The following is a 55529-nucleotide window of genomic DNA, read 5'->3' on the forward strand; positions in this document are numbered from 1 at the left end:
TGGCGCCGCTGTTGTCGGCCACCTGAAGAGTCGATTCTACCTGGATCATGGTTCTACCCTACACAGCCTTTTCGATGATGGAGACCAGATGCCAGCGCTTGTTGCGCGACATGGGGCGGAACTCCACGATTTTAACCTTATCGCCCATGCCGCATTCGTTCATGGGATCATGAGCCGTGAACTTTTTGCGGCGCCTCACATACTTCTTGAGCAGAGGATGCTTCACCAGCGTTTCAACGCGCACGACGATGGTCTTGTCGTTCTTGTCGCTGACAACGATACCGGTGAGGGTTCTGCCCTTGCGATTTTCCAGAGCTTGCATGGTTCAGCCCCTCTATTCCTTTTCAGTCAAAACGGTGGAAATGCGAGCCACCTGACGGCGCATGGCCTTGAGCTCGGAAGTCTTTTCAAGCTGCGCGGTGGCATGCTTGAAACGGGCCGTCATGAGTTCTTCGCGCTGTTCGGCCAGCTTGGCACGCAGCTCTTCGACGCTCATGTCGCGCAGCTCGGCGGCAGTGGCCATGGCGGCTTTTTCGTTCTTCTTGGCAGCCATACTACAGGCCCTCCCTCACCACGATGATGGTCTTCACGGGCAGCTTGTGGGCGGCGCGGGTCAGAGCCTCGCGAGCCAGGTCAAGGCTGACGCCCTTGATTTCGTACAGCACGCGGCCGGGCTTGACCGGAGCGCACCAGCCCACCGGAGCACCCTTACCGGAACCCTGACGGGTTTCAAGAGGCTTGGCGGTCACGGGGCGGTCGGGGAACACGCGGATCCAGACCTTACCGCCACGCTTGATGTGACGCATCATGGCGATACGGGCGGCTTCAATCTGCTGGCTGGACAACTGACCGTGCTGCACGGCCTTCAGGCCAATATCGCCAAAGGCGATGGAGGCGCCGCGGCTAGCCAGGCCACGCAGGCGGCCCTTCTGCCATTTACGGAATTTAACTTTCTTAGGCGCGAGCATTACTGATCAACCTCTTTGTCAAGGATTTCACCCTTGTAGATCCACACCTTGACACCGATGATGCCGTAGGTGGTGTGCGCTTCGGCAAAACCGTAGTCGATGTCGGCGCGCAGGGTCTGCAACGGCACGCGACCGTCACGGTACCATTCGGTACGGGCGATTTCAGCGCCCGCCAGACGACCGGAGCAGGTCACCTTGATGCCTTCGCCACCGAACTTGCGGGCCATGGACACCGTGCGCTTCATGGCGCGACGGAAGGCCACGCGGCGTTCCAGCTGCTGGGCGATGTTTTCGGCCACGAGCTGGGCTTCCACTTCGGGACGACGGATTTCATTCACTTCCAGCGAGAACTCACGGCCAAACTTCTGGCGGAGGTCGCCGCGCAGCTTTTCGATTTCCACGCCCTTGCGGCCGATGACGATACCGGGACGGGCAGTGGACAGGATCAGACGGATCTTGCCACCGGCGCGTTCGATTTCGATCTTGGCCAGCCCCGCATGATACAGGAGCTTCTTCACATAGGCGCGAATCTTGCTGTCTTCAAACACAAAGGCAGGGTAGTCCTTCTTGCTGAACCAGCGGGACTGCCAGTTCTTGTTGTACCCCAGCCGGAAGCCAAACGGATGAACTTTCTGACCCATAGCCTATTCCTGCCCTTCTGCGAGTATAACGGTAACGTGGCTGGTACGCTTGTGAATCTTGGTGGCACGGCCCTGGGCGCGGGGCATGAAGCGCTTCCAGGTGGGGCCTTCGTTCACGATGACTTCCTTGATGACCATGGCGTCCACGTTCACGCCACCCAGCTGGGAGGCATTGGCCACGGCGCTCTTGAGCACATTCAGCAGCACGCCGGCGGGCTTGTTGGGGGTGAAGCGCAGAATGTTCATGGCTTCTTCCACACCCTTGCCCTGCACGTTCTTGGCCACAAGGCGGGTCTTGCGGGGCGACACGCGCTGGAATTTCGCGATAGCTTTGGATTCCATATCTCTACCCTACTTCTTGCCGGCCTTGGCCTTCTTGTCAGCGGCGTGGCCGTGGAAGGTACGGGTGGGCGAGAATTCGCCCAGCTTGTGACCCACCATGTTTTCGGTCACGAACACCGGCACAAACTTTTTGCCATTGTGCACCGCAAAGGTCAGACCCACCATTTCGGGCAGGATGGTCGAGCGGCGCGACCAGGTCTTCACCACGCGATGGTCATTGGAGGCCACCGCAGCGTCAACCTTCTTCATCAGGTGGCCGTCGATGAACGGCCCTTTCTTCAAAGATCTGGGCATCTGCTACTCCTACTTCTGGCCGCGGCGCTTAATGATAAGGCGCGAAGAAGCCTTGTTCTTGTCGCGGGTCTTGAAGCCCTTGGCAGGCATACCCCAGGGCGACACGGGATGACGACCACCGGAGCTGCGGCCTTCGCCACCGCCCAGGGGATGGTCGATGGGGTTCATGGCCACACCGCGGACCTGAGGACGGCGACCCAGCCAGCGGTTGCGGCCGGCCTTGCCCAGGGAGATGTTTTCGTGCTGGATGTTGCCCACCTGGCCCACAGTGGCCACGCAGGAAGCCAGCACCTTGCGCACTTCGCCGGAGGGCAGACGCAGCAGGGCGTACTTGCCTTCCTTGGCCACGAGCTGGGCGTAGGTGCCAGCGGCGCGGCAGAGCTGGCCACCCTTGCCGGGGTACAGCTCGACGTTGTGGATCACGGTACCCACCGGGATGCGGGACATCTGCATGGCGTTGCCGGGCTTGATGTCGGCACCTTCACCGGCCAGCACCACGTCGCCCTGCTTCAGACCCACAGGAGCGATGATGTAGCGCTTTTCGCCGTCCACGTAGTGGAGCAGGGCGATACGGGCGGTACGGTTGGGGTCGTATTCGATGTGCGCAACCTTGGCGGCGATGCCGAACTTGTTACGCTTGAAGTCGATGATGCGGTACAGGCGCTTCACACCGCCGCCACGACGACGGCTGGTCACGCGGCCACGGTTGTTGCGGCCGGCCTTCTTGGTCAGGCCCACGGTGAGCGACTTCTCAGGGGTCGTCCGGGTGATTTCCGCAAAGTCGGAAACCGTCTGGAAACGACGCCCGGCGGAGGTCGGTTTCAGCTTACGGACAGCCATTTTACACTCCCTCGAAGAACTCGATTTTATCGCCCTGGCGCAAGGTCACATAGGCCTTCTTCCAGCCGGGCTTACGGCCCACCACGCGACCCTGGCGTTCCCGATTGGAGGGAGCCTTGCGAACCACGTTGACCGCTTCAACTTTCACATCAAAAGCCTTTTCCACGGCCTGCTTGATTTCAAGCTTGTTGGCGCCGGGATGAACATAGAAAGCCACCTGACGGGACTCATCCTTCAGCAGGGTGGTCTTTTCCGTCAGCAGGGGCTTGATAAGAACCTGGGTGAATTCCATGAGTTGCCCCTCTTATTTTTCAAAGCGGGCCTGCACGGGCGCCACGGCGCCTTCCAGCAGGACCAGCTGCTTGTGGCGGAGGATCTCCAGCACGCTCAGACGATCAGGCGTGGTCAGCGTGATGCCGGGGATGTTGCGGGCGGAGCGGGTCAGGGCTTCGCTTTCCTCGGCGGTCACGATGAGAGCCTTGTTCAGGCCCAGAGTACCGGCCACTTTGGCAAAATGCTTGGTCTTGGCTTCGGGCAGTTCGATGCCCTTGACCACCAGCAGGTTTTCGGCGGCCAGACGGCTCGACAGAGCCATCTTCATGGCCAGGGCGCGCACCTTGCTGTTGACCTTGAAGCTGTAATCGCGGGGCTGGGGGCCAAACACGATGGCGCCGCCACGCCACACGGGCGAACGATTGGAGCCGGAACGGGCGCGACCGGTGCCCTTCTGCTTCCAGGGCTTCACGCCGCCGCCGGAAACGAAGGCGCGGGTCTTGGCCATGTGGGTACCGGCGCGCTTGGCGGCCATCTGGGCACGCACCACGAGGTTGAGGATCTCGGGACGAGCCTCAACTTCAAACACGTCGGCGGAAAGCGTCAGTTCGCCGCATTCCTGCTTGTTCTGGTCATAAACTTTCACGGTAGCCATTGTTGTGCTTCCTCTACTGCTTGCGGATCAGCACCAGCCCGTTCTTGGGGCCGGGCACGGAACCCTTGACCAGGATGACGTTGTCGGCGGGACGAACGTCAACGATCACAAGGCCCATTTCCGTCACGGTTTCGTTGCCCCAATGGCCAGCCATCTTACGGCCCTTGAACACGTGGCCGGGGAAGGTGTTGTTACCGATGGAGCCGTTGTTACGGTGCACTTTTTCGCAACCGTGCGTATCCTTGGAACCGGCGAAGTTCCAACGGCGCATACGGCCCTGGTAGCCCTTACCGATGCTCTTGGCGGTCACTTTGACCTTGTCGCCGGTAGCAAACATTTCCACGGTCAGTTCCTGACCGGGTTCCATTTCAGGGGCGTTTTCCAGGCGGATTTCACGCAGTTCGCGGTACAGGCCGGTGCCGGCCTTGGCGAAGTGGCCCTTCATGGCCTTGCTGACGTGCTTTTCCTTGTCTTCGGTCAGCGCGATCTGCAGAGCATTGTAACCGTCGGTTTCAACGGTCTTCACCTGGGTGACGGGGCAGGGCCCGGCCTGAATCACCGTGACGGGCACAGCGGCGCCGTCACCGGCAAAAATGCGGGTCATACCAAGTTTACGACCCAAAATTCCCATTTTCTCAGCCATGACTGCCTCTCACTAGAGCTTGATTTCAACGTCCACGCCAGCGGGCAGGGAAAGCTTGCCGAGGGCGTCAACGGTCTGCTGCGTGGGTTCAAGGATGTCCATAAGCCGCTTGTGGATGCGCATTTCGAACTGCTCACGGGACTTCTTGTCCACATGCACGGAACGCTGAATGGTGTACTTATGAATATTGGTGGGCAGCGGGATGGGCCCGGCCACACCGGCACCGGTATTGCGCGCCGTATCCACGATTTCCGCAACAGCCTTGTCCAGGATGCGGTAATCGTAGGCTTTGAGCTTGATCCGAATGCGATCACTGCTAACTGTCGTCATTGTTGCCTACTCCGTTTGAAAAATCCTGGCCGGTTGGGTTCGGCGCAGGTTTCTTAACAGCTTTGCGCGGGCCAAAAACCACGGGCCCGAAGGTCGGCCTCACCCGTTGGGGAGACTGGGCAACAACTTGGGGAAGAGAAGCGCTTGAAGCAGCGCACATCACAGAATCTGAGGGAATCAGATATATCGGAAGGTACGGACGCCTGAGCGTGCCTGCATCATCCGTGTGATGCTTCCCGGCGTAGCCCAGGCCTGTCACTGACTGAAGCAGTGACGAGGGTGGTCCCGCAGGGTCACCAAATGGGGGAACCCCCCCCTTACCTTTACAGCCCGGGGTCACCTGATCGCCAGGTGGGATCCGCTGTGTGGGCTGGAACGGCTCGACATTGTCTCGGCATCTGGTAACGCCTGCACATGTCAAAACCCGCCGCGGAGCGACCGCTTTGGGTGCATCAGGACAGACTCAATCTGCCCTTCCCTGCCGTCCAGGGAACAGCCTTGTTGCTCAAGGCGAGGTTCCTTCTATCGGGAATGGGGCGATGCGTCAAGTTTTTTTCACTGCGAGAGGGATTTTTTTTCGCGCTATTGCTGATTTTCCCGTTCCGGCAAGAAAAAAGCGGAGCTCAGATGCGGAGAAAGGAGGCATGTCATAAAATATATGGCTCTTGACTAGAAGTCATTTCATAATTCTGGAGAAAATTTAAGGTTTCGGTTAGTCTCAAAAAATGAGCAAAGCCGAAATGCTAACTGATGATCAATGGTCTGTCCTGGAACCTCTTTTTCAGAAAGAGCGCACAGGCGCAGGACGTCCACAAATTCATTCTGACAGAGAAGTTTTAAATGGCGTCCTCTGGGTCTTGCGTACAGGCGCGGCATGGGCGGACTTACCGGACAGGTTTCCATCTTCCGCAACTTGCTATCGGAGATTCAGCAAATGGGTAAAAGATGGAAGGCTTCGAAAAATTCTGGAGTCTCTGGCCCGGCATCTTGAAGATAATGGCCTGATAAATCTGGAAGAATGCTTCATTGACGGCACATTCGTTGTCGCAAAAAAAGGGGCCCAAAAGTGGGAAAGACCAAGCGGGGCAAAGGTACGAAGCTCATGGTTATTGCTGACGCTTCTGGTTTACCTATCGCCGTGTACACGGATTCTGCTAACCCTCATGAAGTCAGACTTGTCCAGGCTACAATCAATGAAATTGTCACGTTGGGACGACCCCGAAGAATTATTGGGGATCGTGCCTATGACAGCGATCCGCTTGATGAAGCCCTTGCTTCTCAGGGAATTGAACTCATCGCGCCGCACCGCAAGAATCGTAAAAAGCCGGCGACGCAAGACGGACGGCTCTTGCGCCGTTACAAAAGAAGATGGAAAATTGAACGCCTTTTTGCGTGGCTTAACAAATTTAAAAAGGCAATAACTCGTTGGGAAAGGTGCGTTGAACGTTTTACGGCTCTTGTCCACCTTGCTTTTTCTATGATTTTGTTGAGAAGAGTTATAAAAATTGCCCATTAATTATGAAATGAGTTCTAGCTGAGATATCCTAAAAAGGTTATCCAGGTAGCCATGGCAATGAAAAACAAGTACGCATATCGTTCAAGAATTTCCGAGGCAAAAATTCGGCAACTTGTGAAGCTTTTTTCCGTTGATTTGACAGCTTCACAGATTGCGGAATTGTCCGGTGTTAACCGAAACACCGTCAACCGGTATGTGACGGCTTTCCGGGAAAGAATTGCCCGTTATTGCGAGGCGGAGTCTCCCGTCAAAGGGGAAGTCGAGGTTGATGAAAGCTACTTCGGCGCTCGCCGGGTCAGGGGCATCAGAGGCCGTGGAGCACGCGAAAAAACCATTGTTTTCGGCCTGTTCAAACGCAATGATAACGTCTATACGGAAATCGTTCCTGATTGCTCCAGAGCCACTCTCCAGGGCATCATACGTGGACGTGTAGACCTTGAAAGCGTCATTCATTCCGATGGTTGGCGAGGTTATGACGGGCTCGTCGATTTGGGATACCAAAAACACTTCCGCGTCCAGCATTCGCACAATGAATTTTCCAATAAGCACTCACATATCAATGGGATAGAAAGTTTTTGGAGCTATGCAAAAACCCGGCTGGTTCGTTTTAGGGGCCTTCAAAAACAAACGTTTTATCTCCATTTGAAAGAATGTGAGTTTCGGTTTAATCATAGACAAGAGAACATTTACCTTCTGGTGCTAAAACTGCTCAGAGAAAATCCTCTCAGCTAGTCAAGAGCCAAATATATATTGCCATCCGCCGGAGTGGGGACTTTTTCACAGGCCGAAGCGAAAAACACACGACCTGTGGCCCATGCAGCAAAAAAATCCCCAGGACATCACGGATCGGGGGCTGCCCCCCAAGCGCCCCTGCCGAAGAGGCAAACGGCGTGACGAAAATTTGTTGCTTCGATTGTTGGAGGCCTTCCTCCCGCAAGATCCGGGAGCTGGATGTGACGTCTGCCCAGGATAGCGGACGAGACCCACAGCCCGGCACAGCGTTTTTCCCCAAAAAAGCGGGAGGGGACTTTCCCCAGCAGGAAAAGGCCCCTCCCTCTCGTCTACATCATACTAAAGTCAGCGCTACTTGCCCTGATCCAGGTCGCCCAGCAGGGCGCGGGCATAGTCGGCACCGTTGAAGGGCCGCAGGTCTTCGAGCTTTTCGCCCAGGCCCACATAGGTGATGGGCAGCTTTTCCTGCATGGCCACGGCGATGGCCACGCCACCCTTGGCCGTACCGTCCAGCTTGGTGAGGATGAGCTCGTCCACACCGGCGGCTTCCTTGAAGAGCTTGGCCTGCGAAAGAGCGTTCTGGCCGGTGGTGGCGTCGATGACCAGGATGCAACGGTGCGGCGCGCCTTCATGCTTCTTGCCCAGCACCTGACGGATCTTGGTCAGCTCTTCCATCAGGTTGACCTTGGTCTGCAGGCGGCCGGCGGTATCCACAAAGAGGATGTCCACCTTTTCGGCCAGGGCGCGATCCATGGCCTCGTAGGCCACGGAGGCCGGATCGGAACCGGCGGGGCGGGCATGGAAGAGCGCGCCCACGCGCTCGGCCCAGACCTGCAGCTGCTCGATGGCCGCCGCACGGAAGGTGTCGGCCGCGGCGATCATGACCTTTTTGCCCTGCATGCGGGCACGATGGGCCAGCTTGGCGATGGTGGTGGTCTTGCCCACGCCGTTGACGCCGATGAAGAGCACCACTTCGGGCGGGTTCACGGCGCTGATGCGACGCGGCAGACGGAAGATTTCGTCCACTTCGGCCATGAGCAGGCCGCGTACGTCTTCCACGCGGGTCACGTTCTCCTTGCGGGCCCGTTCACGCAGACGCTCCACCAGCTCCAGCGAAGGTTCGTAGCCCAGGTCGGCCATGATGAAGAGCTCTTCCAGCTCTTCCCAGAAACTCTCGTTGAGTTCGCCGTGGCTGCTGAACAGGCTGTCCAGACGGCGGGAGAACTGCTCGCGGGTACGGCTCAGGCCTTCGCTGATCTTGAGGAACAGGCGGCTGCGCTCGTCTTCCTCGTCCTCCATGTCCAGGGCCAGGGTCAGGCGATACTGCAACTCGGAGCGGAATTCGTCCAGCTGCACATATTCCATACGCTCCAGCCAGCCACGGAAATCATCCACGAAGGCGTCCACTTCGGCGGCGGGCGCATCCAGCGAACGCAGCAGGAAGCGCAGACGCTTCCAGAGTTCGTCCCCGGCTTCTTCCACACCTTCCAGCACGATGCCCAGCCAGACGGAGAGGCGCGGTTCGGCCTCGCGCAGACGCAGGATCATGGACTGGGCCAGAGCGGGATCAAGACCGCAGGTCTCCAGCGCGGGCGCGGTGGGACGCTCGGCCGTGGCAGCCGCCGCGGCAACGGCAGTGGCGGCAAGGGCCGCATCGGCCATGACCTCAGCGACGGGCTCGTCCTGTTCCGGCGTAGCAGCGCTCTCCGTGTCTTTTTCCACCTCGGCCGGAGGTTCCTGTTCCGTGCTTTCAGCGGCAGCCGCGACACGTTCATCCGTACCTGCTTCCGCTACGGCAGTTTCAGAATGGACGTCTTCGCCCGCCTCCTGCTCCACCGCAACAGGCGTTTCCTCAGCCTCGCCAGCAGGGGCGGCGGCTTCCGGCCGGGCCGTATCTTCGTCACTGCCGAAGATGCGCTGCCACCAGCTGCGACGGGGCGCAGCCGCTTCGGGCTTTTCTTCCGCTTCTTCGCGGACCTCGTCGCGGGCAGCTTCCTCTTCCAGGACATCCGTTCCGGCGTCGTCAGCTTCTTCAGCGGCAGCTTCGTCGGCTTCAACAGGGGTCACAGTGGTCGTATCGTCCCCGGCCGCATCAGCCATCTCGGCGGCATCGGCCCCGGTCACGTCCTCAGGCAGCGGTTCTTCTTCCGCTTCCTGGGCAGTCTCCACAACGGTCTCAGCCTCGACAGCCACAGCTTCCGCTTCGGCAGGGGCCTCTTCCTCTTCTGCAGGGGATTCTTCCACAGCATCCACAGGAGCCGCATCAGCACCGGCCGGCTCTTCGCACATCTCGACAACTTCGGCTTCCGCAGCCTCAGCTTCCGGAGCAATCGCTTCCGAACTGACGCCATCCTGTTCGGGAGCACCCGCTTCTGCAGCGGCATCACCGGAAGCTTCTTCCGGCGCCGCAGCCTCGGCAGCCGCTTCCGTCACAGGCTCCTCGACCGAAGGAATTTCATCTTCCACCACAGCAGCCGGGGCTTCTTCCGCTTCGGCGACCGGTTCGCTTTCGGCCTCCACGGAGGGCTCACCCAGAAGCGTCGGCACCTCAGCTTCCGCCACAGGTTCCCCTTCCGCCACGGTGCTCTCGGCTTCTGCCGGAGCTTCGGACGCCGCAGGCTGGTCGGCAGGCGCCACCGTCACGGCAGCCTCGACGCTCCCGCCCTCCTCTGCGGCTCCGGCGGCAGGGCCATCGCTTTCAGCGGCGGGCACTTCCACCACGGGCTCATCCGCGACCACGGCTTCAGCTTCCGGCGCCACCTGTTCGACATCCCCGGCAACGGGGGCGGCCTCGTCTTCCGGGGCCTCGTCCGCAGATGCGTCTTCAGCAGGGGCAACGACTTCTTCAGCCGCCGGGACGCTCTCCGGTCCCGGCGTGCTTTCCGGCTCCGCTACGGCGCTCCCGGTATCAGCGGCAGGCTCCTCCGGGGCAACAGACGTTGCGGCCGTTTCCTTCTCGACTGCCGCGGCCTGCGTTTCTTTCGTTTCCTCGGTGCCCCCACCAAAAAACTTTTTTACTGCGGAAAAAAAGCCCATAGTCTCTCCTTATTTCACTGCGGCCCCGCTCAGGGCCTGCAAAACTTCTTCAAGATCAGCCGCACAGGTCTCCACGGCCAGCGCACGCGCCTCACAGCCGGGATCCTCCAGCGCATCGAGCATCTCGCGGGCGCTGTCCTCAAGGCGCACAGCCCCCAGGCAGGGCGCTGCGGCAAGCAGCATCCGCCCCAGATGGCACAGCCCTTCCAGCTCATCTTCCGCATACAGGCGCATCATGAGCATGGGCGCATGGGCAAAGGTCTGGCGGAACAGGGCCGCGGTCATATGCCAGCTTGCGGGGTTCCCCTGCTGGAAATGCCTGCCGCGGATGGCATCCACCGGCAGAGCGTCCTCGGGGGCGGCGACATCCTCACCGGAAACGGGCCGCCACTTCCGGTCGTCGGATTTTTCCGGCTCTGGATCTCCCTGCTTGCGCAAAAGCTGCAGCCCCAAAGAATGCAGGCGCCTCAGATCGCCCCAGTGCCAGTACAGCGCCGCCAGAAAGACGCTGAGCAGCAGCGTATTGATGATGAAGCGCCAGGTCTCGCGCTGCATGACCTTGTCCGAACCTTCCTGCACCAGGCGGCGGGCAAGATAGACCTCCACCGTGCCCACGGGCTGCCCTTCCCGGCGCAGCGGGCTCATGCCCTGCACGGTGTTCTCCGTGATCTCGCCGTCCCAGGGCACGGCCTCCCAGTGCGCATTGCGACGCTGGCCGGAAAAAAGACTGTCCCCCACCTGCACCGTCACGGCGTACAGGCGCTGATCTTCCATGAGCCCCGTCACCAGGGCGTCCGTGGAAACGGCGGAGAGTTCCCCGTGCAGTCCCAGCAGATGGGTGAAACGGCTGGCCACCCGGCCTGCCTCGTTCTGCAGACGGTTCTGTGCGGCATCGCGTTCAGCCATGATGTTCCACGCTGCCTGCGCCAGAAAGAGCAATATGGCCAAAAGCCAGCAGGCCAGGGCCACCCAGCGGCGGTATCTGGTCAGGAAAATAAGAACTGACCGCTTCACGAGCGGGAATCTCCTTGCAATTTTGTGCGCAGCTTATGTGCCAGCATACGCGTATCGGCGTCCCCAAGCAGAACGAGGGCGCTCCCCCAGGCACAACATCCGGCCCCTATGGACAGAGCCAGGCCCGCCATGGCGGGCAGCCCGGGCAACAGGACCGGCACGACGGACAGCAGCTCCTGCAACGGGCAGACCATGCCGCACAGGCGCAGGACCACCAGGGCACCTGCGGCTGCCGCGCCCGCGGCCAGCACATGCCGCAGACAGGCCATGCCGTCCAGAAGCGCCGGCGCGGGCAGCAAAGGCCGCAAACGTCGACGCAGCCCCCGCCACAGCCAGACGGTCTGTCCCCACAGGGCCGCACTGGCCGCCGCAGCCGGCAAACAAAAATATATGTCCCTTGCCATACTATGTAACAGCCACGCCCCGCCTGCAAGCGTAAAAACAACGGCAAGCAGCGAGGACAAGGCCGTCAGGCGCACGTCGCCCAGGGCGTTGCAGCCCGCCAGCAGGCAGCGGCTCACCGCGCAGGCGGGCAGGCAGGGCAGGTACGCCCAAAGGGCCAGGGTCACCTGCCGCACCCCCGTGGCATCGAATTCCCCGTGATGCAGCAGGACGTCCACAAGGCAGGGGCCCACGGCCCACAGCCCCGCCGCCGCAGGCAGGGACAAGAGCGTGGCCCAGCGCAAGGCCAGGGCCATGTCCCGCCGGAAGGCGGCAAAATCTTTTTCTCCGGCCAGACGGCTCAAACGCGGCAAACTGGCCATGCCGAGGCAGGCACCGATCAGGCCCAGCGGCAGCTCCAGCAGGCGCTCGGCATAGTACAGGCCCGCGATCTGGCTGCCCACCGCCAGTCCCATGGCCGCCAGCATCACCAGCTGCGGCGCGGCGGCCCCCAGCAGGCCCAGGGGCAAGCGCCCCAGGCAGCCCCACAGCTCACGGCCGGAGGGCGCGGCGGCCGGACGCTCCATGGCGGTCGCCGGGAATACATGACGGGCATAGCCCCATTGGGCCAGCCACTGGGCCAGGCCCCCGGCGCTCATGCCCGCGGCCAGTGCCGCCGGGACAGCCTCTGTGCCTCCCGCCAGCCAGCCCGCCAGCATGGCACTGATGACCACCACATTGAAGATGACGGGCGAAAGCGCGGGCAGCCAGAAGACTTCGCGGCAGTGCAACACCGCCATGCCCAGGGCCGCCATCCCCGCCAGCAAAACATAGGGCAGGCAAAGGCGGAGCAGGCTGCTGCCCTCCGCCAAGGCTTCAGGAGAAAGCGCGGGCGCCAGAAAGGCCAGCAATTGCGGCGCTGCCAGCATGCCCAGCAGGACAAGGCCGCCCAGCACCAGCACGAGGCGCCGGAACAGGCCGGAGGCCAGAGCGGGCAGCGGATCCCCCTGGCCTTGCGCCACATCGTGCCGCACCAGCCAGGCCGTGAGCGTCATGGACAAAGAGCCTTCGCCCAGCAGGCGGCGCAGCAGGTGCGGCAGGCGCAGGGCCGCCACCAGGGCATCGGCCACCGGCCCGCAGCCCACCATCCAGGCCATGCCCATGTCGCGCACCAGTCCCAGCAGGCGGGAAAGCAGGGTGAACAACGCCAGCATCCCGGCCGTGCGGGCCATACGGGCACCGCCTGAAGGACGGGGAGCATTGCCGTGCGAAAGGCTCATGGGCATATCCTTAATAAAAAGACGTCCCGGTGCCGGCTGGGACCGGGACCGGGCACGCGGCACATCGAAAAAAGCCTCCGGCAGGAAAAGGCGCCCTGCCGGAGGGAGCTGCGTTACGGTCTGTGCGGATCGCTTTCCGTACGCCAGGCCTGGACAGCGGCCCGGACGGCGGCGTCCTTTTCCTCGGGCATGACCTTGAACTGCTCGGCAAAGACATGGATGCGCGTACCGCCACGGGGCACGAACAGGCCCTTGACGCGGCACCAGCAGGGTTCGAGCACGGTCCACAGATCTTCCAGCACCGTGTTGGTGATGGTCTCCATGAAGGACTGATGGTTGCGGAAGGCGAACATGTAGAGCTTGAAGCTCTTGGATTCCACGCACAGCTGGTCCGGGATGTACTCCACGGTGATGGTGCCCATGTCCGGCTGCCCCGTCACCGGGCACAGGGACGTGAACTCGGGGAAGGCGATGCTGATGACGTAGGGACGCTGGGGGTAACGGTTGGGGAAGGATTCCAGCAGCGCCGTACTGGGGCCGCCCTGCAATTCGGGCATCTTGCCGGTCCCCAGCACATGCAGGTGCTGCGTCTGGTCCTGGCTGCGGGTGGTGGACATGAAAACTCCTTTTCTGATCTTGCCGGACACCGGGAACGGGCCACGGCTGCCGTCCTTGTAACTTATTGTGCTTGCCGCTACAATAGCGGCCGTTATCTGCCGTCCCGGCAGTTTGTGGAGGATGCATGAAACTTTCTGTTGCCTTGCGAGCCTGTTCCGCCGGGGGCCTCATGCCCCTGTCCGTGGCCCGGGTCGCAGGGATGCCCAGCCATCGTCTGGCGTCCCCGCTGGTGCGCCAGTGCCCCTTCATCCCTGTGGGCACCGGCCTGTATGATGCGAACGATGTGGAACTGCTGCGCGTCACGGGCCGCTGCTGGCTGCCCGCCGATGACGGCGGCCACGCCCTGCAATGCCTGATGACCCGCGCTCTGGTGGATCTGCCCGTGGGCGAGATCAGCCTCGAGACGCGGCGCACGGGCCGTGCCCTGGCCTGGGTGACCCTTTCGGACAAGGGCTCCCAGGGCATGCGCGACGATACCAGCGGCCCGGCCATGGCCGCCCTGGTGGCCGATACCCTGCCCCTGTGCCACAGCCAGGGCTTCCTGCTGCCCGATGATGCGGTGCAGCTGCGCGCCCTGCTGGTGGATCTGGCCCTGAACCAAGGCTATGACGTCATCTGCACCAGCGGCGGTACGGGCGTGGGCCCGCGCGACATCTCGCCGCAGGTCACGTCCGCGGTGCTGGACTATCCCCTGCCCGGCTTCAGCATGGCCATGATGCAGGCCAGCCTGGCCAAGACGCCCCATGCGGCCATCTCCCGCGCTGTGGCCGGCGTGCTGGGACAAAGCATCATCATCAACCTGCCCGGCAGCCGCAAAGCTGTCGTGGAGAATCTGGAAGCTGTCCTGCCCGCCCTGCCCCATGCGCTGGACAAGTTGCACGGCGATCCCGCCGACTGTGGAGGTTAATCCCTGATGAAACTGCCCAAATTCACTCTTCGCCGTTTTTCCCTGCCTTCCTGCCGGCCGGGGGCGCTGTGCGGACGTTTTTCCGTCCGCGGCTTCGTCTCCTTCTGCCGCATGATCCGCATCGAGCACTCCATCTTCGCCCTGCCCTACGCCTGGGCCGGTTCGGTCATGGCCGCCGGCGGCATGCCGCCGTGGGACAAGCTCGTCCTGCTGACCATCGCCATGGTGGGCGTGCGTTCCTTCGCCATGGGCATCAACCGTATCTTCGACCTGCCCTTTGACCGCGAGAACCCCCGCACCGCCAACCGCCATCTGGTCACCGGCGAGATCAGCGTGCGCCAGGCCTGGATCTTCTCCCTGGTCATGGCGGCCATCTTCGTGCTGGCCTGTGCGGCCATCAACACGGTCTGTCTCATCCTCTCGGTGCCAGCCCTGATCTTTGCCGCCGTCTACAGCCTGACCAAGCGTTTCTCGGCCGTCTGCCACTTCTGGCTGGGGGCCACCCTTGGCCTGGCGCCGCTGGCCGGTGCCCTGGCCGTGAATCCCGAGGGCCTGGCCATGGGGCCCATCATGCTCTTCTTTGCCGTGACCTTCTGGGTGGGCGCCTTCGACATCTACTATTCCTTCCAGGACTATGATTTCGATGTGGCCTTCCGCCTTTGCTCCGTGCCCTCGGTCTACGGCCCGGACACCGCGCTGGCCATTGCCGGTTTCTCCCATGCCGTCACGTCCATCTTCCTGTTCCTGACCGGTATCGCCGCCGGTCTGGCCTGGCCCTGGTATGTGCTCTGGGCCGGTGTGTCCGCCATCCTGTTCTGGGAACATCATCTGATGCGTCCGCAGGACCTCAGCCGCGTGAACATGGTCTTCTTCACCCTCAACGGCATCATCTCGCCGCTGGTGCTGGTGGGCGTCATCCTGGGAGTGGTGCTCTAAGATGCCGCGCAAGAAACAGTATCAGTGGGATGTGGAGACCAACGGGCAGGAAGCCCCCGAACAGCTCAGCCGCTCGGCCAAAAAGCGCCAGAGCTCGGCCCTGCAGGATCTGGGCGCCGAGCTGACCAAGCTGCCCGTCAACGAACTGGACAGGCTGCCCCTGACGCCCGATCTGCTGGAGGCTCTGCGTCTGTATGCCCGCATCAGCAACCGTGAAGGCAAGCGCCGCCAGCTGCAGTTCATAGGCCGCCTCATGCGCGAGGTGGACGCCGGGCCGCTGGCCGAAGCCATCGAGGCCCGCAAGAACGGCCAGCAGGCCGATGCCGCCCGTCTGCACCTGGCCGAACAGTGGCGGGAAAAGCTGCTCTCCGCTGCCGAGGCGGACGTGGAGGATCTTCTGGCGGCCTTCCCCTGGCCCGATGCCGAAGCCGCGGGACGCCTGGAGCTGGAAAAACTGCTGGCCGAAGCCCGCAAGGAAGATGACCGGCGTCCGCCCCACGCCCGCCGCGCCCTCTTCCGGGGCATCATGCGTCTGCTGGAACAGCGTTAGGGAATTCTTTTGGCAGGGGAAGGGGCCCCTTTTGGAAAAGGGTCTCCCTTCCCCCTGCACCCCCATCCCCCCTAAAACTTTTGAGAGTATTGCTAAAAGAATGATAAAATATCTTCTCTTTGCCCGTTCACATGAAATCTGGCAAAGAGAGATATTGTGAGATCAACCATTCGCAAGGACCTTGAAACCACCTGAGATTTACATTTGAAACGGGCAAACCAGTGTCTTTGGCGGGCATTATTTCGTTCAATTCGCACGGTTCCCCGTTTTCCTTGAATGAGGTCGTCCTCGGGTATTTCCCGTGGATATACTTTCCAGTTGTCGGTACAGAAGAACCAGACAGACCAACGGCGAAGCCTTGCCATCAATCTTGCAAGAGTGCTTTGGTCACGATTGCCACATTCCCAGTCAATGAGTTGACCGGTATCGCGACAATAAGCTTTCCAGAGCCATAGTTTGTTTTTTTTGAATGCAAATAGTGCCACATCTCATCAAGTTCTATGATGACAGCTTCCCCAGGAGAAGGCTTTTCATAAGTTTTTTCAGCGAAATCCCGGACCCAACGCATGACGGTCGATGTTGCAACTCCATAAATACGTGCTATGGCATTAAACGAAAGGCCCAAAGTATAAAGCAGGATGGCCATTGCCTTTTCCGTTGCCGGTCGTCCTCTGGGAGTGTCACGGGTAAATTGAAAACCGCAGTCTTTGCAGCGAAATCTCTGACGCTCCAAGTGTCTTCCATTCTTCACAATCCGCTCTGACGCACATTTTGGACAGTATTGCATAAAGAACTCCTTAACTGGAGTATGCCATTATAACATTCTTTATGCAATACTCTCAAACTTTTATCTGGGTCCGTGGCCTGCCCGAAAGGTGCGACCTGCGGGCCCCAGTCTTGATTCGCTCTTTTGTGGGCGTCTCCTTTCCTTCTTCCCCGGCCTTTCCGCTTTGCCCTGCCACGGGCAGTGCGCTGACTGTCCGTGAAAAGGCCGTTCACGCAAAGGCTGTCTGCCCCTCATCCTGCGTAAAAGCACTCTTGCCATGAGTGGTCAGCGAGATCTCCGTATGCTCCTTTCCCTGCATGGCTCCCGTGTGTCCGCCTGCGCCGATGCCGCCCGGCCGCATGCGGCAGATGGTGCGGCCCCCAGAGGCCACGTCCGTGTTCCTCTGCCGCCATCGCTTGCCACGCAGGCGCCGAGATTTTTTCCCAAAACTGCCGCCCGCGCTGCCGGCCGGACGTTGCAAGCCCCTATGCCCGGCTTACCCGCTCAAAGTTCTATAATTTAATCGTTATATTCCGCTATGTTATTGGCTTGAAAATTTTTCTCGGCAAAAAATGAAAAAATCGCTTGACCCCGAGGGAGTTTTTCCGTAGAAGTCTTCTTCGTTGAGCACGCCCTTGTAGCTCAGTCGGTAGAGTGCATCCTTGGTAAGGATGAGGTCACCAGTTCAATCCTGGTCAAGGGCTCCAGCAAACAACACGACGCCTGTGGAAACATGGGCGTTTTTTTGGGGAAACCCGGACATATAGGACCGCCCTTGTAGCTCAGTCGGTAGAGTGCATCCTTGGTAAGGATGAGGTCACCAGTTCAATCCTGGTCAAGGGCTCCAGAAATTTCAACGCCTGTGGAAACATGGGCGTTTTTTCTTTATCTGCTCCAAGGAGCCTGTCATGCAGATCCCCGTCCCGGTCGCCACAGTCGGCCTGCTGGTGCTCTCCAATGTCTTCATGACCTTCGCCTGGTACGGTCACCTGAAGCACAAGAGCATGGCCCTGCCCATGGTCATCTTCATCAGCTGGTGCATCGCCTTTTTCGAGTATGTGCTGCAGGTCCCGGCCAACCGCATCGGTTACGGCTACTTCAATGCGGCGGAGCTGAAGACCATCCAGGAGGTCATCTCCCTGACGGTCTTCTCGCTCTTCTCCGTCTTCTACCTGCACGAGACCCTGCGCTGGAACCACATCCTGGGTTTCGCCCTCATCGTGCTGGCCGCCTACGTCATCTTCAAGGAATGGTAGCATGGTCAGCACGGCTATCATCCTTTTCTGTACCTGCGCCGCCTTCGTGGCGGGCTTCATCGATTCCATCGCGGGCGGCGGCGGCCTCATCACCATCCCCGCCCTGCTGCTTTCCGGCCTGCCGCCCCAGCTGGCCCTGGGCACCAACAAGGTGGGCTGCTGCCTGGGCACCGGCGTGGCCATGCTCAACTTCGCCCGCAGCAACCTCATCCTCTGGCGGCTGGCCCTGCTGGGCGTGGGCTTTTCGCTGGTAGGGGCAGGTATCGGCACCGAGCTGGCCCTCTACATCTCGCCCGACCTGCTGGGCAAGGTGCTGGTGCTCCTGCTGCCCTTCGCCATGCTGGCCACCCTCATGCCCAAGAAGGAGCAGAAAAATCCGCCGCTCACCTCCGGTCGCCGTTACTGGATACTGGCGCCGCTCTGCTTCCTCATCGTGGGCATCTATGACGGCTTTTTCGGTCCCGGCACCGGCAGCTTCCTGATCCTGGCCCTGCACTGGGTCCTGCGCATCAGCCTCCTCGAAGCCTCGGCCACGTCCAAGGTCATGAATTTTGCCTCCAACCTCGGCGCCATGATCCTCTTCATCTGGAACGGCGCCGTCATCTGGAGCGTCGGCCTGCCCATGATGGCCGCCAACATCGCGGGCAACTGGCTGGGCAGCCGTCTGGCCATCAAGGTCGGTACCGAAGCCGTGCGTCGCTTCCTCTGGGTCTCGCTCTCCCTGCTGCTGGCCACCCTGATCTGGCGCTTTTTTATCTCTCCCTATCTGCTTGGGGCCTGATCCTCCCGTCCCGTTTCGATATCAGGCCGGCAGCGCATGGCTGCCGGCTTTTTTGTTTTGGCCCCGGTGCGGACAGGGAGCGGACGTACGAGCTGCGGCGCGGCGATGATTGGTTGCCCAACCATCATATGAAAAAAAGAGTTACCGCTTGCCCATGCCCCGGCGGAGTGCTAGAGTAGGAGAAAACAGCCCTTGCGGGCAAAAGGAGTCCTGTATGCTGAAGCGTATCGTTCCTCTCGTTCTGGCTCTCGTTCTCTGCGCCGGTCTGGCCCAGGCCAAGACCAAGGCCCCCGCGACCCAGCTCCCCGGCGACCTGACCCTGGCCGAAGCCCAGAAGGTGCTCGATGCGGCTCTGGTCAAGGCCAAAGCCCAGGGCGTGCCCATGAATATCGCCATCGTGGATGCTGGCGGCAACTTGAAGGCCTTCGTGCGTCAGGACGGCGCCTTCATCGGCAGCATCGACGTTTCCACCAAGAAGGCCGTCACGGCCCGCTACTTCAACATGCCCACCTCCACGCTGGGCGCCGCTTCCCAGCCCGGTCAGGAACTGTTCGGCATCGAAGCCACCAACGGCGGTCTGGTGATCTTCGGCGGCGGTGAGCTGCTGATCCGCGACAACGTCATCGTGGGCGCCATCGGCGTCAGCGGTGGTAGCGTGGCCGAAGACACCAACGTGGCCAAGGCCGGTGCCGCTGCCCTCAAGTAGGCTTTTCCTCGTACGCAAAGGCCCTACGGAACACACACCGCAGGGCCTTTTTTTGTGCAACGTTCCGGAGAACCGGCAGGCACGGCAAGATGCGCCCCACCATGCGGCTCTCTTCATGGTACGGATCTTCATGGACTGGCAGGAGCACGGTCGGTCGCCCAACGTGGGAAAGAAGCGATGCACGCGGGCGGCTTGTCATGGAAAGGGAAGGGGCCGCTCAGTCTTTCGTCACCGTGCTTTTGAGGCTCGCGGCAGGGCGGGATCTCCCCTTTTTGCGCTCCGCCGGATCGTCCAGCTCCGGCAATGCCCCGCCGGCGATGGCCCACAGATACAGCGAGGCCAGCGAACCATAAGGCGAGAAGCGCCTGCGGTACCTCTCGAAGCGCTCTCGCGGCATCTCTTTGTGGCGGTAGAGCATGCGCAGGCCGCGCCGGATGGCCAGATCGTCATAGCTCAGGATGTCGGACCGCTGCAGGGAAAAAAGCAGCAGCATCTCGGCCGTCCAGACGCCGATGCCGCGCAGGGCGGCAAGACGGCGACAGACTTCGGCGTCCTCCAGAGCGGCCATGCCCGGCAGATCCAGTTCCCCGTCCACCACCTGCCGGGCGATGCCGCGCATGTAGTCCACCTTGCGCGCGGAAAGCCCCAGCGCCTGCAAGGCCGTCTGCGGCTGGGCCAGCAGGGCTTGCGGCGTGACCTCGCCCAGCAGGCCGCACAAGCGTCCCCAGACCGTGCGCTGGGCCGCCATGCTGATCTGCTGGCCCGTGATGGCATGCATCAGGGCCTGGAAAAGATCCGGCATGACCTCCCGGCGCACCGGGCCGATGGCCTGCATGGCCGCTGCCAGTTTTTTGTCCTTGCGGGCCAGATGATCCACAGCCGCCTGATCGTAGTGGAAAAAATTCCCTTCCGGCATCGATGCCCTCCCCTGTCTGTCCGGCCGCTTCCGGCCATCGTCCCTGCCCTTCTGATGCCACAGCTCAGCAAAAAGCAAAACCGCCTGCATGAGAACAGGCGGCTATCGTCCTGTGCGTGTCCAGGCATCCAGTTGCCGACACCCATAAAAAGAGAGAGGCCCCCGGACGATTTGCCGGACTCGCCCGCCGTCTGTCCGTGTCAACGGCCCGAACGTTGAGGAAAGGCGGATGCCTTCTTCCCCAAAACAAAAAGGACGGGAAAATATCCCGTCCTTTTCTTATTGTTGTTGTCAGCCGGCTAGTTCTTCAGGCTGTGGATGGGAGCCGGGATGCGGCCGCCCAGACCGATGAAGGCGCTGGCATCGCCCTTGGGCACGGGGATGATGGCCGCCTTGCCCAGCAGGCCGCCGAAGCTCACTTCTTCGCCCACGCCCTTGCCGGGCACGGGGATGACGCGCACGGCCGTGGTCTTGTGGTTGATCATGCCGATGGCCATTTCGTCGGCGATGAGGCCGGAAATGGTGCTGGCCGGGGTGTCGCCGGGAATGGCGATCATGTCCAGGCCCACGGAGCAGACGCTGGTCATGGCTTCCAGCTTTTCCAGGCTCAGCAGGCCGGAGGTGGCGGCCGCCTCGATGCTGGAGTCTTCGGAAACGGGGATGAAGGCGCCGGACAGGCCGCCCACCGAAGAGGAGGCGAAGGCGCCGCCCTTCTTCACGGCATCGTTGAGCATGGCCAGCACGGCCGTGGTGCCGGGCGCACCGATGCTGGACAGGCCCACGCTCTGGAAGATCTCGCCCACGCTGTCGCCCACGGCCGGGGTGGGGGCCAGGGAAAGGTCGGCCACGCCGAAGGGCAGGCCCAGACGCTGGGCCACTTCGTTACCGATCATCTCGCCCACGCGGGTCACCTTGTAGGCCGTGCGCTTGATGACTTCGGCCACATCCAGCAGGGTCATGGGCTTGCCGCCGTTACGGCTGTGCTCCAGGGCGCGGTCGATGGCCTTCTTGACCACGCCGGGGCCGGAGACGCCCACGTTGATGACCACGTCGGGCTCGCCCACGCCCAGGTAGGCACCGGCCATGAAGGGCACGTCCTGCGGGATGTTGGCGAAGACCACCAGCTTGGCGCAGCCAAGGCCGCCGCGGTCGGCCGTGGCCTGGGCCACCTTGAGGATCTGTTCGCCCATCAGGGCCACGGCATCCATGTTGATGCCGGAGCGGGAAGAGGCCACGTTGATGGAGGAGCAGATGCGGTCCGTGGTGGCCAGGGCTTCGGGCAGGGCCTCGATGAGGGCGCGGTCACCGTTGGCGAAACCTTTTTCCACCAGGGCGGAGAAACCGCCCAGGAAGTCGACGCCGGCTTCCTTGGCCGCTTCGTCCAGGGCCTGACAGACGCGCACCATGCCGTCGGGGCCAAAGGGGGCCCCCACCACGGCGATGGGGCTGACGCTGATACGTTTGTTGACCACCGGGATGCCGTACTTGTCGCCCACTTCGTTGCAGACGTTGACCAGCTGGGAGGCATAGCGGTGCAGCTTGGCTTTGACGTTGCCGGTGAAGAGGTCGATGTCGTGGCTGACACAGTCGAACAGGCTCACGCCCAGGGTCACGGTGCGCACGTCCAGATGCTCGTTGCGGAGCATGTTGAGCGTATTGATAACTTCGCGTTCAGAAAGCATGGATATTCCTTATGATACTTGCGGAGGCGGTCCTGCCGCGCTCCCGGGACGGACGGGATCCTAGAAGGAGCCGATACGATGGACGGCTTCGAAGATGTCGCGGTGCTGCACGCTGACGCGCAGGCCCTGGGCCTGGCCTTCGCTGGCCAGCTCGCGACGCAGACGGCCGAGGTCCGCATTTTCGGGGACCTTGACCTCGAACACGAACAGGGCGTGATTGCTGTGATCCTGGCCCAGAACGGCCTTGAGGCTGTCGATGTTGACGCCGTGACGGGCAAAGACGCGGCTCATGGCAGCGATGAGGCCGGGGCGGTCGGGGCCGTCCACCGTGACCACGAAGGGCTGGCTGACCACGGAGTCTTCCCAGCGGCCTTCCACGGCCGGGCGCACCAGCACGGAAAGGTCGAGCTTGGCATCCACCAGGCCCAGGGCCAGCTGGGTGTGCAGGGATTCTTCCGTCACGTTTTCAGGGGCCTGGACGATAAAGATGGCCGCGAACTCACCGCAAAGGATGGTCTGGGTGACCTCGATAATATTGCAGCCGGTCTGCCCGAGGATCTGGCTTACCGCGGAAACGATGCCGGGACAGTCCCGGCCGAGAAAGGAGATGGTCAATTTTTTCATGTTTGGTCCTTGCGGGGTTACGTTTTGAAAACGGTAAACTATGCTTCAATGAAATTCAAGTATGACTACTTTATCATTTTCCTGGCCGAAAGGCACCCTTGGGCCGCAGAGGTCCCCCGGCCCCGAACCTTGACGACGGGGCCTGAATGGCATACCTCTAGCCATTCAACCGTTGAGCCCGAAAGGGGGCCGGGCCATGCCCGAAGCAGGAGTTTGCAGTGGAAAACCGGGAAAAGAGTCCTAAGAAGCAAAAGATCAAGCTGAATACCAAGTCGCAGCACGCCGCCTATTTCATGCCCATGCTTGAGGGCTTTGCCGAGCGCGACATGCTCAACGAAGTCATCAAAAACCGCGTCGTCAAAGCCTGTGACCTGCTGGACGCCGGTGTGCCGCTGTTCCCCAATGATTTCCGCAAGGAACATGCCGTCAGCTGGGTGCTGGACAATTTCGGCAGCCTGAGCGCCGAAGAGCTGGAAGCCAAGGGGGATGTGTTCGCCATCGCCGGCCGCATCGTCTCGCTGCGTTCCTTCGGCAAGGTGGCCTTCTTCCACATCATGGACGAGAGCGGCCGCATCCAGTGCTACGCCAGCCGCGAGGAACTGCCCGAAGAGATTTATAATGTAGTGAAGAAGCTGGACGTGGGCGACATCGTCGGCGTGTCCGGCCATCTTTTCCATACCAAGACGGGCGAGCTGACCATCTCCTGTCGCAACCTCAAGCTCATCACGCGCTCCATGCGTCCCCTGCCGGAAAAGTATCACGGCCTCAAGGACATGGAGACCCGCTACCGCCAGCGCTATGTGGACCTCATCGTCACCGAGCGCGCCCGCGAGATCTTCCGCAAGCGCAGCATGATCGTGAGCGAGTTCCGCCGCTTCCTCGAAGAGCGCGGCTTCATGGAAGTGGAGACTCCCATGATGCAGGCCGTGGCCGGTGGCGCCGCCGCCCGCCCCTTCGAGACCTACCACAACGCCCTGGACCTCAAGCTCTACATGCGCATCGCGCCCGAGCTGTACCTCAAGCGTCTGCTGGTGGGCGGCTTCGAAAAGGTCTTCGAGCTCAACCGCAACTTCCGTAACGAAGGCATCGACACCCGCCACAACCCGGAATTCACCTCCTGTGAATTCTACTGGGCCTACGCCAACTTCCACGACCTCATGGACCTGACCGAAGAGCTCTTCGCCCGTCTGGCCAACAAGGTCTGCGGCGGCACGGTCATCACCTACCAGGGCCAGGAGATCGACCTCACCCCCGGCAAGTGGACCCGCATGTCCTTCTACGAATCGCTGACCAAGATCGGCGGCCACAGCCCCGAATTCTACAACGACTACAACAAGGTGCGCGACTACATCCGCAGCCGCGGCGAAAAGGCCACCGACAGCGAGAGCCTGCCCAAGCTGCACGCCAAGCTCTTTGATCTGGATGTGGAAGAGAAGCTGATCCAGCCCCACTTCATCTACCACTACCCCACCGAGATCTCGCCCCTGTCGCGCCGTAACAACGAGCACCCCGACCTGACGGACCGTTTCGAACTGTTCATCACCGGTCGTGAACTGGCCAACGCCTTCTCCGAGCTCAACGACCCCGTGGACCAGCGTCTGCGCTTCGAAGAGCAGGTGCGCGAGAAGGAGGCCGGCGACGACGAAGCCCACGCCATGGACGAGGACTTCCTGCGCGCCCTGGAATACGGCATGCCCCCGGCGGCCGGCGAAGGCATCGGTATCGACCGCCTCGTCATGCTGCTGACGGACTCCGCCTCCATCCGCGAAGTCATCCTCTTCCCGCTGCTGCGTCCGGAGTTCTAAACAAGCATGCGCATGCCCTTTGAGCTGTTTGTGGCGCTGAGATATCTGTTCTCGCGCCGCAAACAGACCTTCATCTACATCATCTCCATCATGTCCATCCTGGGCGTCGCCCTCGGCGTCGGCGCCCTGGTGGTGGTCCTGGGCGTCTACAACGGCCTGACCACCGACATGCGTGACAAGATCATCGGCGCCAATGCCCACGGCATCGTCATGTCTTACGTGCCCGCGGCCTTCCAGCAGCATCCCGACCTGGTGCGGCGCGTGGAGGCCGTGGAGCATGTGCGCGGCGCCACGCCCTTCATCTATACGGAAGTCATGCTCTCCGCCGCCGGCGGCGTCAAAGGCCTGGTGCTGCGCGGCATCGATCCCGAAAGCGCGCCCAAGGTCCTGAGCATGCTGCGCGAGATCCGTCGCGGCTCCGTGACCGATCTGAAACGCGAGGGCACGCCGGGCATCGTCATCGGCGAGGAGCTGGCCAAGCGTCTGGGCATCGGCCTGGGCAGCCGCGTCAACCTGCTCTCCCCCTCCGGGGAAAAGGGCGCCACCGGCTATTCGCCGCGCATCCGCCCCTTCGAGGTGGTGGGCATCTTCAAGACCGGCATGTTCGAATACGATGCCACCCTGGCCTTCGTGGACCTCAAGGCTGCGCGCGACATCCTCGGCCTGCCCGACGGCTTCCTCACCGGCATCGAGATCATGGTGGACGACGTCTACAAGGCCGACGTCATCGCCCAGAGCGTGCAGGACACTCTGGGCTCCCCCTTCTATGTGCGCCACTGGATGGAGATGAACGCCAACCTTTTCGCGGCCCTCAAGCTGGAAAAGATCGGCATGTTCATCCTGCTGACCATGGTGGTGCTCATCGGCTCCTTCTCCATCGTGACCTCCCTGGTCATGCTGGTCATGGAGAAGACCCGCGACATCGCCATCCTCATGTCCATGGGCGCCACCCGTTCCATGATCCGCCGCATCTTCATGCTCCAGGGCACCATCATCGGTTTCGTGGGCACCCTGCTGGGTTACGGCATGGGCCTGAGCCTGGGCTGGGCGCTGAAGCGTTACCGCTTCATCAAGCTGCCCGAGAACGTCTACACCCTGGATCACCTGCCCATCATCATCACCTGGCAGGACATGCTCATCATCGGGGCCAGCGCCATGCTGCTCTGTTTCCTGGCAACCCTGTACCCGGCGCGGCAGGCCGCACGCCTTGAGCCCGCGGAAGCCCTGCGCTACGAGTGATCATGGCCGAGCTCTACAAATTCGAACATGTGGGCAAGCGGTTCTCCGGCCCGGAGAACCTCGAGATATTCAAGGATATCAACCTTTCCGTGGAAGAAGGAGAGTCCCTGGCCATCGTGGGGACCTCCGGCTCCGGCAAGAGTACCCTCTTGCATCTTATGGGGGCTCTTGATACTCCAAGCAGTGGAAAAATCTTTTTTGACGGCCGGGACATGTCCGAGATGAGGCCTGACGAAAAGGCCCGCTTCCGTAACAGGACGCTGGGCTTCGTGTTTCAGTTCCATCATCTCCTGCCGGAATTCTCGGCCCTGGAAAACGTGGCCATGCCGGCCCTGATAGGCGGTGCCTGTCGTGCCGATGTGCTGCCCGATGCCCGTACCATGCTGGAACGCGTAGGTCTTGCCCACCGTGTGGAGAGCAAGGTCTCCACCCTGTCCGGCGGGGAGCGGCAGCGGGTAGCCATCGCTCGCGCCGTTTTGCTGCGCCCCCGGGTGCTGCTGGCTGACGAACCCACGGGCAACCTTGACGAAAATACTGGTGAGCAGGTCAGCACCCTGATGCGCGAACTGAATCGCGAACTGGGCATGACCCTCGTGATTGTCACCCACAACCGCGAGCTGGCCGCCACCATGAATCGTAGTCTGGAACTGAGAGCGGGGACTCTGTATGAAAAAACATTTGCGTAATTGGCTGGGCCTGTTCTGTTTCGCCCTGCTGGCCTGCCTGTGGGAAGCCGCCCCGCTGCAGGCTGCGGGAAACACGGTGCTGGTGTTGCCCTTCCAGGTCACTGCCGGCCCTGAGATGCCCAATGCGGCCCGGGACGTGCCGCAGATCATCGGTACGGAGATGCAGCAGCGCGGTCTGTCCGTCATCCCCATGGACAAGGCCCGCAGCCTGCTGTCCTCCCGCGGCGGCAGCATCGACATGGCCGCTGCCCGCGAGCTGGGCAAAAAAGCGGGCGCCGACCTGGTGCTGTTCGGCAGCTTCAAGCAGAACGGCGAAGGCTTTGCCCTGCAGTCCCTGCTGGTGCCGGTGAACGAAGGCCAGGCCAAGCCTGCCAACTTCGATCGCCCCTCCCTGCTGAGCCTCAATGAATGCGCCGCCGCCATGGCCGGTCAGGCTTCCGGCATGCTGGCCGGTGCCGCTGCCGCCGCCCCTGCTGCCAGCAGCGCTCCCCGCACCGAACCCAACGATCCCATCGGCCGCGCCGACTTCGTGCCCATGGGCACCGCCAAGGGTGCTCTGGCCGACGTGCAGGTGCGCGGCCTGCAGGTCATGGACCCCGAAGTGGTCCTCATGCGCCTCTCCATCCGCAAGGGCGATACCCCCTCCGCCAACGACATCAACGAAGAAGTCAAGCGCATCTGGGAACTGGGCTACTTCAGTGACGTCCAGGCCCACATGGAAGGCAACGTGCTGGTCTTCACCGTGGCGGAAAAGCCCCGCATCGAGAACATCATCGTGGAAGGTTCCCACGAGATCGATGCCGAGGACGTGATCGCCGCCATGGGCACCAAGTCCGGCAACGTGCTCAACGAACAGCTCATCGCCGACGACCTGCAGAAGATCAACGAACTCTACCGCAAGGAAGGCTACTACCTGGCCCGTTCCAGCTACCGTCTGGACAGCCGCTCCGGCGGCCGCGGCGCCGTGCTGGTCATCCAGGTGGAAGAAGGCAACAAGCTCTACATCAAGGAAGTCAAGATCGAGGGCCTGGAGCAGCTGGACAAGGGCGACATGGACAAGTACCTGGCCCTCAAGCCCCGCAACATCTTCTCCTGGTTCACGGGCACCGGCGTGCTCAAGGAAGAACACCTGGAGCGTGATACCAACGCCATCGCCGCCTACGGCCTGAACCAGGGTTTCGTGGACATCCAGGTGGCCGCTCCCGACGTACAGTACAAGGAAGACGGCATCTATGTGACCTTCAAGGTCCATGAAGGCCCCCGCTACAAGATCCATGACATCAAGTTCGGCGGTGACATCATCGACGAAGAACAGGCCATGCTGGACGTGGTCGAGATGGACGAATGGAAGAAGGACAACGACTACTTCTCCATCACCGTCATGCAGGAAGACAGCAAGCGCCTGACCAACTTCTACACCGACCGCGGTTACGCCTTTGCCGAGGTGGACACCCGCGTCATGAAGGTGGAAGGCGACGAGCCCATGGTGGACGTGGGCTACATGGTCAACAAGAAGGAAAAGGTCTTCATCCGCCGCCTGATGGTCGACGGCAACACCAAGACCCGTGACAACGTCATCCTGCGCGAGATGCGCCTGGGCGACGGCGACCAGTACGAAGGCGAAAAGATGCGCCGTTCCGCCGAACGCCTGAACCGTCTGCGCTACTTCTCCGCCATCGACAGCGAACTGATCCCCACCGATCGTCCTGACGAAGTGGACCTCAAGATCAAGGTCAAGGAAGACAACACCGGCGCCCTCATGGGCGGTATCGGCTACTCCACCTATTATGACGTGGGCGTGACGGCCTCCATCATGGAGCGCAACCTCTTCGGCCGCGGCTATCAGGTGCAGCTGCAGGGCTTCTTCTCCTGGCGCCGCACGTCGGGCGTGTTCTCCTTCACCAACCCGCGCGTCTACGATACCGACCTGTCCTTCGGCAACGACATCTACTACATCTACGACTACTGGGACGACTTCACCAAGGAAACCATCGGTGACACCATCCGCTTTGGCTATCCCATCGGTGAATATACGTCCGTGGGTATCGGCTACCGCCTGGAACGCTACGACCTCTATAACGTGGATGCCGATGCTTCGCCCTACATCTCCGACTACAAGGGCACCAACTGGACCAGCGCCATCTCCGCCCGCATCCTGCGCGATACCACCGACGACCGCGCCCGTCCCACCAAGGGCACCATCGCCCGTCTGTGGGCCGAATACGGCGGCGGCGGCCTGGGCGGTACCGACAACTTCATCAAGGCCGTGGCCGACTGGCAGGGCTTCTGGTCCATCAATCCCGAAAACACCTTCCACCTGCGCGCCCGCGTGGGCGGGGTGTTCCAGAACACCAGCAGCCGTGTGCCCGTGTTCGAACGCTTCTGGCTGGGCGGCATGGATACCGTGCGCGGTTACTCCTACTCCGACCTTTCGCCCCGCGACGACAAGTACGGCGGCGACCAGATCGGTGGTGACCGCATGGGCGTGCTGAACGTGGAATACATCTGGACCTTCCAGAAGGACATGGGCCTGGCCCTGGTGCCCTTCTTCGATGCCGGTTTCAACATTGACCACAAGACCATGGCCGACGACTTCAACGACAAGATCGTCTACTCCGCCGGTCTGGAACTGCGCTGGCGTTCGCCCATGGGCGACCTGCGCCTGGCCTATGGCTATCCCCTGTCCAAGGACTACGACGGCGAGCGTGAGCAGGGCCGTCTGGAATTCAGCATGGGCCAGTTCTTCTAGGCCGGGCTGATCTCCTTCGCGTCAAAAAAGCTCCCTTCGGGGAGCTTTTTTTTATGTCGGAAAACAGACACTCCCTTGGAGGGGCCTACACGGAGCCCTTGTAGCATCCTGAAAACACAAGCTTTTTAATAAAAACATCTTCATGGCACGCAACCTGCAAAGGACAGGCTACGGCAAAGTTCCCCTCCCGGGAGCAGCCACTATCCAGCGAGTTCTGTGTCATGGCCAGGAAAAAAGTCCCCCCCGCTCCCCGTCCCCAGTCCCCCGGCATGATGGCCCGTATCCTGCCTCCTCTGGGATTCATCCTGGCCTTTTCCCTCCTGGCGGCCTTCTGCCATACCATCAGCCATGGCGCCACACTGTCCCCCGCGCAGCGCTATGAAGCCGCCAAGGACGACATGGATGCCTTGCGCCAGGACAACAAGCGCGGCATGCAGCGTGCCCCCTGGGAAGAAGTGGCCGCGTCCTTCCATGCCATCCATCAGAACGCCACCACCTGGGCCAACCGTCCTGCCGCCCTCTTCAAGGCCGCGGAATGCTACGAAGAGCTTTCCCGCCGCTCCTTCGCCATCTCCGACGCCCGCAAGGCCGCCGGGACTTTCGAGGAAGTGGCCCGGCAGCACGAGAGCAGCCGCCTGGCCGATGATGCCCTGCTGCGTGCCGCCCGTATCCGGGCCGACAGGCTCAAGGACACCCGGGGCGCGCTGAAGCTGCTGGATACGCTCTGCCGGGATTATCCGCGCGGCGACATGTACGCCGAAGCCCGCCGCCTGCGGCAGGAACTGGCCCCGGGCAAGGATGCCCCGCAGCCTGCCGTGCAGCCTGCCCGTCAGATATCCGACACCCCTCCGGCAGACGATGCCCGCCAGGCCCTGCAGCGTTATGAGAATGCCAAGAAGACCATGGAGCTCCTGCGTGCCGACAAGCGTCGTTCCTGCTGGCGCGAACCCTGGGAAAACCTGCAGGGCGATTTCATGCAGGTCTACCAGAGCCGTCCCAATGCCACGGTCAGCGCGGCGGCCCTGTTCCGTGCCGGCGTCAGCGCCCGTTCCCTGGCCGACTGTTCCCACCTTGCCGCCGACTACCGCACGGCCCGTACCCTGCTGCTGCGTGTGCCGGAAGAATTCCCCGGCAGCGCCCTGGCTGACGATGCCCTGCTGCAGGCCGCGCAGATCAGTGCCGAGGAACTGAAAGACCGCACCGAAGCCGTGCGCCTGCTGGCCCGTCTGGAGAAGGAATATCCCCGTGGCGACATGCGCCCCCAGGCCACGGCCATGCGGCAGCAGATGGCCCCCGCCGCTGCGGACAGCCGTCTGGCGGATGCCTCCGCCGGCAAGGGCAAGGCCGTCCGGGTCAACAATGTGGTGGCCGGGCAGCCGGGCCTTTCCGTGCAGCGCGTGTTCATCGACGCCGGGCACGGCGGACGTGATCCGGGCACCATCCACAATGACGTGATCGAGCGCAACATCACGCTGGACATCGCCCTGCGTCTGGGCCGCCTGCTGGAGGACAACGGCCTGGAGGTCATCTACAGCCGGCGCAAGGACGTGGCCGTGAGCCTGCGGGACCGCACCGGCAAAGCCAACCAGGCAGGCGCGGACCTGTTCGTCTCCATCCACGTCAACGCCCATGAGGACCGCGGCATCAACGGCTTCGAGACCTATTATCTGGACATCTCCCGCGATCCCCGGGCCGTGCGTGTGGCCAGCCAGGAAAACGCCCGCAACGACAGGAACCTGGGCGAGGTCCAGAAGATCCTGTCCGACGGCATGCTCACGGCCCGCCAGTACGAGAGCCGCCGGCTGGCCACCGACATCCAGAAGCAGTCTCTGGCCCGTTTGAAGCGCCGCGACTATACCGTGCGCGACAACGGCACCCGGGCGGCCCCCTTCATCGTCCTGCTGGGTGCGCGCATGCCCTGCGTCCTGGTGGAAGTGGGCTACTGCTCCAATCCGCATGAGGCCCGCAACCTGCTCGACGCCCGCTACCGCATGATCCTGGCCGAAGGTCTGGCCGAGGGCATCCTGAGCTACAGCGACCGCGTGCGGCAGAACCGCACGGCCCAGAATTCCTTGACGCCCCCTGCCTCTGGTGCTATGTGATGAACGGTAAACAAGAGGTTTCCCTCTTGCTACCAGAAAATCTACACAATCACTGCCTGGCGGCATCCTCGATCCGCGGAGCATTCGATCAAAGGGAGTTTTTTCCATGCGCAAACTGATGTATCTGACCCTTGCGGTCTGCCTGATGATGGCGGGGGCCGTTGCCGCCAATGCCGCTGAACCTGCTGCCGCCAAGATCGGCGTCGTGGACATGCAGGCTGTCGCCACCCAGAGCGAACCTGCCCAGGCCGCCAAAAAGCAGATGGAAAGCAAGTACGGCAAAGAGCGTGCCGCTCTGGAAAAGCAGGGCGAAGCCCTGAAAAAGTCTGCCGAGGAACTGAAGGGCCCCAAGGCCTCTGATGAAAAGAAGCTGGCCTTCATCCGCAAGAAGCAGGAACTGGACCAGAAGACCCGCAACTTCCTGCGCAAGGTGGAACAGGACGAAGTGAAGCTGCGCCAGGATATGGTCACCATGGTCTTCAACGCCACCTACAACGTGGCCCAGAAGAAGGGCTTCAACTTCGTGGTGGACATCACCGCCGGTGGCGTCCTCTACGCCGACCAGACCATGGACCTGACCCAGGACGTGCTGGCCGAAGTCAACCGTCTCCACAAGGAAGACAAGGCCAAGGGCAGCAAGTAAGCGCCCCCCACAGCCGAATCTCGAGCCCCCTGTCCGCAGGGGGCTTTTTTTTGCCCGCCTGCCGGCAGCAGGCCGCCTTGTCTTGCGCCAGGCATCGGGCTAAACTGCGCCATCATACCCATCAAAGGAGTTTTCCATGTCGGACGCTACGCCTATCACCATGGACATCCAGCGCATCCTCTCCATCCTGCCCCACCGCTATCCTTTCCTGCTGGTGGACCGCGTGCTGGAATGCGTGCCTGGCTCCCATATCAAGGCCTACAAGAACGTGACCATCAACGAGCCCTTCTTCCAGGGCCATTTCCCCGGTGCGCCCATCATGCCCGGCGTGCTCATCCTTGAAGCCCTGGCCCAGACCGGCGCCCTGCTGGCGGTCTCCGGCATGGAAGGCGACCTGTCGGACAAGCTCTTCTTCTTCACCGGCCTGGACGGCGTCAAATTCCGTCGCCAGGTGGTGCCCGGCGACCGTCTGGAACTGCACTGCGACAATATCCGCATGAAGCTCAAGCTCTGCAAGATGGACGCCCGCGCGTATGTGGACGGCAAACTGGCCGCCGAGGCCCAGATCACTGCCGCCATCGGCGACCGCCCCAAGGCCTAGCATGAAAGTCGCTCTGGTGCATTACTGGCTGGTCAACATGGCCGGCGGCGAAAAGGTGCTGGAGGCCCTGTGCCGTCTCTATCCGCAGGCGGACATCTTCACCCATGTGGTGGACAGGGAAAAGCTCCTGCCCGAATTCCGCCGGCACAAGATCAGCACCACCTTCATCAACAGCCTGCCCGCCAGCCGCAGGCTGTATAAAAAGTACCTGCCCCTCATGCCGCATGCCCTGGAGCAGCTGGACCTGACGGACTACGATCTGGTCATCTCCAGCGAGTCCGGGCCCGCCAAGGGGGTCATCACCCGGCCCGACTGCCTGCACGTCTGCTACTGCCACACGCCCATGCGCTATCTGTGGGACAACTGGCCGGCCTACATGCGGAGCACGGGGCGGCTCTCCCGTCTGGCCATGCGCCTGCTGCTGCCCTCCCTGCGGCAGTGGGACTGCCTCAGCGCCCAGCGGGTGGACCACTTCGTGGCCAACTCCCGCCATGTGGCCCGGCGCATCCGCAAGTACTGGCGCCGCGAGGCCGCCGTGGTCCATCCGCCGGTGGACACCAACGCCTTCACGCCCCGCGCGGAACCGGGCGGGGAGCACTACCTCTGCTTCGGCCGTCTGGCTTCGTACAAGCGCGTTGATCTGGCCGTAGAGGTCTGTACCCGCCTTGGCCGTCCGCTGGTGGTGGCCGGTGACGGCGAGATGATGCAGCAGCTCAAGGCCAAGGCAGGCCCCAGCGTGCGCTTTGTGGGCCGCCAGGACGATGTCGCCGTGCGCGAGCTCATGGCCCGCAGCCGGGCCCTGCTCTTCCCCGGCGAGGAAGACTTCGGCATCATCCCGGTGGAAGCCATGTCGGCCGGGGTCCCCGTCATCGCTTACGGACGCGGTGGCGCCACCGAGACCGTGGTGGACGGCGAGACCGGTCTGCTCTTCAGCGAGCAGACCCCGGAGAGCCTGGCCGAGGCCCTGCAGCGCTTCGAGCAGTGCGAAGGGGATTTCGATCCCCGACACCTGCACGCGCATGCGGAAAAGTTCTCTACCGAGAATTTCCTGACCGGCTTCCGCCATGAGGTGGAAGCGGCCATGGCCCGCATGTAAAGGACAAAACAGTCCGTAAAGAAAAAAGGACAGCCTTCATGGCTGTCCTTTTCTTTTGTCTCGCGAGCCTTTTCGGGGCTGTCCTCGTTCCATACAGGCATAGGCGACGCGCTTGTATCCGGACAGATACTGTCCAGCCCCGCTCTTTTACAAAGAAGCGATGTTTCCGCTGCTCCGGCGGAGCACTATCTGCTTCCGGACTCGTGGCTCCTGCAGGCCCCGCTAGTATGCGCCGTAGCCGGTGAGCACCACGGGGAAGGTACGGGCCAGGATCCAGAGATCCATCCAGATGCACCAGTTGGTCACATAATAGCGGTCCAGGCTGACCCGTTCCTCGTAGGTCGTATTGTTTCGTCCGGAGACCTGCCACAGGCCCGTGATGCCCGGGCGCACCCGGCAGTAATCCGCGTAGACTTCGCCGTATTTGGCGATCTCGGCCTCCACGATGGGACGCGGCCCCACCAGGCTCATCTCGCCCCGCACCACATTGATCAGCTGGGGCAGTTCATCCAGGCTGCTCTTGCGCAGGAAGCGGCCCACGCGGGTGATACGGGGGTCATGCTTCAATTTGCGGTCCTTTTCCCACTCGTCGCGCAGATCGGGATTTTCCTCCAGATAGCGGGCCAGCACCTCGTCCGCATCCTGGCGCATGGTGCGGAACTTGAACACGTCAAAGGCCTTGCCGTCCTTGCCCAGACGACGCTGCCGGTAGAACACCGGCCCGCGACTGTCCAGACGGATCAGCAGGCACAGCAGCAGGCCGGGCACAGAACACAACACGACCACGGGCAGACAAAGCACGAGGTCCAGGGCTCTCTTGAGGCGCTGCCGCCAGCGACGGCGCAAATTCTGCATGAGCATGAAGCCCGTCATGGTCCCCAGGTCGCAGGCATGGAACCAGTGCTGCCGGACGCCGCTGCTCTGGGCGGGCACCACCAGGATCTTGACGAAATAGCGGCTGGCTTCATGGACGAAGCGGGCCGTATGGGCATCGGAAGGCTGCAGCATCAGGGCGATGGCCCCGGGATGGCGACGCTCCGCGTCCTTCAGCTGGCGTCTGGCTTCTTCCATGTCCGGGGGCAGAGTGAAGATGTCTACCGGCGAAAGGCCCAGCCAGGGGTGGCGTTTGAGATAATGCCACAGCTCACGGCCCGTATTGCTGCGATCAAGGATCACCAGAGGGGTCCCCCACCAGCGGAACTTGCCGAAATAGTGACGGCAGAAGCGCCGTGTCACCGGCAAAAGGAAGATGCTCAGCAGCCAGGCCCCCACGAGCACGATACGCGAATAGGCCACACTGGCCTTGCCCGCGAACAACAGCGCAAGGATGAGGCCGAAGGTCAGTGTGCTCAGCGCGCAGAGTTTGCGGCTTTCCACATAGGCAGGCAGCGAGATGACCCCGTAAAGGCCCAGGGCCAGCCCCATGAACGGCGCCAGCAGGAGCATGGAAAGCATCCAGTCATAGCTGGTGATGTTAAGATCGCCCCACAGGGCGCGCAGGCACAAAACAAAAAACGTACAGGCAAAAAGCGTCAGGAAGTCGCAACACACCAGCAGGATGACGCGGGGCGGCACCCCCAGACTCTGCAGCATGCGCTGAGCTAGACGGGAAAATTCCATCTTGATTCCGGTCTCCGGTAAGGAAGAAAAAAGGCGGGGACGGGCAGGAGAGCGGCTTTGTGACGCCTTCTCACTTGCGCCCGTGCGCGGCTTTTGCTAAAAAATTTTGTTGCCGCGCGATACGGCATCAGGTTATACCCGGCCCTCACATTTTACAAGGGAAGCACCATGAAAAAACTTTTTGTTTGCGCCCTGCTGTTCGGCCTGCTGGCCTCTGTGCCGGCCTTTGCCCAAAAGACCTACGTCAACGGCATCGACTCCAACTATCCGCCTTTTGCCTATGTCGATGAAAAGACCGGCCAGCCTGCCGGTTTTGACGTGGATGCCATGAACTGGATCGCCAAGACCATGGGCTTCAAGGTCGTCCACAAGCCTGTGGCCTGGGACGGTATCGTGCTGGCCCTTGCCAACAAGCAGATCGACATGATCGCTTCCGGCATGAGCATCACTGAAAAGCGCCGCAAGGTGGTGGACTTTTCCGATCCTTACTGGGAAGTCTCCCGCGTGTTCCTGGTGCCTGCCGACTCCAAGCTGACCCCTGCCGACATCCTGTCCAAGCCCATCAAGCTGGGCGTGCAGCGCGGCACCTCCGAAGCTGAAGCCATCAAGCAGGAACAGAAGGAAAAGGGCTATCCCTTTGAGCTGCGCTTCTATGAATCCTGTCCGCTGGCCGTGGAAGACCTGGTCAACGGCCGTATCGAAGCCGCCCTCATGGACTCCCTGCCCGCCGGTGACGCCATCGCCCGCGGCAAGGCCGTGAAGAAGGCCGGTGTGCACGGCGAACCCGACCAGTTCGGCGTGGCCATCCGCAAGGGCGACAAGGAACTGCGCGCCCTCATCGACGAAGGTTTCCGCAAGCTGCAGGCCGATCCCTACTGGAAGGAACTGCAGGCCAAGTACCTGAGCAAGTAATCTCTTACTGACTGATACAGCGGCCCGTGCCGCTTTTCCAAGGTGAACCGCCGCCCTTGTCGCGGCGGTTCGCCATGTCCATACAGCCCGTTTTTCTCATGTCCGATATCTTTCCCTTCAGCGCGATCCTGGATTTCCTGCGGGATATCCTCATGCAGGCCTGGCTCTGCCTGGCCGTCGTCCTGCGCCCCATCGTAGGCGATACCATCGTGGATGCCTTCCCCTTCATCATGGGAGGCACGCTGGTGACCGTGGGCTCGGTGGCCCTGGCGCTGGGCATGGGGCTGGTACTGGGCGTCCCCATGGCCGTGCTGCAGGTGTACGGTAACGCCCTGGCCCGCCGTCTGGTGGGACTGTATGTCTGGTTTTTCCGCGGCGTCCCCATCCTGGTGCTGCTCTTCCTTTCCCAGGGGCTTTTCCTTTCCATGGGCTGGATTCTCGAGCCCTTCCTGCTCTCCTGCCTCGTCATGGGCTGCATCAGCACGGCCTATCAGTCCCAGATCTTCCGGGGCGCCATCGAGAGCCTGCCCCAGGGACAGCTCAAGGCCGCACGCGCCCTGGGCATGCGCGACCTGACCGCCATCACCTGCATCATCCTGCCGCAGGCCCTGCGCCTTTCCATCCCGGGCTGGGCCAACGAATTTTCCATCCTCCTCAAAGACTCCGCCGTCTGTTACCTGCTGGGCACCATGGAGATCATGGCCCGCGTCAATGCCGTGGCCCAGCGTACGCATGAACATCTGGCATTTTTCGCCCTGGCGGGGGTCATCTATTTCGTTTTGACGCTGATCGTGCTCAAGCTCTTGCGCCGCCTGGAAAACAAGGTCCAGATCCCCGGCTACTCCGCCGGCACGGTGGGCAGCATGGCCAAAAACACGCAGCATGGGGTAAAGAACGCATGAACGAAGTTGTCTTGCAGGTAAAAGGCATCAGCAAAAGCCTGGGCGGCAAGTCCATCCTGGACAATTGCTCCCTGAACATGAAACGCGGCGAGCTCAAGGTCCTCATCGGTCCTTCCGGTGCGGGCAAGAGCACGCTCTTGCAGTGCATCAACTGCCTCATCCCCCCGGACAAGGGCGAGATCATCCTTGAAGGCGAAAAGCTCGACTTTTCCAACAAGTCCAAGCTCTGCGCCTTCCGGGCCCAGGTGGGCATGATCTTCCAGGACTTCAACCTGTTCGACCACCTGACCGCCGAAGAGAACGTGGCCATCGCCCTGCGCAAGGTGCGCGGCATGTCCGCCGCGGCCGCCCGTGAACGCGCCATGGACGAGCTGGCCCGCGTGGGCCTTGCCCGCCGTGCCCTGCTCTACCCCGCCCAGCTTTCCGGCGGCCAGAAGCAGCGCGTGGCCATGGCCCGCGCCCTGGCCATGGACCCCAAGGTCATCCTGCTGGACGAGCCTACCTCCGCCCTGGACCCGGAACTGGTGGGCGAAGTGCTCTCCGTCATCCGTGACCTTTCCAAGGGCGGCATGACCATGATCATGGCCACCCACCAGATGGACTTCGCCCGTGCCCTGGCCCACGAGATCCTGTTCATGGAGCGCGGTGTCATCATCGAACAGGGTGCGCCCGAGACCCTGCTGGCCGAAGGCAGCAATACCCGTACCCGCGACTTCTGCGCGCACCTGCTGGATATGGGAGCCTAGCGTGGTCATCGACATCCCCTTTTTCACCCAGGACGTCATCCCGGCCCTCAATCAGGGCCTGAAAGTGTCCATCGCCCTCATCGTCCCGGCCAGTATCCTGGGCTTCGTGGGCGGCGTGGCACTGGGATGTCTGCGGGCCTTCGGCGGCCCCTGGAGCAGCCGGCTGGGCAACTGGTACACCGCCATCATCCGCGGCGTGCCGCTGGCCGTGCAGCTGATGATGATCTATTATGCCCTGCCCAAGATGGGCATCTATTTCGAGCCCTACGGCGCCGCCCTGCTGAGCTTCATCCTTTGCAGCGCCGCCTATCATTCGGAGTATATCCGCGGGGCCCTGCTCTCCATCCGTCAGGGCCAGATCAAGGCGGCCCAGGCCCTGGGCATGACCACCTTCCAGACCGTGTTCTGGATCGTCATCCCCCAGGCAGCCCGGCGTGCCCTGCCCGGCTGCGGCAACGAGATCATCTACCTCATCAAGTACAGTTCCCTTGCCATGCTCGTGACCTGTAACGAGCTCATGAGCGAAGCCAAGGTGCTGGCCTCGGACACCTTCCGCAATACGGAAGTCTTCCTGGCCGTGGGCCTCTACTACCTCATCCTGGTCTCCCTGGCCACCTGGTGCCTGCGCTGGCTGGAAAAGCGCTACAGCATCCCCGGCTTCGGCAACCGCTAGTTTCCTTTTTCATGAGGGGAGGGGAACCCCCTCTGCTAACGCGAGAGGGGGTTCCCCTCCCCTCAAACTCCCCTCCCTTCCCCCAGCGCGTTTTGCTTAAAAAGCTGCGCCAACAGGCAGGGAAGCTTATCTGCAAGGCAACAAAAGGCGCTGCCCGCATACGCGGACAGCGCCTTTCCTTATTCGTACGAATACCACCTGGTTCCTGCTCTGGCTCTGAAAGACTCTTTCCTCCATAGCCTCTTCTACCGCGCCTTCCACACAGTTTTGTGCCTTTTTACGAATATCCGTGTCGCCCTTTCCTGCCTTACAAGAAAGGGATCGCAATCCGGACCAGAAAGGCATTTGGTCGGCAACGGCCTTTTGTACTTTGGAAAATCTCTCCGGGAAGCTGCCACGGTATCAGCAACGGCCGCATTGCTGCTGTGCCAACCTAACAGGCCCAAGATCCCCCGGATAAAAAAGTTCGCAGCATCCAGAGCCATCACCATAAAAAATCCCCCTCCCCGCTGAAGCGCGCTGGGGAGGGGGTGGGGAATTTGAGGGGCGGGGGAACACCTCTCGCGCTGGCAGCGACCGGATGGCGGCCCCTTGGGCCGTGCCCGTTGCGACGAAGGAATCTACGGGCATCGACAGCGGAGATGCGGGGGTCCCCCGCCCCTCAGCAAAACAACACGGCCATGCTGCTGTTACATATGCAGGGCGGCCTGACCGAGTTCCAAAGCCTTGAGGTTGGAGGCCTGCAGCTTGGCGGGCAGGTATTTTTCGATGGCGGCCTTGAGGGCGTCGATACCGAAGGGCAGCAGACCCGAGGCACAGACAGCGGCCAGCAGCACGGTATTGCCCGCCTGGGCGGCACCGGCCTGGATGCCCAGCTCGCGGCAGGCCAGGAAATGGCACTGGCTGGCAACGGCACGGGACTTCTGCTCGATCTCTTCCATGGAAGGATATGCAGCCATGCCCAGCGACACGCTCAGGGGCGGCATGGGATCACGGCTGGAGAAGATGACGCCGCCGGGGCGCAGGTACGGCAGACCGCGCAGGGTCTCCAGGGGCTCGAAGCCCAGCAGGATGTCGGCCTCGCCAAGATCCAGCTTGGGCGAACGCCAGCCGCCCAGCAGCAGCACGGATTCCACCACACCGCCGCGCTGGGCCATGCCGTGGACTTCGCCGGCCACCACTTCCTGCCCGGCATCCAGAGCGGTGCGGGCCAGCAGGGTGGTGGCGGTCAGTGTGCCCTGTCCGCCCACGCCGGTGAAGAAGATACGAAGACGCTTTTGTTTGTCGCTATGTTGCATAATACACCTCACCTAGGCGCGCTTTCTGGCCTTGAAGGCCTTGGGGGCCACCTGCAGACAGACCATGCAGCCGGTGCAGAGATTTTCATCCACAGCCACGTCCTCGCCATTGCGATAGAAAGCGGGGCAGGCCAGTTCTTCCAGACAGCGCTGGGCATCGGCGCCCTGCTCGGCCACATAGGCCACCTGGGCGGCGGCCTTCTTGAGGCGGCGGCGGGCATAGAGCACGCAGGGTTCTTCCGCGATGATGACGCGCACGCCCTTCTTGTCGCGCATGTCTTCCAGGGCCGAATGCAGGGCCTTGAGGTTGTAGGAACGGACCTTCACACATTCGGTGACGCCCAGGCCGCGCACCACGGATTCGATATCCAGATGCATGGCCTCTTCACCGAGGATGTCCTGCAGCATGCCGGGATTGGGCTGGTGGCCGGTCATGGCGGTGGTGCCGTTGTCGAGGATGACCACCAGGATGTCGTGCTTGTTGAACACGGCGTTGGCCAGGCCGGTCATGCCGGAATGGAAGAAGGTGGAGTCACCGATGAAGGCCACCACCGGCTTGCCGGAAGCCCGGGCAAAACCGCTGCCGGCGGACACGGAGGAGCCCATGCAGACCAGGAAGTCGGCCATGCGCAGGGGCGGCAGCATGCCCAGGGTGTAGCAGCCGATGTCGCTGGAATAGTAGGCGTCGTCGCCAAAGGTGTGGCGGACGGCGTAGTAGACGGCGCGGTGGGAGCAGCCGGCGCAAAGGTTCGGCGGACGCACGGGCAGCTCGCGGACCACGGGCGAAGAGGCCTTGACCGGGCAGGGGCAGTCCAGATAATCGGCCACGCGGCGCAGGACCAGGGTGGTGGAGTATTCGCCCAGCGCGGTGAGGGTCTCGTCCTTGCCTTCGATGCGGGCCTTGCAGCCGCACTTCTGGGCCAGGGCGCGCACGCTGCCTTCCAGCAGAGGCTCGCCTTCTTCCAGCACCAGCACGCGGTCGCAGGACTGCAGGAAGGCTTCGATACGGCCTTCGGGCAGGGGCCAGGTCATGCCCAGCTCGAGCACGCGCACGCGCTCTTCCCAGCCGCCGGAGGCCAGGGCGTCGGCCAGATAGTTGCGGGCCACACCGCTGGCGATGATGCCCAGACGGCAGCCTTCGGGGCCGTATTCACGGCTGAAGCGGCTGGACTCGGCAAAGGCGCGGGCCTTTTCCATGATCTCCAGCAGGGAGCGGTGACGGCCACGGGCCACGGCGGGCACGGGCACGAAGCGGCCGGGATTGCGCTGGAAGTCCACGATGGGCGCGGGACCCGCCGGCAGATCGTCGAATTCCACATTGCCGCGCATATGGCTGACGCGGGTGGTGGTACGCAGCAGCACGGGCTGCTGGAGCTCGCGGGCCAGGCGGAAGGCCTCGCGGGTCATGTCCTTGGCTTCCTGGGCGGACACAGGCTCGAAACAGGGCAGGGAGGCAAAGCGCGCATAGTAGCGGTTGTCCTGCTCGTTCTGGCTGGAGTGGCAGCCGGGGTCATCGGCGGAGAGCACCACCAGACCGCCGGGCAGGCCGGTGTAGACCGAGGTGAACAGCGGGTCGGCCGCCACGTTGAGGCCCACGTGCTTCATGGTCACCAGGGCCTGGGCACCGCCCAGGGCCGCACCGGCGGCCACTTCGAAGGCGACCTTCTCGTTGACCGCGTACTCGATCTTGTAGCGGCCCTCGCCCCCCAGTTTGTAAAAGGTATCCGGCACTTCGGAAGAAGGCGTGCCAGGATAGCAGGTGACCATGTTCACGCCGGCTTCAAGCGCGCCGCGTACGATGGCTTCATTGCCCAGCAAAACGTGGCGCTCGCCACGCGCCCCGTGCAGCAGAGGATGTTTGCTCATGTGTCCTCCCGGCCCGTGCGCGTCGGCAGAGGGGCCGCCAACGTTCTTACTACTTGTTCTCCGCGCCGTCCTTCACGGGCGCGGTCTTGCCACCGCCCAGCGCTTCCGCGCGCGAGCGGTAAAACTCACCGTCCAGACCAGGCTGCGAGGCGGCCAGGGCTTCATAGGCGGCAACGGCCACATCGGTCTTGCCCGCCGCTTCGGCGGCTTCGCCCAGCAGCATGCGCAGGGTGGCACGGCCGTCCTCGGTGGCGCGGCTCTCCAGGCCCTGCAGCAGGGTCACGGCATCAGCGGGACGATCCAGCTTGATCAGCGCGCCGGCCTGGCCCAGAGCGGCCATCAGGCCCATGGCACCGTCGGCGTCCAGCTTGGCCGCCGTGGCATAGGCCTGTTCGGCACGGCTGTAATCCTGATCCTGCATGGCGAACTCGGCCTGCATCAGATAGATGCTGTAACGCATGTTCTCGGGAGCTTTGGCTGCCAGGTCGTCCAGCGCCTTGAGGCGATCCCCGCCCTTCATGGTGATGCCGATACGCGCCAGTTCGGTCTGGGCCTCGGCCTGCAGGCCGCCCTGATGCCAGCGCCACACGGCGGTGCCTACCAGGGCCACCAGAAGGACGACCACCACGCCCACGATCAGCCCGCTGTTGCGCACGATGAACTGCAGCAGCGGTGCGCTTTCCGCGCTCACCTCAGCCTTGAGGTCATTGAGCAGGGTAGGAGATTCAGGGGTATTCTGAGGTCTGACAGGATTCATTTCTTTCAGTGCTCCTTGCAAAAGCTTCGCCCGCGGTCGCCGGAGCTGTCACGGTGCGGTCTATTTATGTAGGATAGGGAGCGGCCTTCTGTCAAAGAAAAACCCCTGCCGGCAGTAGGGAATCCCAAAGCCGGACGCTCCTCTTCCCGGGAGGGCGTTGGCCGGAAACCGGAGGCATATCCGCCTTCCGCACCGGCGCCTTTCCCCCCAAAAAAAGAAGGATATCCGGGCGTACAGCGGCATCCCGTACAGGGGGCCGTCCCCTTGCCCTCGTTCCTGCGGCAGCGTATAGAGAGACGAGCCAACCCAAGGAGCCCGTATGACTTTGGCACAAGAAATGACCCTGCTCGGCCAAAAGGCCAAGGAAGCCGCCCGCCTGCTGGCCAAGGCCAGCCCCGCGGCCAAGAACGCCGCCCTCACCCGTCTGGCCGCCCTGCTCGAAGAGCGGGAAGCCGAGCTGCGCACCGCCAACGCGCAGGATCTGGACGCGGCCCGCGCCCGGGGCCTGGACGCCCCCCGCATGGACCGCCTGACCCTGCATCCCGCCGTACTGGCCGACATGCGCGCCGCCTGCCTGCATGTGGCCGGTCTGCCCGACCCCGTAGGCGCCATGGACAGCCAGTGGCAGCGCCCCAACGGCCTGCTGGTGGGCCGCATGCGCGTGCCGCTGGGCGTCATCGCCATGATCTACGAGGCCCGCCCCAACGTGACCATCGACGCGGCCATCCTCTGCCTGAAGGCGGGCAATGCCGTGATCCTGCGCGGCGGCAGCGAGGCCCTGCACTCCAACACCGCTCTGGCCGCCCTGCTGCGCCAGGCCCTGGAAGAAGCCGGTCTGCCCGCCGATGCGGCCCAGCTGGTGACGATCACGGATCACGCCGCGGTCACCGAGCTGTGCAAGCTCGACCAGTATATCGACGTCATGATCCCGCGCGGTGGCGAAGGTCTGGTGCGTGCCGTGACCGAAGCCGCCACCATGCCGGTGCTCAAGCATTACAAGGGCGTCTGCCATGCCTTCGTGGACGCGGATGCGGACCTGGACAAGGCCCTGGACATCGTTTTCAACGGCAAGGTGCAGCGTCCCGGCGTCTGCAACGCCCTGGAGTGCCTGCTGGTGCACAAGGACTGCGCCGCGGCCTTCCTGCCCCGAGTGGGCCGGCGTCTGGGCGAGGCCGGTGTGGAGTTCCGCGCCTGCCCCGCTTCCCTGCCGCTGCTGGGCCCCACGGCCAAGGCCCAGAGCCCCGACGATCTGGGACAGGAATTCCACGCCCTGATCCTGGCCGTCCGCGTGGTGGACGACATGGATGCGGCCCTGGCACACATCGCCCGCTACGGTTCCAACCACACGGAGATCATCTGCACCAACGATCACGAGCACGCCATGCGCTTTTTGCGTGAGGCCGATGCCTCCATGGTGGCGGTCAATGCCTCCACCCGCTTCAACGATGGCGGCCAGCTGGGCCTTGGTGCGGAGATCGGCATCTCCACCTCCAAGCTCCATGCCTATGGCCCCATGGGCGTGCAGGAACTGACCACCACCAAGTTCGTGGTCTTCGGTCAGGGGCAGGTGCGGCAATAGACATGGACGGGAAGCGCGCAGCGGGCCGGGCCCTGTTCGGCGGCAGTTTCAACCCGCCGCATGTGGGGCATCTGCGTCTGGCCATCGAAATGGCGGAGACCTTGCGCCCCCTGGCCGACAGCGTGGAGCTGATGCCCTGCGCCGCACCGCCGCACAAGGTGGTGAGCGGCCTGCTGCCCTTCGACCTGCGTGCCGCCATGGTGGAAGCCTGTCTGGACGGCCTGCCCGGCCTTTCGTGCAATCGCATGGAAGCCGGACGTCCCGGTCTTTCCTATACCTGGGACACCTTGCAGGCCTGTCGTGAAGAAACACCGGAACGGCCCCTGTTCTTCATCCTCGGCAACCCGGACTATGCCCTGCTGCCCCACTGGCACCGGGGGCTGGAACTGCCCGAGCTCTGCCAGCTGGTGGTGGTGCCGCGCGGTGAGGGCTCGGAAAAGAACTTTCTTGCCGCCACGGAAAGCATGTGGCCCGGTGCCCGGCCGTGCGAGCCTGTCCTGCCCGGGAGCCGCCGCATGCGCCTGCCCGGCGGCGGGCAGGTCCACTTCGTGCCCCTGCCGTGGATCTCGGTCAGTGCCTCGCGCATCCGCCACCGCTGGCTGCACGGCCTGAACGTGGATTTTCTGGTGCCCAAGCCCGTACTGGAGCTGCTGGACGCCCACCGAGAGACCGTGCTGGCGCACTGGCTGCCCGAGGTCAAAACGGACGAGGCCTGATGCCGTCCGGGCTGCAAGAAAACTTATTGCTTTTTTCGCCGAAACAGACTAAATAATGCCTTCGGCCTTGCTGTGCATGCACAGCTCCAAAGAGCGGAGAGGTAGCGAAGTTGGCCGTAACGCGCTCGACTCGAAATCGAGTTATCGGTTAATAGCCGGTACGTGGGTTCGAATCCCACCCTCTCCGCCAGAAAAAAATTTTCAGAAGTCCTTTTAGGTGCGTAATCACCTGAAAGAACTTCTTTTTTTATCCTCTGTACGTCCAGCGTAGTATATTGTTGTGCACCTTGGTGGGTACCCGTAGCGAGGAAGTTGTGCTAAAATATGTGTACCTTCATAAAAAGGCCACCATAGCAAGGTGCACAATTTTTTACTCGCGTGGAGAAAGCACATGGCACGCATCGAGAACCTTCTCACAGCCAAACAGGTCGAAGCAGCTCTCAGAAAGGGTATTCCCGTCCAACTTAATGACGGTGGAGGGCTCTACCTGAGCATCACCGAAAAAAACAAGGGAACCTGGTTTATGCGTGGTCGCTTAAATGGCGTAGCCAAGAGGCGAGTCCTAGGCGATGAAAAAGTCTCTCTTGCTGAAGCACGCCTGCTAAGAAATAAAGAAAAAAAGGCACTTAAATCAGGTATTGACACTGTTGCAGAAAAGAAAGCAGCTCTAAAAAAGGTTGAAGAAGAAGGAAGAACATTTGGGATGATTTCAGAAGAGTGGCTTAACTTCTGGAAAAATGACAAAGATGACAAAACAATAAAGTCCACAATAGGCAGATTAGAGAAACATATCCTTCCATATATAGGAAAAAAACCTTACTCTAGCCTCGATTTTTCAGATTTGAAATCCGTATGCTTTATCCCTGCAAAAAGTGAACATCGAGAGATGGCAAACAGAGTCGCTACGATCATTTGCCAGATATGTCGTTTCGCCAAAATCAATGGCTATCACAAATATAATATTGCAGAAGATTTAACAGTTCTGTTTCCTAAGCCTAAAAAGGATGTAAATTTTGAAGGATTTTCTGCAATAACAGATAGAGATGGAGTTGCAGAAATGCTTCGTAAAATAGATAAGTTCGTTAATGCTGGTCGATGCTCACCGTATACTGGTGCAGCACTCCAATTATTTCCACTTATTCCTCTACGAGCATCTTCTATGCTTATGGCAAAATGGGAAGATATAAATCTTGAAGAAGCGATATGGAGAATTCCAGCGGAGAATATGAAAGGGGCAATCGGACAAAGAAGAGATTTCATTATCCCTCTCTCAAGCCAATCTCGTGCCATACTACAGAATTTACAGGATTTTCGAATCAATAATCGTGTATTTCCATCTGGAGGGAAATTAGGACATCTTAGCGTTGAAGGTATCAACAATGCAATGCACAGAGCTGGTATTCCTAAAGGGAAAATGTGTATTCACGGTTGGAGAAAAGTTTGGGGCTCTCTTGCTCGTGAATACGGCCTTCCTGACAAAATTGTTGAACGCGGACTAGCGCACTCATCTGGATCATCTGTCGAACAGGCGTATAACAGAGCGCAATACCGCGAATTAATGCGATACTCCTTCCAATGGTGGGCAGACTTACTGGATGCTCTCCGATTAGATCAAGATATTCCTCAATTGGATTTATCTTCAGAAATGCTGTTTTCCTGATGGAGAGATTCTATGAATATAAAATATTGTCGGCCAGCAAAAGATGGCACTCATACCTTTAGTCAGTATAGAGATTTTAGTCTTGTTGATCAATCTACTATAGTAGAAATGCGTCCATTCGGCAGCGAATATATAAATAGTTTTAAATACGATTTATACGATTTTACAAAAGAAGAAGATAAGACTCGAATTTTCTTTATTTCTGAGTACGCAAAACGAAAATTCTTTTTAGATTGCAATGTAAAAAAAGACAACAATGGTACATACAGTAAAATATGTATTGGAAAATCAAAAAAGTACGAATATAAAATATATGACAATGAGGAAGATGTATTATCAGATGTTTTGAAAATGTTTTTGCGAAATCCAGGAATGATTGGGGCATTTCGGTATAACTATGAATTAGATAAGAGCATCTATGCCATAAAAGCAAAAAACCCTTATGAATATATACAAATTTTACACAAAATTATACTAGATAAAGTTATATGCTCATTGAGTAAACCTACTGAAGAAGACCTGAAAAGAAATGCTACTGAGACTGAACAGGAATACATATTGGAGTTTTCCAAGGAAGAACATAGCATATTTGAATATGAACGAATAATATACAATGCATCACTGTCACAGTTTCCCTCACGCTCATCGTGTACTATAGCAGCTGTGACCAATTACATAATGAGACTCCTTGGATATAGACATGCATTTATCATATTCAAAAATATAGTAGACGACTATCATCTCTATATATCTGAATTATTCAACCTAACAGATATGAAGATGATTATATCCAGTAATTATACAATTCAAGAACTTCCACATTTTTTCTTCTTAGTCAAAGAGATACCTATAGACGACAAGTACGAAGACTATATCCATTGTCAATTTATCCCTAGCAAAAGGGAAATAAATATCTCGATTGACTTTCACGGACAAAACTTTGACTCAATCGAAGTTGCAAATCACGTCCGCAATCAAGTCATTCTTACGTTGTTTGCCCATAAAGCAGATTTGAAAATGAAGTATTCTGAGCTAGAAGCAAAAACATTTTGTGAATATATTAATACAGATTCGAAAAGAAATGAAAAAAATAACTGCAAAACAAGAGCAAATGCCTTATATTTGTGGGATAGGATTCATATCTACGAAAAGAATGCATCTATACGTGAAAATTTTCAGCATATCCATAAAGAAATAAATGAAGATATGTCTGATTCTACAATTCGAAAATACCATAGATACGTTTCAGCTACGTGCGAAAGTATAGAAAATAGGACACTACGCCCAATGTCATAAACATTCCAATAGCAACATATTTTAAAAGTCATGGAATGATAGCTGCGTGCTATCATTCCATGACTTTTTTATTACTAGCGGAAAAGCCTATCCCCACCTTTTATCTATGGAATATCAGCGTTGCTGACAACAAATGCTGATAGATGGGAAGCAGGATTCATTTCTCCACTCCGGTCTTTGGGGCATATAAAAATTGGGCCGCCAGAAAGAAGCTAGTTGTCACTACATCAGTTCTGGCATGAGAGGGGTAACCAGAGAACTGACTCACCTTCGCTCTCATATGTCGCGAAATCTCGTTCCATACAGCAAGGCTTATCCTTAAAGCAAAAATCACACCAAATCACTTATTTTTGACATGCGACACTTTTCTTCTACGAAAAACTGTCTCATAGCTATTTGAAATTACTGCATTTTTAATTGACCACCACCGTTAAGCTTCTTACTCTCTGCTCACAAGGAGTCGTTAAAAGCAGGAGGAATTGGCAATGTCGTTAAGTCAACGGATTCGTGTCGGAGAGGTGGCAAACATCCTTGGTTGCTCAAAATCTACAGTCTGGGCATGGGTGCGCAAAGGCCATATCCCTGAGCCTCATCGAGTGGGAACTCGGTTTAGCTTCTGGATTCGCACAGAAATTGAGGCGCTCGTCATTCCGGCGAAAAACACTAATCAGTAAGGAGAACCAGTATGAATACAAAGTCAGGAAGTCCTGCGCAAAAATTCTTAGCTCGGCACAAGGAATTTCTCCGTCACTGGGCTGATGGTCTGCATGCTCTGGAAATTGCTCAACGGATGGGGCTCTCACCAGCACAGCTTGCCAAACATAGTCTAAAGGCCTTTGAAGAGGAGGCCCCCCGGAAAATTCCTGGGTACGACTGCATTTTCTGGGACGATTTACCTAAAAAGATGCGGGACGCTCTGCCCAATGGAAAGTCAGGAGTCCTTGTAAAATATGAGCCACGTGAGAGCGGCATGATCTTGGAAGCTCTTTCCAGGGACTCGACCTCTCCGGAGATCACCACAGCTTAAGGAAAAAAGGAGGGAGATATTCTCCCTCCCTCACTACAGAGGTGACTATGTACCCTACTCTCTCGGAACCTCCTCGATTTCAGGCGCTTCGCTTTTTTCGTGATAACTTTCCCGGTTACCAAAATGTCCAGCCTCTGAGCAACGTTACACTCCCCTCCTTCACCGCTATGGTGGTCAGCGAAATCGCCACGGCGAAGGCAATTCCATTTGACTTGGCTCTTCTAGGATTTCTTCCCTCTATCGCGGCAGCGGATTGCGGTTACTCACGTGTCGTTTTGTCCGATGGCACCACTAACTCGTTGAGCCTTTTCATAGCAGTCGGAGCTGATTCTGGTATAGGAAAAAGCCGTGCCCTCGAGGATTCGTTAAAAATTTTTTCCGACTGGGAACACAGCGCGCATGAAGTCATCACCACTGAGAATCAAAATCGAAATTTCGCAAACAGTCTTATAGACGAGCGTATCAAGGTCCTTGGGAAAAAATATGCCAAGACTGGTGAACAGACTGTACTGGAAGAAATCTATCGACTGAAGAATCAAAAAGTTGCAGAGCACTCCATACCACACCTTTTGCTTAGTGATGCCACAGAAGCAGCCCTTAGCCAACACCTGATTGATCATGGCATAGCTATACGGCTGGAAAGCGACGGGGTACTGCTGCCTAAAAAAGCTATGAGGCTGATGACGAAATCCTGGTCTGGAGAGAGGATAAGTCGTCACCGTATGACAGCTCCAAGTGGAGTCATTGAAGACCCTTTTGTAGTCGACCTCGTGATGACTCAACCAGAATTTTTCCGCGACTTTATCAATACACCAGATTTTCTGGAGAGCGGACTTATGGCACGGACACTTCCTTATTACTATCAGGATATGTGGTGCCCTAGAGTACATCCCCGCCCTATGGATGAAAATACCCTTGGCAAATTGCGCGAAAAGCTCTTGAGTCTGCTCAATGCCTCAAATTTTTGTAAGCAAAATCCGAGCGGACACCGCACCATTCCAGTCTCCAAGGATGCCGAAGATCTTCTGAGGGAAAACTGTCAAAACTGGACGGCACAGGCTAAGAGCGCATCCCCCCTGTACCGGGTGAGGGAATTTGTAGCACGTATGCCGCAGCATGCACTCCGCCTTGCTGGCTGTCTCTACTTGGCCGAATATCCCGTGAACTACGAGTACCCCATTCCGGCTCCCCTGATGCAAACTGCTCTCCATATGACCGAAGTTTTTCTGAGTCATGTTTTGCGCTGGACGATCAAGGATTACGGCGACGTACACGTGGAATGCTGTCGAGCCATCATGCAGTTTATCCTTGAAAAAAATTTCTCAAATGTGTCTGAGACTGTACTGAAGCAGGCTCTTCGACACAGGTTCAAGGCGGCGGATGTTAGTATAGCAATTTACTATCTTGTATCACAGAAGTATCTCTACGAAGGCTTGTCTGAATTTACGGGGACAGGAAAACGTGGGCGCCCAGCAGGACAAACTCTTTTTAACCCATACTATGACCCAACTGGATGTTCTTTTTAGATGTACTTCTGATGTGTAGCAAGAAAATCCAACAGCAAATCGACATACAGGATTCCTCTGGAAGTGTTGCTTCCAGAGGAATCCTGTATACGATAACGCTTTTACTATTATTAGTCGCTATCCTTGCATTCGTCCATGATGACTTTGATAGCTCTCAGCACCGCAACGGCGATGAGGACCCATCCTGTTGCGGAGATAGATTTCACTTCCTCAGTCATAACGCGTCTCCCTGAGCAAAGCATGTTGCAGCACTTCGAAAAGGGCTGGTGAAAGTTCTTCGAATCTGGAGATGACCCTGCTGCTGGTATCCGGCAAGAGACTTGAAATACAGTCGAATTTCATGCCTATGCCGTAAACCTCCACACCAGTCTTCCTCAGTGCTTCCAGTGCCTGCAAACATTGGGTCACGTCATCAGGAACACCATCTGTCAGGATCAGCACGACCTTTCTGGTTTCCCTGAGTATGAGCATCTGGCGCATGACCCACCAAAGAGCTTCCGCCAGAGGAGTTCCTCCATGAGCCTGCATCTGCATCCTGTCAGTCATTTTCTGCCCATGCCTGACCAAGGGGAACACACCGATCTTCCCCTCTCTGTAGGCTGGAAAAGAAGTGATCTCAAGGGATATACCGGACAGATGTTCCAATGCCTTCCCCACAGCATAGCAGGCTTGTACTGCCAGTTTGATGGATTCACCGTGCATACTCCCACTGCTGTCCAGAAGGATATGCACTGCGGTATCAAGTTTGTGTACGCTGGTCCTTTTCTGGAAAATCCTGGGGCTTCCCGTACTCAGTCGGTACAGCTTTCCTGTCTCCAGTTTACCCTGCCTGCCGGAAATAGCATGACGCAGAGTGTGTGCCTGAAGCAGACCCAGCATTCTGGCTTTCAGAGCCGTTGCCATGCGCACAGCTTTTTCCCTGTCCTGATCCGGTAACAGATGCACCTCACAGAAACCTTCCACAGCCATCTCGACCTTTCTTCCAGACTCTCCCGCTGCATGTACTTCCAGTTGCTTCCCCAGCCAATTCCCCATGTCTACTGGCAAAGTGTCCACGATTGACGGGATACCAGAAAGAATATCCTGTCCTGTTTCCTCTGCCTGTGAGCATGAGTTTTCCGCAGATGATGTCCCATGAGTTGAATCCTCGGGTGTGCTTGCTTCGCTGCCTTTTTCCGATGTGGAGGTATTTTCCGTCTGGGTTCCACTCTCCTGGTGTTGTTCCTCCTGTGACGGGGATTTCCAGGACTTGAGGCAATGTGCCAACTGGCGGGCATAATGGATGGCACTGGACGTATCTGGGCATTCCTGCCTGATTTGTGCAAGGATGAGATCCAGAGACTGTCGCATACCGGGGAAGTGAGTATCCAGAGAGGTTGTTTCCTCTTCCAGCGGTTGTGACACTTCAGGGACATCCCAGGAACGCACTGTCAGCAGCACATAGTTCAAAACAGAAAGAGCGAGGGATCTTTTCCCCGCCCTTTCTCTGGTCGCATCTTCCACGAAGAACCGGCGTATCAGCTCGTGGAAATTATGCCTGCATCCCGGGAATACCGCAGCCAGTCTGTTTTCCACCCTCCAGTCTTCGATGGCATTGAACAGATTTTTCGTCACCGCATCCAGAGCAGCCTCCTTGAATGCCTTGAAATCCGTATACCGGATATGGGCGGATTCATGGTCGATAAAGCCCCTGACCAGAAGCAGCAGCTCTTCCCCACAGTCTACGGGCAATGATGGTAACTGGATCATGTTCCCATCCGTACAGGCATCAGACCCACCAATATGCACATGCACACCGTAGGTATTCCCAAGTACGGAAGCCAGAAGAGGCAAACAGCCCAGGATATCTTTCTCTCGCAGCTGCATTACCACAACCCCATGCTGGGAATCTCAGGAAGTATCGGTGCGGAAACGACTTCCGGCAACACAGGCAACTCAGCAGTCCCGAAAGGATTGTCCTCATCCGGCTGAACGCTTTCATCCTTTTTGAGCAACGCATCCAGAACGGAACCGGTCGAATTTCCTTCGATGACTTTCTGGGCATGGAGGATGAGCGCATGACTGTCCTTGAGAAGACAGACAAGACCTTGCAGGAGGATCAGATCGCTTCCTGTGATATTCCCTCTTTTGGGCATTCTATCCAGAGCGGACTGGATGATATCAGCCACAGGGCTCACATGAGGTTCCACAAAGCTGAGTCCTACCAGTTTGGATTGGAGAGTGCGCAAAGGAGACAGGGCCTTGTGAGTCACTTCTGTCCTTCCCTCATAAACACGCTTCCAGATATCCTTTGCAGTCCGGGACAGATCATCGAAAAGAGTGTTACCGAGCCCTTCCACTTCTTCCGCCAGACCAGATTCCAGAACTGCCTTTTCATCAGGATACTGCTCCAGGGGGGATACCTTGTACAGCTGCCAGCGAAAGTCCATGCGAGCCCGAACATATTCAGGACTTACCGTGGAATTGCGGATGATTTCCGACCACTGGGAATGCTTGTCTATCCAGGTTTTGACGGATTCATCATAATCCGCCAGGAATGCTTCTTTTTCCCGCAGGAATTCGTCTCGGATGGCCACCAGTTCCTGAATGATGGCACCAGCTTTCTCTTCCGGGATAGCCCAACCAGACATGAAACGTACTCCATGCCTGTCCAGAAAACTGAAAGCACGGGCTTTCAAGGTGGAGAAGATCTTCAACGAACTGGGATCGGCGATACGCTTGGAACCCAAAGAAGCCAGGTCTTCGGGAGGGAGTTCAGCGCCACCGAAGTCTTCCACGGTCATTTTTTTCCGAGCTGACCAGAGACTGATATCCAGGTTCAGAGCCAGCAGATTTTCCAGGATGCGGATATCGGAAATGATCTGGGTCATATGATCCTCCTAAATGGAGCTTTTGGTTTTGATGAGGGCATACCCTTCACGCAACTTTTTGGCGGCTCGGGATGTCAGTTCCAGTATGGGGCTTTTGTCTTTGCAGGTATCCACGGGAACGAAATGCTGCTGTCCGCTTTGTCCAGTATGTCCCCAGGTAATGGTCAGTCCTTCAGCACCAGCATCGCCTACCCAATCCTTGGTCAGAGTTTGCCCATCCAGTACGTATTCCTTGCGCAGGAAGATACGGGGATAGGGAACAGCACTACTCCGCTGACAATGCAGCTTTACGAACCCGAGAGCTTCCTCTCCCATGAGCAGATCGTTTCCACTCCCTGTCAGATGCGGAAACATGCGTTGAGCCAGTTCATGCAACATAGCTCTGGTCTCATGTGAAGCCCTGTAGGCAAGAGCTCTATCCAAAGCATATGTCACCGGCTGGATTCCCTGTTTCGCCAGTGGCTGAAAACGCAAGGTCAAAGCGCCCCAGCGCAAAAGACTGCGCGTGGAGAACGTGATTTCGATGCTGCCGCTCAGTGTGCTTCCACTCATCTCGCTCATGAACAACCTGCGGACTTCATTGGCATAGTCCACCATCGTTTCACACAAGGATACGGGCAACGCCGGATAGCGATCCCGCAAGAGCTTCTTTTCCACAGAGGGATCAGGGTAGCCCATCTCGCAAAGGATGAATCGATCCGTGAAAGCCAGATTCTGCCGCTGAGTTCCCTGGTAAAGACCGGTGTCATCCCCTGCGCCATTGGTATTGGCTGTAGCCACGAATCGGAACATGGGATGAGGGATGATGAGTTCCCCACCATTTTCCGGGATACACAGAGGAGAACCGTCCAGGATACCATGCAGTCCTGCTGCGACTTCCGGTGAAGCCATATCCAGCTCATTGATCAGACAGATGCCTCCGTAACGCATAGCAAGCGCAAGTGGTCCGTATTCGTAGGACATGCTCCCTTCATGCACGGTCAAATGTCCTGTGAGATCAGCGAACTCCAGCCTGCCGTGTCCCGTCACTTCGAACAGGGGATAGTTCAAGCGTGCAGCCAGTTGTTTGACACACGATGTTTTCCCACAACCGGAAGGACCAAAGATGTACAGGGGTTCCTCCGGGGAAAGCAGCCAGACGATGATGTCCCTGCTGGATTCATGGAACAGGTAATTGGGGTCCAACCTGGGGGTATACAGAGAGGGGGTGGCATATCCCTTGATGGGAGTACCGGAAGGATTGCCGCTAAAAATCTGACCAGCATCCAGTTCGATGACCTGAAGCCGGCTCAATTCGTCAGATATGGTTTGCATCGCCATCTCCTTGAAATACAAAAAGGCCCCTGATCCGTTGAGGAATCAGGGGCCTTTTTCGTTGTATCTGGTTACTAAAGGGGAATGTAGTTACCGAAAGAGTTATCCAAAATGGTCACCTTGTCAGCCAATTGCATGGCACGTGGCAGATTTTCAAGACTTCTGGCATAACGACGGATAACATCTTGAGCAGGAACGTCATGGCCTCCACGGGCAACACGAGCTGCTACACGCTGCAAAGCCAATTCAGGACTGGACAAACGAATATACACCAGCTCAATCTGATAGCCTCGTTGTCGAGCTTCTGCCATCAGGGTAAAGTCAAAGTGAGCCGTCAGGGTTGACTCCCTGGCAAAGGAAACCCCCTCCTGTAAAAATACACGCGCCATACGTACAGCAGCCTTGCCTGCCGCCATAGGCGATAATCCATCTGCCGCCAGTTTGTCAGGATCAATCACCAACAGATTTTCCCTGAGAGCGACAGTTCTTGTGAACGTGCTTTTGCCAGCACCATTGGGGCCACAAATACACAAGAGCCGTGGCATTTACTGCTCCATTTTTTCCGGGACAGGCAATGACGTTTTTTCTATGCGCCCGTCAGGATAACGCAGAACATAGTGCCCATCCTGGTCGATATAGTTCAGCGGTATTCCCTTCTCGAGTTCTTTTTGCAGGATAACATGCTGATTTTCCACAGCAGTTTCAACAAGTTCTTCCAACGTCAGAGGCATGTCAAACTCCTGTTGCCATCATGGCTGTTTGAAGATTCCTTAGGAGATTGTGACGTAAGAGTGCGTCACAGGCAAGATACCTCCCCTACTCTTCAATAGCTTCTCTCATGGAGATGCCACGGGACACCTCCATCTCAAAAGGATTCTCGCACCAGCTACCATCTGTCTCCACATCATCGAATTCCTCTCCAATCCGAATGAAGTAGAAGTCCTGGGCATCGAGTTCGTTGAGCTGTGCTTGCAGCCAGTTGATCTCGGGAAACGTGCTGTACCACTTGGTCCAGTTCCAGAACCAGAGCTGATCGCCTTCTTTGCTCGTGTAGTGGGTATCCGCATGCGCCAACAGGTTTTCGACAACTGTGCGCAGTTCCGAATCTTCCAGCGTTGTCAGTTTTCCAGTGAGCTGCTTGTAGCCTGCGGCAGAAATG

The 55529-nt window shown here is 59.3% G+C and carries 56 protein-coding genes and 3 tRNA genes (1 of these 59 running past the window's edge); 30 read left to right on the forward strand and 29 right to left on the reverse strand.

The features are described from left to right. Nucleotides 1-58: 58 nt before the first annotated feature. From rpsQ to rpsJ, 11 genes are read right to left on the reverse strand one after another with little or no spacing between them, the layout of a single operon-like run. Nucleotides 59-322 carry a 30S ribosomal protein S17 gene (gene rpsQ / locus Q4I12_RS00005; RefSeq protein WP_006008421.1) on the reverse strand — a complete coding sequence of 88 codons (264 nt, stop codon included), beginning with the start codon at nt 320-322 and terminating at the stop codon, nt 59-61. 12 nt (nt 323-334) lie between these two features. Next, nucleotides 335-523 carry a 50S ribosomal protein L29 gene (rpmC, locus tag Q4I12_RS00010; protein WP_040369967.1) on the reverse strand — a complete coding sequence of 63 codons (189 nt, stop codon included), beginning with the start codon at nt 521-523 and terminating at the stop codon, nt 335-337. Nucleotides 524-554: 31 nt separating this feature from the next. Continuing rightward, nucleotides 555-968, reverse strand: a complete 414-nt coding sequence (rplP, locus tag Q4I12_RS00015) for a 50S ribosomal protein L16 (protein WP_006008417.1) — start codon at nt 966-968, stop codon at nt 555-557. Continuing rightward, on the reverse strand, nt 968-1609 hold the full coding sequence (rpsC, locus tag Q4I12_RS00020; protein WP_006008414.1) for a 30S ribosomal protein S3: 642 nt from the start codon (nt 1607-1609) through the stop codon (nt 968-970). The genes rplP and rpsC overlap by 1 nt, the downstream gene beginning before the upstream one ends. Before the next feature lie 3 nt (nt 1610-1612). Next, on the reverse strand, nt 1613-1951 hold the full coding sequence (rplV, locus tag Q4I12_RS00025; RefSeq protein ID WP_006008412.1) for a 50S ribosomal protein L22: 339 nt from the start codon (nt 1949-1951) through the stop codon (nt 1613-1615). A gap of 9 nt (nt 1952-1960) precedes the next feature. Beyond that, nucleotides 1961-2245: a 30S ribosomal protein S19 gene (gene rpsS / locus Q4I12_RS00030; RefSeq protein WP_006008410.1), complete on the reverse strand. Its 285-nt coding sequence runs from the start codon at nt 2243-2245 to the stop codon at nt 1961-1963. A gap of 9 nt (nt 2246-2254) precedes the next feature. Continuing rightward, complete coding sequence (rplB, locus tag Q4I12_RS00035; RefSeq protein ID WP_006008408.1) at nt 2255-3085, reverse strand: 50S ribosomal protein L2; 831 nt, start codon at nt 3083-3085, stop codon at nt 2255-2257. Between the two features lies 1 nt (nt 3086). Then, nucleotides 3087-3377, reverse strand: coding sequence for a 50S ribosomal protein L23 (gene rplW, locus Q4I12_RS00040; protein ID WP_006008406.1), 291 nt, complete (start codon nt 3375-3377; stop codon nt 3087-3089). Between the two features lie 12 nt (nt 3378-3389). Further along, nucleotides 3390-4013 (reverse strand): 50S ribosomal protein L4, encoded by a 624-nt coding sequence (rplD, locus tag Q4I12_RS00045; protein WP_006008404.1) that lies wholly within the window; start codon nt 4011-4013, stop codon nt 3390-3392. A gap of 13 nt (nt 4014-4026) precedes the next feature. Beyond that, the gene (gene rplC, locus Q4I12_RS00050) at nt 4027-4656 is read right to left on the reverse strand and encodes a 50S ribosomal protein L3 (protein WP_168935248.1); all 630 of its coding nucleotides are present in this window, start codon (nt 4654-4656) and stop codon (nt 4027-4029) included. Between the two features lie 12 nt (nt 4657-4668). Further along, nucleotides 4669-4986, reverse strand: coding sequence for a 30S ribosomal protein S10 (gene rpsJ, locus Q4I12_RS00055; RefSeq protein ID WP_006008400.1), 318 nt, complete (start codon nt 4984-4986; stop codon nt 4669-4671). Nucleotides 4987-5711: 725 nt separating this feature from the next. Here rpsJ and Q4I12_RS00060 point away from each other — a divergent pair. Together Q4I12_RS00060 and Q4I12_RS00065 are read left to right on the forward strand one after the other, a co-directional pair. Further along, a protein-coding gene (locus Q4I12_RS00060; RefSeq protein WP_412388922.1) for an IS5 family transposase occupies nt 5712-6502 on the forward strand; the annotation gives its coding sequence in 2 pieces (ribosomal slippage) (nt 5712-6054 and nt 6054-6502; 792 coding nt in all). Nucleotides 6503-6553: 51 nt separating this feature from the next. Continuing rightward, nucleotides 6554-7234 (forward strand): IS1595 family transposase, encoded by a 681-nt coding sequence (locus Q4I12_RS00065; protein WP_302259875.1) that lies wholly within the window; start codon nt 6554-6556, stop codon nt 7232-7234. Between the two features lie 351 nt (nt 7235-7585). Here the strand turns inward: Q4I12_RS00065 and ftsY are convergent, their stop codons facing one another. From ftsY to queF, 4 genes are all read right to left on the reverse strand, one after another. Beyond that, nucleotides 7586-9148: a signal recognition particle-docking protein FtsY gene (gene ftsY, locus Q4I12_RS00070; protein WP_437438861.1), complete on the reverse strand. Its 1563-nt coding sequence runs from the start codon at nt 9146-9148 to the stop codon at nt 7586-7588. Nucleotides 9149-10279: 1131 nt separating this feature from the next. Beyond that, on the reverse strand, nt 10280-11284 hold the full coding sequence (locus Q4I12_RS00075; protein WP_302259876.1) for a hypothetical protein: 1005 nt from the start codon (nt 11282-11284) through the stop codon (nt 10280-10282). Then, on the reverse strand, nt 11281-12945 hold the full coding sequence (gene murJ, locus Q4I12_RS00080) for a murein biosynthesis integral membrane protein MurJ (RefSeq protein ID WP_289616576.1): 1665 nt from the start codon (nt 12943-12945) through the stop codon (nt 11281-11283). The genes Q4I12_RS00075 and murJ overlap by 4 nt, the downstream gene beginning before the upstream one ends. A 113-nt stretch (nt 12946-13058) precedes the next feature. Next, a complete protein-coding gene (gene queF / locus Q4I12_RS00085) occupies nt 13059-13562 on the reverse strand; it encodes a preQ(1) synthase (RefSeq protein WP_278882510.1) in 504 nt (167 codons plus the stop codon). 125 nt (nt 13563-13687) lie between these two features. Between queF and Q4I12_RS00090 the strand changes: the two genes are divergently transcribed. From Q4I12_RS00090 to yjgA, 3 genes are all read left to right on the forward strand, one after another. Next, the gene (locus Q4I12_RS00090) at nt 13688-14470 is read left to right on the forward strand and encodes a MogA/MoaB family molybdenum cofactor biosynthesis protein (RefSeq protein WP_168935251.1); all 783 of its coding nucleotides are present in this window, start codon (nt 13688-13690) and stop codon (nt 14468-14470) included. A 111-nt stretch (nt 14471-14581) separates the two neighbouring features. Beyond that, on the forward strand, nt 14582-15406 hold the full coding sequence (locus Q4I12_RS00095) for a 4-hydroxybenzoate octaprenyltransferase (protein WP_204625430.1): 825 nt from the start codon (nt 14582-14584) through the stop codon (nt 15404-15406). A gap of 1 nt (nt 15407) precedes the next feature. Further along, the gene (gene yjgA / locus Q4I12_RS00100) at nt 15408-15956 is read left to right on the forward strand and encodes a ribosome biogenesis factor YjgA (RefSeq protein WP_302259882.1); all 549 of its coding nucleotides are present in this window, start codon (nt 15408-15410) and stop codon (nt 15954-15956) included. A 92-nt stretch (nt 15957-16048) separates the two neighbouring features. Here the strand turns inward: yjgA and Q4I12_RS00105 are convergent. Further along, a protein-coding gene (locus Q4I12_RS00105; protein WP_302259884.1) for an IS1 family transposase occupies nt 16049-16743 on the reverse strand; the annotation gives its coding sequence in 2 pieces (ribosomal slippage) (nt 16049-16425 and nt 16425-16743; 696 coding nt in all). A 610-nt stretch (nt 16744-17353) separates the two neighbouring features. Between Q4I12_RS00105 and Q4I12_RS00110 the strand changes: the two genes are divergently transcribed. The 5 genes from Q4I12_RS00110 to Q4I12_RS00130 all read left to right on the forward strand — a co-directional run bounded on the left by Q4I12_RS00110 (nt 17354) and on the right by Q4I12_RS00130 (nt 19465). After that, a tRNA-Thr gene (locus tag Q4I12_RS00110) sits at nt 17354-17429 on the forward strand. Nucleotides 17430-17493: 64 nt separating this feature from the next. Next, a tRNA-Thr gene (locus Q4I12_RS00115) sits at nt 17494-17569 on the forward strand. A 61-nt stretch (nt 17570-17630) separates the two neighbouring features. Continuing rightward, a complete protein-coding gene (locus tag Q4I12_RS00120; protein ID WP_006008375.1) occupies nt 17631-17978 on the forward strand; it encodes a DMT family protein in 348 nt (115 codons plus the stop codon). A 1-nt stretch (nt 17979) separates the two neighbouring features. Continuing rightward, nucleotides 17980-18759 (forward strand): sulfite exporter TauE/SafE family protein, encoded by a 780-nt coding sequence (locus Q4I12_RS00125; RefSeq protein ID WP_289616577.1) that lies wholly within the window; start codon nt 17980-17982, stop codon nt 18757-18759. Between the two features lie 214 nt (nt 18760-18973). After that, nucleotides 18974-19465: a GlcG/HbpS family heme-binding protein gene (locus Q4I12_RS00130; protein ID WP_204625418.1), complete on the forward strand. Its 492-nt coding sequence runs from the start codon at nt 18974-18976 to the stop codon at nt 19463-19465. Between the two features lie 217 nt (nt 19466-19682). Here the strand turns inward: Q4I12_RS00130 and Q4I12_RS00135 are convergent, their stop codons facing one another. The 3 genes from Q4I12_RS00135 to Q4I12_RS00145 all read right to left on the reverse strand — a co-directional run bounded on the left by Q4I12_RS00135 (nt 19683) and on the right by Q4I12_RS00145 (nt 22687). Beyond that, entirely contained in the window at nt 19683-20381 is a 699-nt protein-coding gene (locus tag Q4I12_RS00135; protein ID WP_239463783.1) for a DNA-3-methyladenine glycosylase family protein, read from the reverse strand. Nucleotides 20382-20680: 299 nt separating this feature from the next. Next, nucleotides 20681-22063, reverse strand: coding sequence for a PFL family protein (locus Q4I12_RS00140; protein ID WP_006008366.1), 1383 nt, complete (start codon nt 22061-22063; stop codon nt 20681-20683). Nucleotides 22064-22123: 60 nt separating this feature from the next. Further along, nucleotides 22124-22687: a glycine cleavage system transcriptional repressor gene (locus Q4I12_RS00145; RefSeq protein WP_006008363.1), complete on the reverse strand. Its 564-nt coding sequence runs from the start codon at nt 22685-22687 to the stop codon at nt 22124-22126. Between the two features lie 293 nt (nt 22688-22980). On the opposite strand from Q4I12_RS00145, the gene lysS reads away from it, so the two are divergent. The 8 genes from lysS to Q4I12_RS00185 all read left to right on the forward strand — a co-directional run bounded on the left by lysS (nt 22981) and on the right by Q4I12_RS00185 (nt 33608). Beyond that, nucleotides 22981-24492: a lysine--tRNA ligase gene (lysS, locus tag Q4I12_RS00150; RefSeq protein ID WP_418237119.1), complete on the forward strand. Its 1512-nt coding sequence runs from the start codon at nt 22981-22983 to the stop codon at nt 24490-24492. Between the two features lie 12 nt (nt 24493-24504). Then, on the forward strand, nt 24505-25731 hold the full coding sequence (locus Q4I12_RS00155; RefSeq protein WP_302259890.1) for a lipoprotein-releasing ABC transporter permease subunit: 1227 nt from the start codon (nt 24505-24507) through the stop codon (nt 25729-25731). A gap of 2 nt (nt 25732-25733) precedes the next feature. Beyond that, entirely contained in the window at nt 25734-26417 is a 684-nt protein-coding gene (locus tag Q4I12_RS00160; protein ID WP_168935972.1) for an ABC transporter ATP-binding protein, read from the forward strand. Then, nucleotides 26398-29166 carry an outer membrane protein assembly factor BamA gene (gene bamA, locus Q4I12_RS00165; RefSeq protein WP_302259893.1) on the forward strand — a complete coding sequence of 923 codons (2769 nt, stop codon included), beginning with the start codon at nt 26398-26400 and terminating at the stop codon, nt 29164-29166. Before Q4I12_RS00160 ends, bamA begins: the two co-directional genes overlap by 20 nt. A 221-nt stretch (nt 29167-29387) precedes the next feature. Next, a complete protein-coding gene (locus Q4I12_RS00170; RefSeq protein WP_302259895.1) occupies nt 29388-31268 on the forward strand; it encodes an N-acetylmuramoyl-L-alanine amidase in 1881 nt (626 codons plus the stop codon). Nucleotides 31269-31374: 106 nt separating this feature from the next. Then, a complete protein-coding gene (locus tag Q4I12_RS00175; protein WP_168935974.1) occupies nt 31375-31911 on the forward strand; it encodes an OmpH/Skp family outer membrane protein in 537 nt (178 codons plus the stop codon). 136 nt (nt 31912-32047) lie between these two features. After that, entirely contained in the window at nt 32048-32512 is a 465-nt protein-coding gene (gene fabZ / locus Q4I12_RS00180; protein WP_006008351.1) for a 3-hydroxyacyl-ACP dehydratase FabZ, read from the forward strand. Nucleotide 32513: 1 nt separating this feature from the next. Then, a complete protein-coding gene (locus tag Q4I12_RS00185) occupies nt 32514-33608 on the forward strand; it encodes a glycosyltransferase (protein ID WP_302259897.1) in 1095 nt (364 codons plus the stop codon). Between the two features lie 222 nt (nt 33609-33830). On the opposite strand, the gene wbaP is transcribed toward Q4I12_RS00185, so the two are convergent. After that, complete coding sequence (wbaP, locus tag Q4I12_RS00190) at nt 33831-35228, reverse strand: undecaprenyl-phosphate galactose phosphotransferase WbaP (protein WP_302259899.1); 1398 nt, start codon at nt 35226-35228, stop codon at nt 33831-33833. Nucleotides 35229-35396: 168 nt separating this feature from the next. Here wbaP and Q4I12_RS00195 point away from each other — a divergent pair, with 168 nt between their 5' ends. The 4 genes from Q4I12_RS00195 (at nt 35397) to Q4I12_RS00210 (ending at nt 38461) form a co-directional block, all read left to right on the forward strand. After that, on the forward strand, nt 35397-36140 hold the full coding sequence (locus Q4I12_RS00195) for an ABC transporter substrate-binding protein (protein ID WP_006008347.1): 744 nt from the start codon (nt 35397-35399) through the stop codon (nt 36138-36140). Between the two features lie 230 nt (nt 36141-36370). Then, complete coding sequence (locus Q4I12_RS00200) at nt 36371-37042, forward strand: amino acid ABC transporter permease (protein ID WP_412389819.1); 672 nt, start codon at nt 36371-36373, stop codon at nt 37040-37042. Then, nucleotides 37039-37788, forward strand: a complete 750-nt coding sequence (locus Q4I12_RS00205) for an amino acid ABC transporter ATP-binding protein (protein WP_006008345.1) — start codon at nt 37039-37041, stop codon at nt 37786-37788. The genes Q4I12_RS00200 and Q4I12_RS00205 overlap by 4 nt, the downstream gene beginning before the upstream one ends. A gap of 1 nt (nt 37789) precedes the next feature. Further along, on the forward strand, nt 37790-38461 hold the full coding sequence (locus Q4I12_RS00210; protein ID WP_006008344.1) for an amino acid ABC transporter permease: 672 nt from the start codon (nt 37790-37792) through the stop codon (nt 38459-38461). A 689-nt stretch (nt 38462-39150) separates the two neighbouring features. Here the strand turns inward: Q4I12_RS00210 and Q4I12_RS00215 are convergent. From Q4I12_RS00215 to Q4I12_RS00225, 3 genes are read right to left on the reverse strand one after another with little or no spacing between them, the layout of a single operon-like run. Further along, nucleotides 39151-39759 carry an indolepyruvate oxidoreductase subunit beta gene (locus tag Q4I12_RS00215; RefSeq protein WP_168935977.1) on the reverse strand — a complete coding sequence of 203 codons (609 nt, stop codon included), beginning with the start codon at nt 39757-39759 and terminating at the stop codon, nt 39151-39153. Nucleotides 39760-39771: 12 nt separating this feature from the next. Further along, nucleotides 39772-41625: an indolepyruvate ferredoxin oxidoreductase subunit alpha gene (gene iorA / locus Q4I12_RS00220; RefSeq protein ID WP_302259904.1), complete on the reverse strand. Its 1854-nt coding sequence runs from the start codon at nt 41623-41625 to the stop codon at nt 39772-39774. A 49-nt stretch (nt 41626-41674) separates the two neighbouring features. Beyond that, complete coding sequence (locus Q4I12_RS00225) at nt 41675-42382, reverse strand: tetratricopeptide repeat protein (protein ID WP_168935979.1); 708 nt, start codon at nt 42380-42382, stop codon at nt 41675-41677. A 319-nt stretch (nt 42383-42701) separates the two neighbouring features. Here Q4I12_RS00225 and Q4I12_RS00230 point away from each other — a divergent pair, with 319 nt between their 5' ends. The 8 genes from Q4I12_RS00230 (at nt 42702) to Q4I12_RS00260 (ending at nt 50186) form a co-directional block, all read left to right on the forward strand. Further along, nucleotides 42702-43961 carry a glutamate-5-semialdehyde dehydrogenase gene (locus Q4I12_RS00230; protein WP_302259907.1) on the forward strand — a complete coding sequence of 420 codons (1260 nt, stop codon included), beginning with the start codon at nt 42702-42704 and terminating at the stop codon, nt 43959-43961. Nucleotides 43962-43963: 2 nt separating this feature from the next. Then, on the forward strand, nt 43964-44677 hold the full coding sequence (gene nadD / locus Q4I12_RS00235) for a nicotinate (nicotinamide) nucleotide adenylyltransferase (protein WP_302259909.1): 714 nt from the start codon (nt 43964-43966) through the stop codon (nt 44675-44677). A gap of 95 nt (nt 44678-44772) precedes the next feature. Next, a tRNA-Ser gene (locus tag Q4I12_RS00240) sits at nt 44773-44867 on the forward strand. 201 nt (nt 44868-45068) lie between these two features. Next, nucleotides 45069-46337 carry a tyrosine-type recombinase/integrase gene (locus Q4I12_RS00245; protein WP_302259911.1) on the forward strand — a complete coding sequence of 423 codons (1269 nt, stop codon included), beginning with the start codon at nt 45069-45071 and terminating at the stop codon, nt 46335-46337. A 12-nt stretch (nt 46338-46349) separates the two neighbouring features. Then, on the forward strand, nt 46350-47633 hold the full coding sequence (locus Q4I12_RS00250; RefSeq protein ID WP_302259912.1) for a hypothetical protein: 1284 nt from the start codon (nt 46350-46352) through the stop codon (nt 47631-47633). A 485-nt stretch (nt 47634-48118) separates the two neighbouring features. Next, nucleotides 48119-48307, forward strand: a complete 189-nt coding sequence (locus tag Q4I12_RS13895; protein WP_367891463.1) for a helix-turn-helix transcriptional regulator — start codon at nt 48119-48121, stop codon at nt 48305-48307. 11 nt (nt 48308-48318) lie between these two features. Beyond that, entirely contained in the window at nt 48319-48660 is a 342-nt protein-coding gene (locus Q4I12_RS00255) for a hypothetical protein (protein WP_302259914.1), read from the forward strand. A gap of 47 nt (nt 48661-48707) precedes the next feature. After that, nucleotides 48708-50186 carry a DUF3987 domain-containing protein gene (locus tag Q4I12_RS00260; protein WP_302259915.1) on the forward strand — a complete coding sequence of 493 codons (1479 nt, stop codon included), beginning with the start codon at nt 48708-48710 and terminating at the stop codon, nt 50184-50186. 210 nt (nt 50187-50396) lie between these two features. Here Q4I12_RS00260 and Q4I12_RS00265 read toward each other — a convergent pair whose 3' ends face one another. The 6 genes from Q4I12_RS00265 to Q4I12_RS00290 form a co-directional block, all read right to left on the reverse strand. After that, nucleotides 50397-52052 (reverse strand): cobaltochelatase CobT-related protein, encoded by a 1656-nt coding sequence (locus Q4I12_RS00265; protein WP_302259916.1) that lies wholly within the window; start codon nt 52050-52052, stop codon nt 50397-50399. Then, nucleotides 52052-53056 carry a DUF3150 domain-containing protein gene (locus tag Q4I12_RS00270; RefSeq protein ID WP_302259918.1) on the reverse strand — a complete coding sequence of 335 codons (1005 nt, stop codon included), beginning with the start codon at nt 53054-53056 and terminating at the stop codon, nt 52052-52054. Before Q4I12_RS00270 ends, Q4I12_RS00265 begins: the two co-directional genes overlap by 1 nt. Before the next feature lie 9 nt (nt 53057-53065). Then, entirely contained in the window at nt 53066-54370 is a 1305-nt protein-coding gene (locus tag Q4I12_RS00275; protein ID WP_437438850.1) for an AAA family ATPase, read from the reverse strand. Nucleotides 54371-54444: 74 nt separating this feature from the next. Beyond that, nucleotides 54445-54915 carry an ATPase gene (locus Q4I12_RS00280; protein WP_302259920.1) on the reverse strand — a complete coding sequence of 157 codons (471 nt, stop codon included), beginning with the start codon at nt 54913-54915 and terminating at the stop codon, nt 54445-54447. Further along, nucleotides 54916-55101, reverse strand: coding sequence for a hypothetical protein (locus tag Q4I12_RS00285; RefSeq protein ID WP_302259922.1), 186 nt, complete (start codon nt 55099-55101; stop codon nt 54916-54918). It lies immediately after the preceding gene. A gap of 85 nt (nt 55102-55186) precedes the next feature. Further along, nucleotides 55187-55529: the 3' portion of a hypothetical protein gene (locus Q4I12_RS00290; RefSeq protein ID WP_302259923.1), read on the reverse strand. The gene runs 29 nt beyond the window's last position; the window shows 343 of its 372 coding nt (coding positions 30-372); the start codon falls outside the window, past its right edge; it ends in the stop codon at nt 55187-55189.

This window comes from Desulfovibrio piger, from assembly GCF_951793255.1.
In the GTDB taxonomy this organism is placed as follows: Bacteria; Desulfobacterota; Desulfovibrionia; order Desulfovibrionales; family Desulfovibrionaceae; genus Desulfovibrio.

What these genes read in the sequence shown, in the direction of transcription:
- Q4I12_RS00095 (WP_204625430.1), top strand. Translation starts at nt 14,582, where the DNA reads ATGATCCGCATCGAGCACTCCATCTTCGCCCTGCCCTACGCCTGGGCC.
- Q4I12_RS00125 (WP_289616577.1), top strand. Translation starts at nt 17,980, where the DNA reads ATGGTCAGCACGGCTATCATCCTTTTCTGTACCTGCGCCGCCTTCGTG.
- Q4I12_RS00145 (WP_006008363.1), bottom strand. Translation starts at nt 22,687, where the DNA reads ATGAAAAAATTGACCATCTCCTTTCTCGGCCGGGACTGTCCCGGCATC.
- nadD (WP_302259909.1), top strand. Translation starts at nt 43,964, where the DNA reads ATGGACGGGAAGCGCGCAGCGGGCCGGGCCCTGTTCGGCGGCAGTTTC.
- Q4I12_RS00135 (WP_239463783.1), bottom strand. Translation starts at nt 20,381, where the DNA reads ATGCCGGAAGGGAATTTTTTCCACTACGATCAGGCGGCTGTGGATCAT.
- rpsJ (WP_006008400.1), bottom strand. Translation starts at nt 4,986, where the DNA reads ATGACGACAGTTAGCAGTGATCGCATTCGGATCAAGCTCAAAGCCTAC.
- Q4I12_RS00160 (WP_168935972.1), top strand. Translation starts at nt 25,734, where the DNA reads ATGGCCGAGCTCTACAAATTCGAACATGTGGGCAAGCGGTTCTCCGGC.
- rpsC (WP_006008414.1), bottom strand. Translation starts at nt 1,609, where the DNA reads ATGGGTCAGAAAGTTCATCCGTTTGGCTTCCGGCTGGGGTACAACAAG.
- bamA (WP_302259893.1), top strand. Translation starts at nt 26,398, where the DNA reads ATGAAAAAACATTTGCGTAATTGGCTGGGCCTGTTCTGTTTCGCCCTG.
- Q4I12_RS00270 (WP_302259918.1), bottom strand. Translation starts at nt 53,056, where the DNA reads ATGACCCAGATCATTTCCGATATCCGCATCCTGGAAAATCTGCTGGCT.
- lysS (WP_418237119.1), top strand. Translation starts at nt 22,981, where the DNA reads ATGCCCATGCTTGAGGGCTTTGCCGAGCGCGACATGCTCAACGAAGTC.
- yjgA (WP_302259882.1), top strand. Translation starts at nt 15,408, where the DNA reads ATGCCGCGCAAGAAACAGTATCAGTGGGATGTGGAGACCAACGGGCAG.
- rpmC (WP_040369967.1), bottom strand. Translation starts at nt 523, where the DNA reads ATGGCCACTGCCGCCGAGCTGCGCGACATGAGCGTCGAAGAGCTGCGT.
- Q4I12_RS00230 (WP_302259907.1), top strand. Translation starts at nt 42,702, where the DNA reads ATGACTTTGGCACAAGAAATGACCCTGCTCGGCCAAAAGGCCAAGGAA.
- rplW (WP_006008406.1), bottom strand. Translation starts at nt 3,377, where the DNA reads ATGGAATTCACCCAGGTTCTTATCAAGCCCCTGCTGACGGAAAAGACC.
- Q4I12_RS00205 (WP_006008345.1), top strand. Translation starts at nt 37,039, where the DNA reads ATGAACGAAGTTGTCTTGCAGGTAAAAGGCATCAGCAAAAGCCTGGGC.
- Q4I12_RS00065 (WP_302259875.1), top strand. Translation starts at nt 6,554, where the DNA reads ATGGCAATGAAAAACAAGTACGCATATCGTTCAAGAATTTCCGAGGCA.
- Q4I12_RS00120 (WP_006008375.1), top strand. Translation starts at nt 17,631, where the DNA reads ATGCAGATCCCCGTCCCGGTCGCCACAGTCGGCCTGCTGGTGCTCTCC.
- Q4I12_RS00155 (WP_302259890.1), top strand. Translation starts at nt 24,505, where the DNA reads ATGCCCTTTGAGCTGTTTGTGGCGCTGAGATATCTGTTCTCGCGCCGC.
- iorA (WP_302259904.1), bottom strand. Translation starts at nt 41,625, where the DNA reads ATGAGCAAACATCCTCTGCTGCACGGGGCGCGTGGCGAGCGCCACGTT.
- rpsS (WP_006008410.1), bottom strand. Translation starts at nt 2,245, where the DNA reads ATGCCCAGATCTTTGAAGAAAGGGCCGTTCATCGACGGCCACCTGATG.
- wbaP (WP_302259899.1), bottom strand. Translation starts at nt 35,228, where the DNA reads ATGGAATTTTCCCGTCTAGCTCAGCGCATGCTGCAGAGTCTGGGGGTG.
- rplV (WP_006008412.1), bottom strand. Translation starts at nt 1,951, where the DNA reads ATGGAATCCAAAGCTATCGCGAAATTCCAGCGCGTGTCGCCCCGCAAG.
- Q4I12_RS00200 (WP_412389819.1), top strand. Translation starts at nt 36,371, where the DNA reads ATGGGAGGCACGCTGGTGACCGTGGGCTCGGTGGCCCTGGCGCTGGGC.
- Q4I12_RS13895 (WP_367891463.1), top strand. Translation starts at nt 48,119, where the DNA reads ATGTCGTTAAGTCAACGGATTCGTGTCGGAGAGGTGGCAAACATCCTT.
- Q4I12_RS00285 (WP_302259922.1), bottom strand. Translation starts at nt 55,101, where the DNA reads ATGCCTCTGACGTTGGAAGAACTTGTTGAAACTGCTGTGGAAAATCAG.
- Q4I12_RS00195 (WP_006008347.1), top strand. Translation starts at nt 35,397, where the DNA reads ATGAAAAAACTTTTTGTTTGCGCCCTGCTGTTCGGCCTGCTGGCCTCT.
- rplC (WP_168935248.1), bottom strand. Translation starts at nt 4,656, where the DNA reads ATGGCTGAGAAAATGGGAATTTTGGGTCGTAAACTTGGTATGACCCGC.
- Q4I12_RS00265 (WP_302259916.1), bottom strand. Translation starts at nt 52,052, where the DNA reads ATGCAGCTGCGAGAGAAAGATATCCTGGGCTGTTTGCCTCTTCTGGCT.
- Q4I12_RS00255 (WP_302259914.1), top strand. Translation starts at nt 48,319, where the DNA reads ATGAATACAAAGTCAGGAAGTCCTGCGCAAAAATTCTTAGCTCGGCAC.
- Q4I12_RS00275 (WP_437438850.1), bottom strand. Translation starts at nt 54,370, where the DNA reads ATGCAAACCATATCTGACGAATTGAGCCGGCTTCAGGTCATCGAACTG.
- queF (WP_278882510.1), bottom strand. Translation starts at nt 13,562, where the DNA reads ATGTCCACCACCCGCAGCCAGGACCAGACGCAGCACCTGCATGTGCTG.
- Q4I12_RS00185 (WP_302259897.1), top strand. Translation starts at nt 32,514, where the DNA reads ATGAAAGTCGCTCTGGTGCATTACTGGCTGGTCAACATGGCCGGCGGC.
- Q4I12_RS00250 (WP_302259912.1), top strand. Translation starts at nt 46,350, where the DNA reads ATGAATATAAAATATTGTCGGCCAGCAAAAGATGGCACTCATACCTTT.
- Q4I12_RS00170 (WP_302259895.1), top strand. Translation starts at nt 29,388, where the DNA reads ATGGCCAGGAAAAAAGTCCCCCCCGCTCCCCGTCCCCAGTCCCCCGGC.
- Q4I12_RS00215 (WP_168935977.1), bottom strand. Translation starts at nt 39,759, where the DNA reads ATGCAACATAGCGACAAACAAAAGCGTCTTCGTATCTTCTTCACCGGC.
- Q4I12_RS00280 (WP_302259920.1), bottom strand. Translation starts at nt 54,915, where the DNA reads ATGCCACGGCTCTTGTGTATTTGTGGCCCCAATGGTGCTGGCAAAAGC.
- Q4I12_RS00140 (WP_006008366.1), bottom strand. Translation starts at nt 22,063, where the DNA reads ATGCTTTCTGAACGCGAAGTTATCAATACGCTCAACATGCTCCGCAAC.
- Q4I12_RS00130 (WP_204625418.1), top strand. Translation starts at nt 18,974, where the DNA reads ATGCTGAAGCGTATCGTTCCTCTCGTTCTGGCTCTCGTTCTCTGCGCC.
- Q4I12_RS00090 (WP_168935251.1), top strand. Translation starts at nt 13,688, where the DNA reads ATGAAACTTTCTGTTGCCTTGCGAGCCTGTTCCGCCGGGGGCCTCATG.
- Q4I12_RS00225 (WP_168935979.1), bottom strand. Translation starts at nt 42,382, where the DNA reads ATGAATCCTGTCAGACCTCAGAATACCCCTGAATCTCCTACCCTGCTC.
- murJ (WP_289616576.1), bottom strand. Translation starts at nt 12,945, where the DNA reads ATGAGCCTTTCGCACGGCAATGCTCCCCGTCCTTCAGGCGGTGCCCGT.
- Q4I12_RS00260 (WP_302259915.1), top strand. Translation starts at nt 48,708, where the DNA reads ATGTACCCTACTCTCTCGGAACCTCCTCGATTTCAGGCGCTTCGCTTT.
- Q4I12_RS00245 (WP_302259911.1), top strand. Translation starts at nt 45,069, where the DNA reads ATGGCACGCATCGAGAACCTTCTCACAGCCAAACAGGTCGAAGCAGCT.
- rplB (WP_006008408.1), bottom strand. Translation starts at nt 3,085, where the DNA reads ATGGCTGTCCGTAAGCTGAAACCGACCTCCGCCGGGCGTCGTTTCCAG.
- Q4I12_RS00175 (WP_168935974.1), top strand. Translation starts at nt 31,375, where the DNA reads ATGCGCAAACTGATGTATCTGACCCTTGCGGTCTGCCTGATGATGGCG.
- fabZ (WP_006008351.1), top strand. Translation starts at nt 32,048, where the DNA reads ATGTCGGACGCTACGCCTATCACCATGGACATCCAGCGCATCCTCTCC.
- rpsQ (WP_006008421.1), bottom strand. Translation starts at nt 322, where the DNA reads ATGCAAGCTCTGGAAAATCGCAAGGGCAGAACCCTCACCGGTATCGTT.
- rplP (WP_006008417.1), bottom strand. Translation starts at nt 968, where the DNA reads ATGCTCGCGCCTAAGAAAGTTAAATTCCGTAAATGGCAGAAGGGCCGC.
- rplD (WP_006008404.1), bottom strand. Translation starts at nt 4,013, where the DNA reads ATGGCTACCGTGAAAGTTTATGACCAGAACAAGCAGGAATGCGGCGAA.